We start from the raw sequence: 55,162 nt of genomic DNA, 5'->3' as shown, positions 1-55,162 counted from the left end.
CGAAAACCAGATGACGATCGCAATGACCATGCTGCACGCAGCCAGGCCGAAGAGAAGGCGCTGCTTGCCGTTTGCGGATATCCCACGGTCAGTGAAGTCGATCGACGAACCAAGGCGACGTACCTGCTCGAGATCGAGACGAGGGGAGAACTCGATCTAAGGGAGCATATGCAGGCCGTTCTGCTCTCGATGATGTGAGGGCACAAGTTCCCCAAAATGCTGACAGGGAGCCGAAGCTCCCTGTCAGGCGATCATTAGAATTTCGGCCGTCGACCATGCCCGTATGAGGATCGTGGCTTGGTTTCGGCTCCTTCGGCCAGATGGTGTGATCGCAACTGGTCGGGTCGCCCCGGGATTACCCAGTCCCGCGCGAAAACCGGCGGCGCCGGAAAGTGTCTCCATTTCATCATTGAGCTTGGTCAGTGCGTCACGCAGGAATGGAACATCTGCAGGAAGCGCGTCCCGGACCGTTATCTCCAACATGCTCAGTCGCTTCCTTGTCGAACCGTCTCTTCGTTTAGCGAGCCGGCCGGAAGAGGCTTCAGCAGCTCGGAATCCGGTTTGGTTAGATTGATCCATGCCGACCAGTCCACTGGTCGCAGCACGACAACCTGACGATTGTGGAAGGGCGCGATGTCCGGGCCGGGCTCGGTCGTCAGCATCGTGAAGGCCGAAGGATGATTACCCTGGCCCTCGCGCCAGATGCCCGCAATAGCCATGAAGGGCGCTCCGTTGAGCGTGAAACGATGTTTCGTTTTTGGGTATTTCTTGCCGGTGAACTCGAAAAATCCCGATGCCGGAATGAGACAGCGGTTGCTGTTGGCGAAACTTCTTCCTTCCGACCGAAAATTGAACACCGGCCCGCCTTTGGGTCCCGAAGGCGGAAAGCTGAAGTTCATCGAGACTAGCTCGACACTGTTTCCAGCTGCACGCATGACCGGCGCCATGTCGTTGATCCGGATGTCGTCGCTTTCTGGAAGATCGAGTTCGCTCTGCTGCGTGGGAATGCCAAGCTCAAGCGCCTGCATCATCTTGCAGTATTCCACCCACTTCACATGCTGTTCGTACGCGTTGCACATGGCTAAAGTTACGCCAGATCGGAAGATGTTTCGAGAGGGGGCGTCTCCCTGTCGGAACCGGGCTGTCGGCGAAGCTGAAGCCCCGCGAGGCGGGTCTTCACCCTTCGGGCGTCCATCCCGTGACGCGCAGCGGCGGAGCGTCGTGCAAAAAAAGGAAGGGCTTCATGTTTGCGGCGCTGCGGCGATGGGTCGAACAGAGACGGGCGATCCGGCGGCGTTGGTAGGCGGACGCCCGCGCCCTCGTCATCGCTGACGAGGTTAATGCCTATTACGAAGCGCAGCGCCGTGCAGCCCGGGCGCGGGTGCGCGGCGACCGCGCCGAATTCTTCCATTGGGCCAAGGTGGCTGCCGAGGTCGCCCGGCTGACGCCGCGGGCGGACATGGATGTGGACGTCGTGCAGGCGATCGCGGCCGGGGAAGAGCGTCGCCAAGGCTGAGGCTCGATTGCCTTGCCGCTTGCGCGCTACGTCTGGCAAGGGAAGCTGCGCCGCGGCCCGCAGCTCTCTGGACTCGAACATTTGCTACTTGCCGGCCGCGCCCTTGCCAGCCTTGCTCTTCGCGGCCTCCGGTTGCTGCCCCGAAAGTCCGGGGCGGGAATCGGACAGGAAGGGAGCGCGGAAGGTACGCGCAGGCGAATATGGAAAAAGCAGAGCTGGAAGAGCTGAAGGACAAGGTGTCGTGCGCCGCAGTGCTCGAGCGTGCGGGTTTCGGCCTCGATGTCAAAGAGAGCACGCGCAAGGCGATGAAGTATCGGCGCGACGCGGCGATCATCATCGTCATCCATGCCGGCAAGGGCTGGTTCGATCCGCTCTCTGACGGCAAGGGCGACGTCTTTCGCCTCGTCGAGCATCTCGAGGGCGTGTCCTTTGTCGAGGCCATGAATGACGTCGCCGATCTCGTCGGCTTCGTCCCCACCGAGCCAGCCTGGGAGCGTCGATCGCGGGACCGACAGCCCGATCTCTCCATCACCGAACGCTGGGAAGCGCGGCGCAAGCCGTGGCGCGGTTCGGCGACCTGGCGCTATCTCACCGACGCCCGCCTCCTTCCTGAACGCATCATCCGCGCCGCGATCGGTACCAACGTCCTACGCGAAGGCCCGCGTGGCAGCATGTGGGCGGCGCACGTCGATGCCGACGGCGCCGTCGCCGGCTGGGAGGAGCGCGGACCGGACTGGCGCGGCTTTGCGACGGGCGGCGCTAAGGTGCTGTTCCGGCTCGGCCGTCCCGATGCGCTTCGCCTCTGCATCACCGAGGCGGCGATCGACGCAATGAGCCTCGCCGCGCTCGAGGGCGTTCGTGCCGACACGCTCTATCTCAGCACCGGTGGCGGCTGGTCGCCGGCGACCGACGCAGCGATCCGCGCCCTCGCCGTCAAATCCGGCGCCCAGCTCGTCGCGGCCACCGACAACAACAAGCAGGGCGACATCTATGCCGGAAGGCTTCTCGCCCTTGCTGGGGACGTCGGACGAGGCGCCGAGCGGCTGCGCCCCGTGGCGGCTGACTGGAACGCCGATCTGAAAGTGAGAAAGGAAGCGCGAGGACGAGGAATAGAGGAGGGAGGCCGACTGCCGCATGCCCGCCGGGCGCGTCAAGGGTGAAGCTTCGCCCGGCTGCGCCGGCCCTTGACCCACCCGGGCGGAGAGGCGGCCGCGGGGGAGGGGTCCGCAAGGGCTGAAGATGATGGTGATCCGCGAGGGATGAACCGCGCTCCGGCCCGCAATGGCCAAGGAGCCTCCCATGCCCCTCCAATCCTCCATCCGCAAGATCTACTTCGGTGTCGCCGACCGCCGGCAGATGTTCCGTCTGTTCGACCGCCATGCCCAGCGGCCCGATCGTTGGCAGAACGACGACAGCGCGCTGTTCGCCGGAGAGTGGTTCGAGATCGCACGCGCCGAGCACGACTACATGCTCGACATCCTGCCGCCGCTCTGGATGCGAGGCGAAATGTTCGCCATGCGCGAGTTCCTCACCGACAGCGTCACCAGTGTCTTCTACACGCTGCGCATCGACGGCAAGACCCGCTACTTCCACGCCTATTGCGACCTGGCGCAGCCGCGTTCCCCGGTCGAGATGCGCGACGCCATCGTCGAGCGCGAGTCCTGGCCGGTGAAGGCCATGACGCATCACGAACGCCTGGAGCATGTCTGGAGCGCCACGCACGACGAATATCGTGACTATGCCGGGGACCGGTTCTTAGCCCAGTATCGCGGCAAACGGACCATCCTCGTCTATGGGCTGGGGCGGACCGAGCTCAAGCTACTCGACGATCTCACCGAGGAAGAGATCGCGGCCAAGCTCCCGGTGCATCTCAGGCACCTCCCCATCAAGACGGCGGCGTGAGGTGCGGGCGATGTTCACCTTCCCCATTCTTGGCGTCCGCAAGGTAATCGACCGCGGCATTGCCGATGCCGCCGCCAATGGCGGGTTCCGCAATCCCTATTACGGGACCCGGCCCGGCGAGGGCGAGCGGCCCGGCCTCTGGCTGGTCGGCGACGAGGGGGTCTATATCATGTCCAACGGCAAGCTCGCCGAGGGCTCTCGCGCACTCGTCGTCTATTCGGAGCAATGCCACCCGACCGGCAATCCCGACTGGTGGGACTACAAGCGCCGGCATTTCGGCGCCGATGACGGTATCGAGTTCATCGAGGCCGAGCGGCTGATCCCGCTCTTCGACCGCAGCATGCGGGCCACCCACCTCAATGTGCAGCTCACCGAGACCGAAATCGCGCTCTCGCTGATCACCCGCTGACTTTTCAAACCCGCGACGCCGATCGCCCGGCCGGACCTGTTCGGCTGGCGGTTTGCGCACGCCTTCACTTATGGAGACTTTCCAATGTCCAATGAGGATCCCTTCACCCTCGACCTGTTCGGCAATACCGCGCTTTCGTCCGGCCTCGGTCTCGGCGTCACCGCCTTCGGCAGCGATTTCGGAGCCGAGGATCCTGTGGACGAACGGCCTTCAGCCCCGGCCGCTCACGCCAAGCCCCTCCTGCAGCCCGCCGGACACGGGCGCGTCAATACAGCCACGGCTCGCGGCCAGAGCTTCTTTCTCGAAAGCGATCGCGGCCTGGCAAAGGGCTGGAAGCAGCGCGCCCGCGACAATCTGGCCGCTATTCGGCTCGCTGCGGAAATCGAGGCAGAGGACCGGCCGGCGACGCCCGAGGAACAAGCCCGGCTCGTCCGCTTCACCGGCTTCGGGGCCTCGGACCTCGCCAATGCCGTGTTCCGGCGTCCGGGCGAAACCGCCTTCCGGGACGGCTGGGACGAGATCGGCGCCGACCTCGAGGACGCGGTGTCGCGTCAGGACTATGCCTCGCTGGCGCGCTGCACGCAGTACGCCCATTTCACGCCGGAGTTCATCGTCCGGGCGATGTGGTCTGGTCTTCAGCGGCTCGGGTGGCGAGGGGGGAGGGTGCTCGAACCGGGCATCGGCACTGGCCTGTTCCCCGCGCTGATGCCAGCGGAATTGCGCGACCAGGTGCATGTCACCGGCGTCGAGATCGATCCAGTCACCGCCCGGATCGCCCGGCTGTTGGAGGCGCGGGCACGTATCGTCAACGCCGACTTCGCGCGCGCCGATCTGCCGGCCAGTTTCGACCTTGCCATCGGCAATCCGCCCTTTTCCGATCGCACCGTCCGCTCGGATCGTGCCTATCGGTCGATGGGGCCGCGTCTGCACGACTACTTCATCGCTCGTTCGATCGACCTTCTGAAGCCGGGCGGCCTCGCGGCCTTCGTGACGAGCGCGGGCACGATGGACAAGGCGGATTGTTCGGCTCGCGAGCATATCGCGAAGTCCGCCGATCTCGTCGCCGCAATCCGCTTGCCCCAGGGCAGCTTCCAGGCCGATGCCGCCACCGATGTGGTGGTCGACATCCTCTTCTTCCGCAAGCGCAAGCCGGGAGAGGCCGAGGGCGACGTTACCTGGCTCGACACCGACGAGGTCCGCCCGGCGGATGGCGACGAGATTGCGATCCGCGTGAACCGCTGGTTCGCCCGGCATCCCGATTTCGTGCTCGGCACTCATGCCAGCACGTCGGGCCCGTTCGGAGAGACCTACACCTGCCTCCCCCATCCCGGCGTCGATCTCGCGCAAGCGCTGTCCGAGGCGATCTCCCGTCTTCCGGAAGCCATCTATGACGGCGAGCCCGAGGCAATCGACCGCGACGGCGACGACATCGACGGGGCAGGGGAGTCGCTTCCCAACGCTCCCGCGATCCGTGAGGGCAGCTACTTCATCGCGTCGAATACGGCGCTGATGCAGATGGTCGATGGGGTTCCCGAAACCATCACCGTGCGCAAGGGGCGCAGCGCCGACGGCGTGCCCGACAAGCACGCCCGCATCATCCGCAAGCTGATCCCGATCCGCGATGCCGTGCGCGAAGTTCTCAAGGCCCAGGAGCTCGACCGACCCTGGAAGCCGGCGCAGATCAAGCTGCGCATCGCCTGGTCGAACTTCGTGCGCGCCTTCGGGCCGATCAACACCACGGTCGTCTCGACCAGCGAGGATCCCGAGACCGGTGAGGTGCGCGAGACGCATCGCCGTCCGAACCTGCAACCGTTTCTCGACGATCCCGATTGCTGGCTGGTCGCCTCGATCGAGGACTACGACCTCGAGACCGACACGGCCCGGCCCGGTCCGATCTTCACCGAACGAGTAATCGCACCGCCCTCGGCACCGATCATCGCCTCTGCCGCCGATGCCCTGGCCGTCGTTCTCAACGAGCGCGGCCATGTCGATGTCGATCACATCGCCGAGTTACTGCATGCGGACGCCGATGCTGTCATCGCCGAACTGGGCGACGCCATCTATCGCGACCCGGAGTCCGGCTCCTGGCAGACCGCGGATGCCTATCTTTCGGGCCAGGTCCGCGACAAGCTCAAGGCGGCCGAGGCCGCCGCCGCTCTCGATCCCATCTTCGAGCGCAATGTCCGTGCCCTCGTCGACGTACAGCCGGCCGACCTTGGCCCGTCCGATATCACCGCGCGTCTCGGCGCACCCTGGATTCCGGCTGCCGATGTCGTCGCCTTCGTCAAGGAGACTCTGGGCGCCGAGATTCGCATCCACCACATGCCGGAGCTCGCCTCATGGACGGTAGAGGCGCGCCAGCTCGGCTGGATGGCGGCCGGCACCTCGGAATGGGGCACCGAACGCCGGCATGCCGGCGAGCTCATTGCCGATGCACTGAACAGCCGCGTGCCGCAGATCTTCGACATCATCAAGGAGGGCCAGGCCGAGAGGCGCGTGCTCAATGTCGTCGAGACCGAGGCCGCGAAGGAAAAGCTCACCAAGATCAAGACGGCGTTCCAGACCTGGATCTGGTCCGATCCCGATCGCACCGATCGGCTGGCGCGGATCTATAATGACCGCTTCAACAATATCGCCCCGCGAAGTTTCAACGGGGACCATCTCCAGCTCCCGGGCGCCTCTGGCGCCTTTTCTCTTTATCGGCACCAGAAGCGGGGCATCTGGCGCATTATTTCGGCCGGCGCGACCTACCTCGCCCATGCCGTCGGCGCCGGCAAGACCATGACCATGGCAGCCGCCATCATGGAGCAGCGCCGGCTCGGTCTCATCGCCAAGGCGATGCTGGTGGTCCCGGGTCACTGTCTGGCGCAGGCAGCCCGGGAGTTCCTGGCACTCTATCCAACCGCCCGTATTCTCGTCGCCGACGAGACCAATTTCATCAAGGAAAAGCGGCACCGCTTCCTGTCGCGGGCGGCGACCGCGACCTGGGACACGATCATCATCACCCATTCCGCCTTCCGCTTCATCGGCGTGCCCTCGGCCTTCGAGCAACAGATGATTCAGGATGAGCTCGAACTCTACGAGACGCTGCTGACCAAGGTCGAGAGCGGCGATCGCGTCTCGCGCAAGCGCCTCGAGCGGTTGAAGGAGGGCCTGAAGGAGCGTCTGGAGTCGCTGGCCACCCGCAAGGACGACCTGCTGACGATCTCCGAGATTGGTGTCGACCAGATCATCGTCGACGAGGCGCAGGAGTTCCGCAAGCTCAGCTTCGCAACCAATATGTCGACATTGAAGGGCATCGACCCGAACGGCTCGCAGCGGGCTTGGGATCTCTACGTGAAGTCCCGCTTCGTCGAGACGAAGAATCCCGGCCGGGCGCTCATCCTCGCCTCCGGCACGCCGATCACCAATACGCTGGGCGAGATGTTCTCGGTGCAGCGCTATCTCGGCTACGCGGCGCTACTCGAGCGCGGTCTGCACGAGTTCGACGCCTGGGCCTCGACCTTCGGCGACGTCACAACGGAACTCGAGCTGCAGCCCAACGGCAAGTACAAGCCGGTGACCCGCTTCGCCACCTTCGTCAACGTCCCCGAGCTCATCGCCATGTTCCGCTCCTTCGCGGATGTAGTGATGCCCGAGGACTTGCGCGAATACGTGAAGGTGCCGGCGCTCTCGACCGGCACGCGACAGATCAGGACCTCCAAGCCGTCAGCCGCCTTCAAGCGCTACCAGGTCCTGCTCGATGCCCGCATCAAGGCGATCGAACAACGCGAAGGGCCACCCGAGCCGGGCGACGACATCCTGTTGTCGGTCATTACCGACGGCCGCCACGCGGCGATCGACCTGCGCCTGGTCGATGCCGACAATGACAATGAGGAGGACAACAAGCTCAACGACCTTGTTTCCAATGCCTTCCGCATCTGGCAGGAAACCGCCGGCAACGACTATGTCCGCCCCGACGGCAAGCCCTTCGAGCTATCCGGTGCCGCGCAGATGATCTTCTCGGACCTCGGCACCATCTCGGTCGAAAAGACCCGGGGCTTTTCTGCCTATCGCTGGATCAGAGACGAACTGATCCGCATGGGCGTGCCGGCATCCGAGATCGCCTTCATGCAGGATTTCAAGAAGTCCGAGGCAAAACAGCGTCTGTTCGCCGACGTCCGTGCGGGCAAGGTTCGTTTTCTGATCGGCTCGTCCGACACCATGGGCACCGGCGTCAACGCGCAGCTCCGACTCAAGGCGTTGCACCATCTCGACGTTCCCTGGCTCCCCTCGCAGATCGAGCAGCGTGAAGGTCGCATTTTGCGGCAGGGCAACCAGCACGATGTCATCGACATCTTCGCCTACGCCACCGAGGGTTCGATGGATGCGCAGATGTGGCAGAGCAATGAGCGCAAGGCCCGATTCGTCGCCGCGGCGCTCTCAGGCGACACCTCCGTTCGCCGACTGGAAGACCTCGGTGAAGGACAGGCCAACCAGTTCGCTATGGCCAAGGCCATTGCCTCGGGCGATCCACGCCTGATGCAGAAAGCCGGTCTCGAAGCCGATATCGCCCGCCTCGAACGCCTGCGCTTCGCCCATCAGGACGACCAGTTCGCCATCCGTCGCCAGCTTCGCGATGCCGAGCGGGATATTGAATATGCGACGCGGCGGATCGGCGAGATCGGGGAGGATCTCGCCCGTCTGGTCCCGACGGCCGGCGACGCCTTTGGCATGACCGTCGTCAGCGAGGCTTTCACCGAGCGCAAGCTCGCCGGTCGGGCACTCATGAAGGAGATTCTGACCCTCGTGCAGCTTCAGCACGAAGACGAGACCGTCATCGCCTCAGTTGGCGGATTCGAGCTCGCATATTCCGGCCAGCGCTTCGGCAAGGACGGCTATCGCTACACCACCATGCTGATGCGCACCGGAGCCGAGACGGAAATCGAATTGCCGGTCACCACCACGCCGCTCGGTGCGATCGCCCGGCTCGAGCATGTCCTTGCCGGCCTCGAGGAGGAGCAGGAGCGATATCGGCGTCGCCTCTCTGACGCCGAGCGGCGCCTCGCCTCCTATCGTTCGCGCGAGGGCGGCGCGTTTGCCTTCTCTACTGAGCTGGCCGACAAGCGCCGGCAACTTGGCGAGATCGAAAAGTCGCTTGCCGAAGACGCCGCGGCCGGCGGTGAGCGCGCCGCGGCCTAGCCTAGCCGGCCTCGAGGTGCCGCCGGTCGACGTCACCTGTTGACCGGCCGACGTCGTTCGCTAAGCTGAGCCTGTCTGAGCAAAGGATGGCGCCAGACACGACGCAAGCCATCCCGATAACCGGCGAGCGGATCATCCGTAACGCCGAAGATAAGAAGAACAGCACCAGCTCATGCTGGCCGCGCTGCGCAAGATTTCCATCAAGAAACAACATCTGGCTGCTGCCGCCGAATGGGCAGGGCAGCCTCAACGCATATGGAGATTCCATGCGGTACGCACTTATCAATGGGGAGCGGCATGAAGCCGAGCCTCGTCTTGTCGGCACCTGTCCTGGCTGCGCTCAAGCGATGATCGCAAAATGCGGGGACCAGAGAATTCACCATTGGGCGCACAAGGGCATGCGCGTCTGCGACCCCTGGTGGGAGCCCGAAACCCCTTGGCACCGGGCGTGGAAGCGGGAGTTCGACGATGCCTGGCAGGAAGTTATCCTCCACGACGAATTGGCCGAAAGGCACATTGCCGACGTTCGCACCGACCATGGGCTCGTTCTCGAGTTCCAGCATTCGCACATCTCGCCACTGGAGCGGCAATCGCGCGAGGCCTTCTATCGCAACATGGCCTGGATCGTCGACGGAACCCGGCGCAAGCGGGATCTACCCCGATTCATTGACGGGCACCGATCGCTGCGGCCCTCGCCCTGGAGAGGCATTTACGCCACGCCGTTTCCTCAGGAGTGTTTCCCATCTGACTGGCTCGACAGGGCTGTGCCGGTGTTCTTCGACTTTGCTGGCATGGAGCCGCTCGATCAGCGCGCCGGGATCGAGCGGCGCCTGTTGTGGGGACTGCTGCCTGGACGCGCCGATGGGCACGCCGTCATCGTCGCTCTTGCGCGCCAACGTCTCGTTCTGGCGGCGCGCACCCGGCCCCAGATCGTTCCGGCCCGCGAGATCGTCGTCACCCTTGGCTACCGGTATCGAGCGGCGCGCGTCGAGGCGCGTCGATATGCGGGGCTCCCGGCCTGGCGCCGGCGGACACGGCGGCGTCATGCCGCTCGGTTCTAGCCCGGGGCCTTTGGGAAGGGGGAAAGCAGGAATGAAGAGGGGATGAGCCCGCTCGCAGATCGGGCGATCCGCCGACGCTGACGCTCAATCGCCCCCATCGCGATCCCGGCCCGTCATCCTGCGCAGGGCTGCAAGCCCCGCTTGGCCAGCCGGGCAGGAATGCTCGGGCGCAATTGCACCGGCCCGCCCGCTCCGCGGGCCGGGGGATGTCTTCGGAAAGAAGACGAGAAAGGACCGGCGATGGGCCGCGTCCACAACCTCCAAGGAGCATTCCCATGGAACTGAAGTTTGTCGATCCGCGCTCGCTGAAGGACAATCCCGACAAGGCGCGCCGCTCCAAGTCCAGCCCGCAGGCCGACGCCCTGCTGCTGGCGACGATCAAGGCTGTCGGCATCGTGCAGCCGCCCGTTGTCGCTGCCGAAACCGATGGCGGCAATGGCTTCGTCATCGATGAGGGCCATCGTCGCGTCAAGCAGGCGATCGCCGCCGGCCTCGAGGAGATCGCCGTTCTCGTCGTGCCTCGGGCCGAGGATGGCGGCGCCATGCGCTCGCTCGTCACGACGATCGCGCACGAGCAACTCAATCCCGTCGACCAGTGGCGCGCTATCGAACGTCTCGTCGCGCTCGGGTGGACCGAGGAGGCGATCGGCATCGCGCTCGCCCAGTCGGTGCGCCAGATCAAGAAGCTGCGCCTGCTCGCCAATGTGCTGCCGGCGATGCTGGATCACATGGCTAAGGGCGACATGCCCGACGAGCGGCAGCTCCGCACGATCGCGGCCGCCTCGCTCGAGGATCAGAAGGAGGTCTGGAAGGCCAACAAGCCGTCCAAAGGCGACCCGCAGGTCTCGTGGTGGAGTGTCGCCAACGCTCTCGCCAAGACCCGCATGTATGCGCGCGATGCTAGCTTCGGCGGCGACCTCGCCCAGGCCTACGGCATCGCCTGGGTCGAGGACCTGTTCGCCCCGGCCGATCAGGACAGCCGCTATACCACTGACGTCGAGGCCTTCCTCGGCGCACAACAGGAGTGGATGACGCAGAACCTTCCGAAAAAGGGCGTCATCGGCGAAGTCAGTAACTACGGCGAGGTCAAGCTGCCGCCCAAGGCAGAGCGCGTCTATGGCACGCCCAAGAAGTCGGACCACACTGCGATGTACCTTGACCGCGAGGGCAAGGTGAAGACTGTCCACTTCCGCATGCCCGAAGCCAAGAAGAAGGCCAAGGGTTCGGAAGCGGGCGATGCTGCCGACGAGACGATCGTTGTCTCCAAGCCCCGTCCCGACGTCACGCGCAAGGGCATCGAGACGATCGGCGACCTGCGCACCGATGCCCTGCATGAGGCGCTGTCGCGCGCGCCCATCGAGGACGACACGCTGCTCGCGCTACTCGTGCTCGCCTTCGCCGGCCAGAACGTGCGCGTCGACTCCGGCGCCGGCGGCGACTTCCGCTACGGCGGTCGCTTCGGCCGTCACGCGGCAACCCTCTTCGATGCGGAGGGCAAATTCGCCTTCGACGTCGACACGCTGCGCATCGCGGCGCGCGGCGTCCTGATCGACGCTCTGTCTTGCCGCGAAGGTATGAGCAAGTCGGGCGTCGTGGCGCTCGTCGCCGGCGGTGCGATTGGCGCGAACGGGTTCCTCGCCAACATGGGCACGGAGGACTTCCTCTCCTGTCTGTCGCGTCCGGCGCTCGAAGGCTCGTGCGCCGATACGCCGGTACTGCCGCGCGCCCGCGTGAAGGACACGCGCGCCGCGCTCGTCGAGCACTTCAAGGAGGGCCATTTCGTCCACCCGGCGGCGCTGTTCACCCCCGATGCGATCAGCCTTGCCGAATGGCTCGCCAAGAGCGCTGTCACCGATGTCGAGGACGATGATGTGCCTGACGCCGGGGACGTCGGCGGCGAGGACCAGGCGCCCGAGGACCACGAGATCGAGGAGGGCTACCGCGAAGCCGCTGAGTAGCGCCCCGCTTCTTCTTTCGATCGCTCCGCCGCCGCCGGGTTCGCCCGGCGGCGGTTTCGTTTCCAGCCCACCTATGGAGGACATCATGTCCGCGCATATGATATTTGAATCCGCGCCGATCGGCGCCATCGTCGCCTGGTCCGACGGCACGCCGCGTCCGCCGGAACGGCATTCCAAAAAGCTCGCCGCCTGGGAGAACAGCAACAGCCAGGGACGGCTCATCCGCAAACAGGGTGGTCGCGACGCCGGCACGCTTGGCTCCACCGGCAGCTTCACTCTGCACGAGGCCGATTTCGGCGCCGGCGGCGTCATCGCCATCCGCGTCCACCGGACCTTCTCGCTCGGCTCCGGCCTGCGCTTCATCATCATCGAGCGCCCTCCGGTTGGCTCCGTGCGCGTGTTCGACCGTGCTGGTGACCATGCCGAGCTGGTCCACCTCGCTCCCCATCGCGCCGCCGCCCAACACTGGCTGTCGCAGCACGGCTACCCCAAGGCCGTGCTCGAGGATGTCACGGCCAACGAGGCGGCGGCCGATGTCGTCGAAGGGAGGACCGCCGCATGACCCGGATCCTCGAAACCTCACCCCCTTCGCCCGAAGTCCCGGATTTGTCCGGGGCCATTTTCGGGCGCAGCGCCGACAGCCTGCTCGTCGCTCTCGTCGGTGAGCATGCTTTCGCGATGGTTCCCGCTCGCGACGGCCGGCACTATCTCGCTAGCGGTTGGCGGATTCGCCGGCCCATGTCGGAATGGATCCGGTTGGACTTCTACGGCCATTCCGGCGAGATTGCCGACGAACCAGCCTTCCGGGCGAAAGTGCTGGAACAGGCCCAACATCAGCGCGAGAAGCTGGCGCTCGACCGGCGCGAGGACCGGTCCCCGGCGCATACTCCGTGGGGACCGTCACAGGGAGCAACCCTCTACGCGGACGGTGTGACCTTCTATTCGACTGCCGGTCACGGCGGTTTCCATCTCTCACCGGACCGAAACCGAGAAGTCCACCCTCTGCTCCGCGCCACTGACGGCTGGTACGAAGAGGACGAATGCTGGGCGATCGTCGCCATCTCCTTTCCACATCTGTTCACCGCCTTCGAGCGCCGCTGCGCCGAGCAGACCATCAAGGACTCCTGGCCGGACGCGTGGGAAGCGATCTTCGGCACCATCCTTTCCGCGGGCGAGTCCCGCAGGAAGGACCAGCGAGCCTTCGAGGCCGAGCACGCTGCCGACTGGATCGTCGTTTCAGCGATCACGTCGGACCAGCAGAAAGGGTTCGTCGAGTGCGTCGCCACGCCCGGTGGCAAACGCGGCCCTGGCACCGAGGAACGTCGCTTCCTCGTCCCCGCCGGCGAATACGAGATCGGCCGGTTCGGCTTCGTCATCGATCCGGATCGTCATCCCGTCTATGCCGGTCCGTCGAGCTTTATCGGCTGGCGGGGGAGGGGGTCGCCATGACTCTCGCGCCCGAGCTGCGCCGTCAGCTCTCCCGCATGGAGGAGGCGCGCCGGCAAACGCAGCGTCATTTGGACATGGTGGACCGGCAGATCGCGCGCCGCATGACCGCGCTGATCCCCGGCCTGCTCCCACGCCGGACGCACTATCGACGCGGCAAGGCAACCGATCCCAGCGCGTTCCTCGAACGCTATCGATCCCAGCTCGCAGTCCTGACCGCAGAGCGCCAGCCAGAGATCGACGCATTGTCGCGCAAGCTCGCACGGCAGGAGCAGGCGATCGCCAGATTCCTCGACCGGCAGGGCGAAGCCGCTGACATGAGCGAGCAGGTCTAGCGATGCCGCTGTCCAAGCGACAGGTGGGCGGTGTCGATGATGCCGCATGCGGCACGCACACGAGCGACCATCGTGGTGATGGTGGTCGCGGCAGCGATACGGCTGGATCGACATCGTGAATTGGCAGATGGTCATGACCGCCTGCCCTTCGGCTCCCATGGCGAAATCGAGGTCCCGTGCCGGTCCTCCCTCGGGCTTCATGCGGTCCTGAACCGGCGGCCGTTCGCTTCAAGGCCGCGTTCCGCGCCGCGGGGCGGCCGGATCGAACCGGTCTCGACATGGCAGGCCCGCGTCCTGCGCGAGGGCGGAAGGGCGCCCTGCTCGGCCGCAAACCTTCCATGCTCGCCTCGGTCCGCCCGGACCCTGAAGCGCCCGTCATACCGCCGGTTCTGTCGGTCCGCGCTCGAGGGAGGGCCGGCATGGGGCCGGTCCAAGCTTCGGGAAACCGAAGAAGGAAAATGCCATGACCAAGAAAGCTACCAACGCCCGCTCCAGCGCCCGCGTCGTCCCGCTCCGCAAGGGCACCACAATCCAGATGGTCCGGCTCGCCTGCCCCGATGCCGCACAGTGCTCCCTCATCTCCGAGAGCTTCGGCCTGCCGGTCCTCGACAGCGACGGCATCCGCGAGCTGCACGAGAAGCTCATCGTCGACACGGCCGCAGCGCTCGACGAGGGACTTGGCGAACGCGCCATGCAGATCCACCTGCAGCGCATCGTCGGAGCGTATGTCGGCTCCGCTCATGGCGCCGGCCAATTCTACAGCCGCTCCGTGACCGAGGCCCGCGATGCGACGGCCAAGGCCGCCTGCGATGATCGCGACGAGGATGTCGGTGGCCCGGTCGGCTTCGACAGCGCCGCCCAGCGCAAGCGGGAGTTCGCCGCCGACATGGCGCTCCAGGCCCACGCGCTGGGCATGGCCGCCGAGGGCGCCGTCAATGCCTACGAACAGGTCGTCGGCGAGGTCTGGAAGCCCTTCGAACGGCCGGTGGAGAACCCCGGGCAGAGCGTCGATCGCAAGGCAGCCGACCTGCAGATGGCGGCTCTCGGATGAGCATCAACTCGGGCGGGGCGATAGCTCCGCCCGCGATGATTGCTGTGCCAACTCTCCGGACCTTCGCTCTGGCTATTCGCGTGGGTGCATCACCGCTGTTTAGGCTATCAACCGAGTGGACAGGGCGTCGCAGCGCGTAAGGCATCGTCGGCCCGTAGCCGAACCGCATCACGATATCGCGTCGCTTGTCCTGTGCGCCGACCAGCGCGGCCAGCTAGGGCCGCAGCCGTGCCACCTCGACTGGCTGGTTGACGTAAGCATGTTTGAGCCCGAGGCTGGTGGCGGTGAGCGCGAAGCGCTGGCAGGCGCGCCCGACCCTGATCCAGGCGCCTTGTCCGCGTGGCCGACCCGAATTCGTTGTCCCGAAAGAGCGCTGTTTCGATCGAGAGGACACCGTGAGCGGGTGGCCCGCTTCTGTGCGAATAGGCCCGGGTCATCGGACGCCACTCTTTGTGGGCAGTCCAATCCCGCTCTCTCGTGATGGCTTTCCTGGTGCGGCGGCGGATCTTCCACGATCAACCCGCAGGGGGTCCGCTAGCAAGCTGTGGCCGCTTGGCTGCGCCTTCGCGGTGATCGCGCCCGCCGCCGCACACTGACGGAGCCATCGAGCGGGAATTGGCCCGCTCCAAGATGGAGCCCTCAGATGTCGCACGATCTCACGCTCGCCCAGAAGGCCGCCTGGCACCTCGCCCGCACCCTCATGGCCCCCGTGGTTCTCTTCCAGGTCGACGACGAATTCGGCGTCCTGCCGGCCGACGAGCTCGACGACGCCGACGTCGAGATACTGTTCGAGTACGATCCCTATAGCGGCGGCCGGTCGGTTCACTAACCGACCTTCTCCTGCCCTCAGGCGGCGCCCCCCGCGCCGTCTTTTTCCTTTCTGGCACCCGCTCGCCGCCCCGTCCTGCCCGTGGTCCTGGCGGAGCCAGGCGGTCGGCGCAACGGCGTTGCCGTCCTCCGCTCCCGCTGCGGCCCTTCGGGTGCGCAGCCAGCCTTCCTGCTCCGCCGCGGCGGACCCCGTGACGGGGCCGCGATCGGCGCGGCCTCCAGAACCGGAGGTTCATAAAATGAGCAGAAAAGAAGGAAAAGGACCGCGCATCGACATCTACGCGCGGATCACCGACCGCATCGTCGCGGAGCTCGCGAAGGGTGTCCGGCCCTGGATGCAGCCATGGCACGCTGCCAATGCCATCGGCCGCGTTACGCGGCCGTTACGGCATAACGGTCTGCCCTATAGCGGTATGAACGTGCTGCTGCTGTGGTCCGAGGCCACCGCGCGCGGCTTTGCCAGTCCGATGTGGATGACGTTCAAGCAGGCGCTCGAGCTCGGCGGTGCCGTCCGCAAGGGCGAGACCGGCTCGATGGTCGTTTTCGCCGGCCGCTTCACCAAGACCGAAACGGATTCCGCTGGTGAGGAATTCGATCGGGAGATCCCGTTCCTCAAAGCCTACTCGGTCTTCAACGTCGCGCAGATCGACGGCCTGCCGGACCATTATGACAGGAACAAGGCGGAACCTGTTCGCGATCCGATTGTGCGCATCAAACATGCCGATCGCTTCTTCGCCAATACCGGCGCGATGATCCGGCATGGCGGCGATCGCGCCTACTTCTCGCCGGCAACCGACCACATTCAGATGCCGCCGTTCCAGACGTTCCGCGACGCCGCGGCATATGTGGCGACCCTGAGTCATGAAGCCACGCATTGGACTTCGGCGCCGCATCGGGTGAACCGCGACCTCAGCCGCTACGCCAAGGATCGCAGCGAGCGGGCACGCGAAGAACTGATCGCCGAGCTCGGGAGCTGCTTTCTCTCCGCCGATCTCGGTATCGTGCCGGAGCTCGAGCCGCGTCCGGATCATGCGAGCTATCTCAATTCCTGGTTGAAGGTGCTCGCCGACGACAAGCGGGCGATCTTCTCGGCCGCTGCTCACGCGCAGCGCGCCGTCGCCTTCCTGCACGGCCTTCAGCCGGCGGCCTCGGAAGAACGCGAGGCCGCCTGATGTTCCACGCATCCATCATCGGCGGGGAAGGTGACGCACCTTCCCCGATCCGCCTGCGCGCCCTCTCGCTCGGAGCGGGTGTGCAGCCGCCACGAAGCCATCGAGCTGTCGCAGCTCTGCGCGGCGCGGCCTGATCTGTCTCGCGTAATGTTGCGCATGTGGCGCGCCTTCGTCTTCCCGACGCTGTGCCAGGAATGCGGTTTCGTCTGGGCGGTCAGCTATCAGGATGCTCCGATCCATGCCGGCAACCTCTATCGCTTCGACGGCTGGGTGCTGCCCGCCACATCACAGCGGCGCCGATCCGCGCTCAGGCAGGAAAGGCCGCCGTAAGGTGGTCTGGGGCTGGCGCGACGACGCCAGCGAGCGACGGCGGCGTCGTGCGATCGGGCTGGTGGCCAGTTCCGACCTCGGCGCCGTCCACCGCCATGATGTCCGTGACTTCGCGCACGGTGCACTCATCAGCCTATGAAGGCAGGGCCACATTCCCTCGCGGGGACGTTGCCGAGCCCAAAGTCGCGGAGCATGTGACGCTGCTCGGCGGCGCCGGCACCCAAGGCCTCATCTTGATGTCAGCCCGCCGGGGGGCAGGGGTCACCGGGTTTCAGCGATCGGCCGCGTCTCGCGGGTCAGGATTCCCGGAACGGCGCGAATGCCGGCAGTGGAAACGGCTGTGTCAGTCCCGCCCCATCTGAGCTGCCGGTGGATCTATCCCGCCGAAACGAATTGAGCCCCTAAGTCCATTCGGTTTCCGCACGCAACCCCGCGCGGCGGCGGACCGAGTTGGCGCTTCGCGCCTGCCCGCACCACTCCTTGCCTTGGGGGCGAGCCGTCGCGTTCCGCTCGGGTTGCAGGCGTCTCCCGCTGTCCTTGGCCGGGTCTCGTTCGGAGGGACGGTCCCCCGGACCAGCAAAATGGAGACAGGAAATGACCAACATCGTTTTTCTCGCCGGCAACATCGGCAACGACCCCGAAATGGTGAACACCCGCGGCGGCACCAAGATCACCGACTTCCGGCTGGCGACCTCCCGCCCGAAGCGGGCCGACGGCAAGGTGGTCAAGGGCGAAAACGGCTACGCCGAGCAGGACACCGAATGGCACCGCATTAAGTGCTTCAACGGCCTCGCCGAGACGGTGCAGAAGCACTGCGTCAAGGGCATGAAGGTCGCGGTGCGCGGGCGCATCCACTACACAAGGTGGACGGACAACGACGAAATCGAGCGCTTCAGCTCCGAGATCATCGCCGACGCCGTCGACTTCCTCGCCTGGCCCAAGGGCGACGGCGCCGGCAACCAGACCGAGGACACGGACGACATCCCGTTCTGAGCCCGGATCGGATGGCCCCGCCGCGAGGCGGGGCCACTCCTCATGCAGAAAGGAGCACCGAGGATGTGCAAAGTTCTCAATGCCCGCATCGTCGGGAAAGCGCCCGCTCCCGGGCGCGTCTATATCGGGCGGCCGAGCAAATGGGGAAATCCCTTCGTCATCGGCCGCATTGGTTCACGCGAGGAGGTCATCGAGAAATATCGCGCGTGGCTCGCGTCGCAACCCGAGTTGCTCGACGCGCTCGACGAACTCCGCGGCCGCGATCTGGTCTGCTGGTGCGCGCCGCTTCCGTGCCACGGCGACGTGCTGATAGAGCTCGCGAACCAGGCCTGACCTCTTCGGCCCCGTCACGCCGACGGGGCCGTTTCTGCATGCCGAGCGCCAAACTTGGGTCGATAGCCGCGGCGCCGCTTGGCGCGCAACAGTTCCAGGAAAAGGCCCACGGCCTCGCCCTCGTCATCGAAGGAGTGCTGGACCATGCGGCCGGTCGTTCCGATCCGACCCCATCGGCGCACGAGGCAGGTCTGCCCGAACAACGTCCCTTCGATCGACAGCGCATAGAACCGGGCCATGTTCCGACTCGCGTCCATGCGTTCGATATAGAGGCGATAGCGTTGCGCAACCATGCCAACAGGATCGCGCAGGCGGAGTCCGCCGTCCAATGACAGCTTTGAATCGCTGAACCCGGATCGATTCATTCTCGTGATGGGTCGTTGGACCGGCACACGCCCGAGGAGCCGAGTTTGACAACATCGGCTTCCTGCCAATTGATGGTTCGCGAACCGGAGCCTTCAATTTCTCGACGAACTCGGCCCACCGGAAACGAGCCGCCAGAGCAGTCAGCCGTTCAACGCATCCTTCACCGCCTTCGCCGGCGCGAAGGCGAGCTTTCTCGATGCGGCGATTTTGATCGTGGCGCCGGTCGACGGGTTGCGCCCCTCACGCGCCGGCGTGTCCTTGACCTTGAACTTGCCGAAACCCGGTATGCTGGTTTCCGCCCCCGATCGGGCGGCGTCCGAGATCTCCTTAAACACGCTTGCCACGATTGCCTTGGCCTGCGCCTTGCTCAGGCTCTGCTCCGCGGCAATCTTGTCGGCGATTTCGGTTGTCGTCGTCATGATCTGCATATCCTCTCTTGCATCATCCTCGCCTACCTATGGCAATCACAACATGCCACTGGAACTCACGGAGCGCGGGGGTTTCGTCGGCAATCCACTGGAAATAGCCGCGGATACCAATTCCAGGATCTTCCATGCTCTGACAAGAGGCGGATGCACACCAGCAGCTTCCGAAATCTCCAGGCGGCATCTCTTCTCACCGCGCGCTTGCGCCACGTCAGCGCCTGAGCTTCTGCCGTCCAGTTCGTCATATTCCCCGTAGCCCCATAGGGGTCGTTAGCCCGCGTCACGATGATCGAAGCACACGCCGTTGGTCGACCAGTTAAGGTCTCGACGATGTAGCCGACGAACTCCTGGAGTTGACGAAATCGTCGCACACGGCGCGTCAAGCGCGAAGCCGGTTTATCAACCGCGTTGTAGGTTCCGTCCGCATCGGCGGGCAGAATGCCCCGTCGATGTTCCCAAGCCCCCGTGACCGTGGCTTGAGCGCTGTCAAGGTCGCGAGGATCTGCGCCGCAGATCAGCGCGCCGCGAAGCGGTTGCCTTGACAGCGCGAAACGCGGTCACAGTTTCGGCAGGCGCTCGGCGTGCTTCTCGAGAAAATCGTTGACCGCTTCAACATAGTAATCGTTGACCCGCCTGCCTTCCGAAGCAGCGAGCAAGCGCAGGCGCCGCTTGTCTTTGGCGGCGACGTAGATGGTCGTCGGCTCCTTCTTGTCATCACGGAGCGATTTTCCGGCGACAGGATCGCGCTTTTCGCCCTCTTCCTTCACCTTGCGGATCTCCGTGCCGCTCAGCTCCAGTTTCGGGCGATTGATCTTGGGAAGCACAGCCCGGGCTGGCTGCATCACGCTCAGCAGGGCATCCTTTTTGCCGTTGTCGTCCATCTCGTCACTCCGCTGCGGCCGACCGGTTTGCCTCAGTCACATACTGGACAATCTCGGCAAATATCGCCTCGGATTCGACTATCGCCTTTGGGTCCACCCGGCCGCCCGCGTAGAGCGTCGCGCCGGTCTGCATGTCCTTGTAAGCAATGCGGTAGGGCATTTCCTCACCGGCAATTCGTGTACCGTCTTGCTGGATGATCTCCCGCAAGTCAGCAAGCGCCCTTGCCCGCATGTCGATGACGGTGTTGTTCGTGAAGACATACATCACCGGCAGGGCAAAGCCGCGGTTCTCGGCGACCAGGGGAATGTGGCCGTTCACAAGCTGATGAGCGGCGGTAATGTCGTCCATGGCAAGATGCACCGGCACGACGGCGACGTCGGCAGCAAAAAGTGCTGCGGTCAGTTCGTCATTGGTCTTGCCTTCGGTGTCGATGATGACCAGCTTGCCTTGCCTGTCCTGTTCCTGGGCGAGCGCGAGGATGTCGGTGGGCGTCGTGACTGCCACGATCTCCAGATTTGGGGGCTTGTTGCCGAAGCGATCGAGCAGCATGGACCAGCGATCGATGTTCTTGCGCTCGTCGGCGTCAATGACAAAGACGTTGTGGCCTTGGTGCGTAGCGACACTCGCCAGGGCACGCACGAGCGTGGATTTTCCAACGCCGCCTTTTGCCACGGCAACGGTGATGATCATCAGGCTCCGTCCTTCGCTGAAAGCGCTATAGCGTTCTGATTTATAACGTTGCGGCGCTGCAGTTTTCAAGCGATTTGATACTTTAAGTTATGAAGCTGCACAGCCATGCCATCATGGCGTTATGCCGCTGTTAATTGCAGCGTTGTGCCCTCGTAACGCTGTGCCATTGTGATGGCGTGTCGCTGTTCCGCTACAATAGCATAGAGTAATACCGCTATAGAGCTAAAGCATCATTCACTTGTAAAGAATGCAGGCGGAGCGGTGCGAAGGTTAAAGAATGAAGTCGCCTGAAGACAGTGCACGCCTTCTCTTGTGTTTCCCCCATGTTTAAGTTATTTCTTCTTTGGCAGGATAGCGGGTTTTGTGGAACAAATCCGTTTTGCGCGCCCGCTTTGCGGGCTTAGGTCGGAAAACATGGGGTAAAACAAGACCGTGCCACGCCAGGGCGTCAGTTACGGAGAAGTCGTCAGGTTCCGCGTCAGTGCCGACGAAAAGGCGGCGCTCGCCGCCGTCAGCGAGCGCGAAGGGGTGCCGGAATCCGAAGTCATCCGCCGTCTCTTGCGCGCAGAGACGGGGTTGTTTCTGCCGGTGGCCGATATCGATCGATCGGCGATCGAGGGACTTCAGGAGCAACTGCGCAAGATCGGTGGCAATCTCAACCAGGCCGTTCGCGCCATGAATGGCGGCCGCGTCGGCTACGAACCAGCGGTGGCCAAAAGCCTCGCAGCACTTCTCGGAATGATGCAGCCGATGAACAAGCGGCTCGCTGAAATGGCGCGACCAGCCCGGGCGCGACGGAGCCCGGATCAATGAGCGGGTATTTCAACGAGCTGGTACTCAGCATTGAAGCGATGCTTAGCGGTGACGCGCCGGCCGTCCAGGCAGGGATAGCGGACGAGCTGTCGGAGCCAGAGGAGATCCGGCGACGGGCCTATGCCGCTACCGTGGCGGCCTGGAGCTCACCGGCGGCGGAACCTGGCGCCGGCAATGCTCCGGCGACGCGATCGGCTGGGCGTTCCGCGGGGACGGGGAAGGGCGGCCCAAAAGCTTCGTCGACGCCGCGGCCGTCCGTCGCTACGCAAGCGAAAACGGCCGCTAGAGCCGTGAGATTCGCTGCCACCGGAATTTCGACCCCCGCCGCGCCGCTCATGGGGGCGGCCGCAATGGCCGGCCCGCAGGACTCGGCAACCATCGCTGCCGCTTTACGGCCGTTTACCGGGCAAAATGACCCGATCGCCGTGTTCACCAAAGTCGCAGCACTTGCGGTCGCCAATGACGAGGATGAAAGACGGCGACGGGGAGGGGGTGGCGGTGGCGGCAGCTCGGTTCCGACCGCTGCCGCAAAGACAACGCGAGGACCAAGCCAAGCGCAGCGAATAGCGGCACGCGCCGCAATCGCGGCCGGCGCGCAGCCGGCGGTGTTCAAGGTTATTTCGACGGCTGGGACGAAGGGTGCGGCCGGCGCCTTGCTCGAATATCTCGGCACCAGGCCCGGTGAGGACGGCAAGAAACACGATATCGAGGTTTTCACGAGCTCGGGGCTCGGTGTCGAGACCCGCGAGCAGCGGCGGGCGCTTCTGGACGAGTGGCAGGAGGGCTTTCGTGAGCCGTTCCAAAACACGAATTTCATCGAGATCGACGTCGCGCTCTCTGGCGATCCCGGCCGGGATGAACTGCACGACGCCTTGAATGCCGCGTTAGGCAGCAAGCCCTTCGTCTATGCGCGCGCCGGCACCACCGTGAAGGTCTACGCCTACACCGACATGAAAGCGGCAGCACTTGCAAAGGCGTTGCAGAAGCTCGACCACGAAAATGGCAGGGGCGGTGTCCTGCAACGGGCCGATGACGGGATCACGGCCCGACTGAAGGACGCCGGCGTGGCCGGCAAGGCCGAGATCAGAGCGGCCGTTTCGACCGAAAGAGGCGGCCAATATTTTTTGCAGAAATTCATTCGCGCCAATGCCGGCGTGATCAAGTCCGATGGCGAAGAGCTGCGAGCCGGCCAGCGTGCGGACAAGGCCGCGCAAGCCCTCTACGCGTCGTGGAAGGCGGGTTTCAAGACGGTGGAGCCACGCAACGTTTATCACGTCGTCTTTTCGGCCAGGGCCGGCACAGACGCGCATGCGTTGCTGCGCACGGCCGAGAACGTGCTTGCCGAAAAGATTCCGGACCACAAATGGGCGATCGCGCATCATCCGGAGACCGGGCACGTCCATGTGCACGCGATGATCGTTGCACGCTCGGAAAGCGGCCGGCAGCTGCATTTCAGCAAAGCGGACCTTTACGACTGGCGCGCAGCCTACGCCGAAAAAGCCCGCGAGGAGGGGATTGCTATGGTGGCGACCAGCCGGATGGACTTTGCCGCGTCACGGCCGTTCAACATGCGCCAGGCTGGTGCGTACGAACGATCGAAAGGGGACACGCGTTACTCTGTGTCGCCGACGCTCGCGCAGCGCGTCGAAGCGAAGCGGCAGGCCGTTTTCGAGGCAAGGACAATCGCCGCCCATGGGGCCGAGATCTCGCGTGGCTGGCAGTTGACCGCCATGATGACGCGCGAGGCAATGCCAGGGTTGTCGGCGGACGCAGGCGTCGCGGCGTTTTCAGCTGCGATCGCCGGGTTCGCGGCCGTCCAGAGGACCGAGCTTCGCACGACGCCGGCGTCAAGCGGAGAGGGGGCATCGCTATCGCCGTTGGCCGAAAAAGTTGATACTGTAATTGCTTTGACCAATCGTATCCAGGAGATCATGAGGATGGAATTGTCGCCGCTGGAACTTCGCCGCAAGATCGCGGATGTGAACAAGGCCTTTGATCGGATCGACGGCTCCTTGTCTAAGAAGGAGGACAAGCACGAGCTCGCCGGTATCCGCGAGGAAATGAACGGCCTCTTGAACGAACGGCTGAATGATGTGCGGGTGCAGGTGGCTACTGGCGGTACCGGGGCCACTGACACAGTGCGCGACGAAGGCCGCTCTCTTAGCGAAAAAGAGCAGCAAGCCAAGACGCAGGACCGCGCGAACGAGCAGAACCCGCGTCAGTCCGACAAACAGGCCACGTCGGCATCCGCGACGGGAAAGAAGGCCGAGCAGCATAAGGCCCGTGTCGAACGGCAGAACCGCGACACGCAGCGCTCTTTGGACGATGATCGGGCGCGTTGAGTAGCGGGCTTCCAAACGACGGGAGTGGCCCCCTTGCGGACCATCCCTGATGGGACGTCAAGGCAACGTCGTGACCCGTTCCCGTCGTTCTCGCCCACACATGCTGAACGACTGCTGTGCGCCGCATGGCAGTCATTCCTCCGGTCCCGTCCATTTATCAAAAGCAGATGAGGTGGATGGCTCCCGCTCCCGGCATCTGAGTGCCACAGTGGGTTTGCTGTCAGGCAACCCGAGCAAAGGAGCCATCCGCCATGCAGATTACCACCGTGGGCCTTGATCTGGCCAAGCGCATTTTTCAGGTTCATGCCGTCGACGCGTCTGGGGGCGTTGTTGTTCGCAAGGCACTGCGCCGATCCCAAGTTCTGCCGTTCTTCACCAAGTTGCCGCCCTGCCTGATCGGCATGGAGGCGTGCGGCACATCGCATCATTGGGCTCGAGAGTTGACGGAACTCGGCCATGAAGTCCGCCTGATGCCACCGTCCTACGTGAAGCCCTATGTGAAGCGCGGAAAGAATGATGCGGTGGACGCGGAAGCGATTTGCGAAGCGGTGACACGCCCGACCATGCGTTTCGTCGTGATGAAGTCAGCTGAGCAGCAAGCGGCCCTATCGCTTCACCGCACCCGCAATCTTCTGGTCAAGCAGCGTACGCAACTGGTGAATATGATCCGCGGCCTGTTGGCCGAGTTCGGCATCGATATTCCCGAAGGTTTGGAGCGGGCGCTTAAGCTGGCGCGCCAGATAGCCGCGAAGAAATCCACATTGGACGTGCCGGCAATGGCACTGCAGATTCTGTGTCTCCTGTGCGAGCAGGTGCTCAACACCCATGCCCGGCTCCAGACCATTGACCGGTCGATCCTTGCCCAACAAAGAACGAATGAAGTGGCACGGCGTCTATCGACCATACCTGGCATTGGCCCGATCGGTGCCACAGCGTTGGCGGCCTCGGTTGCTGATCCGGGTCAGTTCCGCTCGGGTCGAGAGTTTGCCGCCTGGCTCGGGCTGACACCTTCGCAAAACTCGAGCGGCGGAAAGGACCGTCTCGGGCACATCACCAAGATGGGCGACCGGTACCTGAGAAAGCTCCTTGTGATCGGCGCGACCTCCCTGATCCGACGGGCAAGGCATAAGCCCGAGGCTGCGGATCCGCGCCTCCTCGCGTTGCTCGCCAGGAAGCCAGCGCGCGTGGCGAGCGTAGCGATGGCAAACAAGATGGCCCGCGTGGTGTGGGCTATCATGGCGCGCGGCGAAACCTATCAGGCGCGTCATGTTCCGAACCTTGCAGCGTAAGTTGCGCTGAAGACGAGACACTGAAGCAGAAATCAGATCGAGCCGATCGATCGGCTCCATGAGGTTGTGAGAGCGACGCGATGTGATGGCGAGACCGGTCAGGCCGGGAACAGGGACAACCCATGCGATGTCGGAGGCATCATAGCCTGCAAAGCAGATTGGGACCCAGTTCGCCGACCCCATCAGGGCCAGCAGTCTCGAATGGCTGCATCAACAGGCCGGACAGAAGACTGCACCCGACCAACGCGCCATAATGTCGAATTACCTCTTGCATCGCGGGAGCCATCCACAGAAGACATCGCTGTAGCAGATGCTGCCGGCGGCTTCGCGCCGCTTTCGAGACGCGGCTTCGTCGGGCTGTTCCAAGGCGAGGAGATGCGCCGCTCCAGGAACGTTGGCCAGCGTCGCCCGGTCGCCGAGTCTCTTTCTGAAGCTGCACCCCGTTTTCAGGGGGTCCGATCTGATCCTCCGCTCCCTGGAGCGGTGACAGTGCTTCCCCTCTCGCCGTGAGGCCAGGGAGAGGGGAAGCCGACATTGCGGTCAGCTACGGAGTCTTGGTCATCGGCGGATGCTTCCAAGAGCCGTCGAGGGCGGCCTCCTTGGGCCAGTAAAGACGCATGAAGGCTATGAACGGCCCTTTGGGAGCCGGCAACCAGTTGGGCTCCTTGTCCTTGCCCGGCGTTTCGTTCTGGAGGTAGAGCGTCAAGCCGCCGTCGGCATCCTTCACAAGTTGCGGCAGCATCGGTGAATTGATGAGATAGCGGTTGATCGGATTGGCTACTAGTAGGCTCTTTGGCAGCTCATACATGGTCAAAGACCAGAAGGCGTTGACTGGCGGCAACCCATCGGCTGCGAAATGCAGCGTGTACTTGTCAGCGCCCACAAGCTTCTCCCCGGTGGAATCCAGCGCATAGACGGGGTACATCGCCTCTTGCTTTGAATTACCTCCAATTCCCAGGATGGCCGCGGCCATTCGGTAAAGATAATTGTTCTTGAGGTATTCCCGCGTTCCGAAGAGATCGCCGGACGTCACCTTGCCGGTGTCGATCTCCGTTTTCTGGAGGTTCTCGAACTCCGCCCAGCCATCGGCCATGCCCTGTTCGATGGCAGTCTTCATTTCAGGCGAGAGCGCCGCAACGTCGATGGACTTGCCCGCGCCGACATCGATCGTTGCGAAACGCGCCATCAACTCGGTCTCGGACGGATCGGTCGGACAGAACTGCAGGATGAAGCTCAGAATGTTGAAGAACTCGACCGACTTCCGCTCGTCTTCCGGCGTAAGCGGCTTGATGAAATCCAATGCCGGGGCGGCGGCGGGCGCCGGCTGGCCGAGGAATGCCGAGAGCGGCTGGGCCTTGTAGCCGGCCTGGACCTTCTTGACGTTATCGATGTCCTCTGGATTGAAAAGCTGCGTGCGGTAGGCCGCCCAGATGAAGTCCGTTTCGGAGCGGATCACCTCCTTGACCCCCGCCGGCTTCTCGCCCTTCCAGTTCGGGCCGGCGACGAGGAAGCTGCCTGCTCCGTTGCCAGTGGTCCTGCTGCCGGCATAGGCGAAGTTGAAGGTGTAGGCGTCGATGAACTGGATGCTGTAATATCGTTCCTTCTCAATCTCGGGCACGGTGAGAACTATCGGTTCGGCGCGCAGGTCCATGCCGAGCCACGAATAGGGCGTATCGGAGTTGGGTGTCTGGATGGCTGTGTCGGCTGGCGTATAGACTCGCGGCGTGTTGACCAGCGTGTTCCAGGGCGCCTTGTATTCCGGGTTCTTGGTATCCACGAAATAGGCGTATTGTATGCGGTAGCTGTCGACAGCCGGGAAGCCGTAAATGAAGGCCTCCTTGGCGATGGCGCGGGCTTCCTCCGCGGTGACGTCGGCGGACTGGGCTGGCGCCGTGCCCCCAACGAACAATGCGGCGATACAGGCCCATGCGAATGTGCGTCTTGAGAATCTCATGGCCGTCCTCCTTGGGGGTACAGCCTTACGTTGCGGCAATTTCGGGCAGCGGGCAACGTAAATAACGGTAGCCTACGGGGGCTCCTCTAGCGGGCGTTCACCGAATCCAGTTGTGGCGTCCCACGCCATTGTTCGGCCCGCGTTTGCCAACGTCTGCTAAGCGCCGCTTGTCGGCCGTTAACGTCAGCTTTGGCATCACCTGGAAGCAGACATTGTCGATGACCACGCTGTAGGTTGCGGTTGCACAGAATCGGTCATTCAGTTTTGGTCGTGGGACATCAGCTGGGGCCGCTGTCGCTACTTGACCGCCTCGACATCCGGCAACTTCCATGACCCGTCGAACAACCCCTCCTTCGGGCTGTAGAAGCGGAGCATCGGGTAGAAGCCCTTGCCGGAGACGGTTTCGATCCAGTTGTCCTTCAACTCCGCTCCTTGTGGAGGAGTGGGAGCAAAGTAGAGATCGACCGAGCCGTCGGCATTGATCTTGAGCGGGTCATAGGATGACTTTGCTGAGTCGTTGTTCGGGTTCTGGACCATTGAGCGCGTGGCGGTGTCGTAGAGCGTGAGCGACCAGAATGCCGCAGCAGGTACGTCTGCCGGAACGTGCAGACGGTAGGATTTGCCGCCGTCGAAGTGGTTGCCGTCCTTGTCCGCGAACGCCTGGATGTATTGTGAGCCGGGGCCCGCCTTCTTCACGCCGATGCCGGGCGATGTGTAGATGGCGCCGTAGGTGTAGTGCAGCCGCTCGTCGAGTTGGCTGTAATACTCAGTTTCATGGGTGGGGTCGAGCATCTGGATCCAGTTCCAGTGCGTACCTGGAATCGCATTGGCGCCGGTGAAGCGGTGGTGCCCTTCGAAGAGCATGACGCGGGCCATGGCATCCCCAATTTGCGCAGCCTCTTCAAGGATTGCCTTCTGACGGGCATCTGGCTTGAACTCCTTGCCCTTTTCTATGCCGAGCGGCTTGAGCATTGCCATGAAGAAGCGGTCGGACTCCTGCACCGGATTATTGTCGATGAACGCGGCGAGACGCGCCCAGAACTCGATACCTTGCGGGGGCAGCGTATTGATCGTCGAAGCCGAGAGCGAGACGAACTTGGTCGGCTTCGGGTTGCTGCGCTGGCTGTACGGATACACCTTCATGCTCCTGACGAGTTCAACCACCTTCGGGGCGTTCTCCATGCCGCCCTGGAGGATACCGCGGACCATGGCGTTGTAGTTGTTTTGCGCGGCACGAAGGAGGTGAAAGCCCTCGCCATCTTTCGGCAGTTCACCTGTGTAGTCGGCGGGGACGAGAAGGAACTTTCCCCCCTTGTCGCCATCGGGACCGGGCAGGCCGAGGTCGGTGATTGATTTCTGCCAGAAGTTATCGATAAGGCCGACGATGGCGCCGGGCGGGATATCGACGACGACAGGCCCGTCCTTACCTAGGTCGATGTTCGTCAGCGCATAGATTGTGGTATCGTTGGCCGTGAGCCAAAGGCCCTTGGTGTCGGCGAAGTTGTCGTAGATTCCGATGTCGTTCGAGTCCATGCCGTCAGCGTTCGCAGCGATCCGAATCGATTCGAACGACACCGCCGGATAGGCCCACAGGTAGCACTGCACCGCGCGCTGATAGTCGATCTCGTCGAAGACTTTCTTCGCGGTTTCCTGCGTTGGATACCCGTGCTCGAAGGTCAACGGACCGAGACGGGATTCGATCGTGTCCGGCACCCCGGCTTCCTGAGCATATGCAGTGCCGATCGTCAGCGCGGCTGCCATCATGGTGGTGGCGATGGCGCTATGTCTGCGTGTGATTGTCATATCCGTGTTCCTCCTTTGTGAGACTCATTCGACGAGCTCGAAGCGTGTTCCAGCCCATGGCGGCCGCCGCCAAAAATCTCCGCTCATTTCCTCGCTCCGAATGGGCTGGTCCACCGCTACGTGTGATGTCCCCCGGGCATCGGAAGGGCCTCGACGTTCATCGCCCAGGGAAAACGGTACTCTTCGAAGCCGGAGATCATTGGCGGCGGGAACGTCGGGTCGGCGAAGGCGCCGACTTTGATCCCGATGTTGTCCGGTGTTTCGGCAAGCACGTAGTAGACGGTCGAACCGCACTCCGGGCAGAAATGGAACGTGGCGCCCGTGCGGGAGCAGTTGCGATACGTGACCGGCGGCGCGCCCGCGACGGGAAACGTCCACGTCGTCGACTTGCCTCTGATCGTCACCTGCTCCTTCGGGAATGTCGCCTGTATGGCAAATGCGCTGCCCGTCTGCTTCTGGCAGTTTATGCAGTGGCACAGCGATATCCGCTCCGGGTCGGGGCCTACGCAGGTAAGGGTGAGCTGTCCGCAAATGCACGAAGCCGTGCGGGTTTTGACGGCTGAAGCCTCAGGGGTCTGCGTTGCTGCCTGCGCCGTCGTGCTGCCGGTCACTGCGCTGTCGACGAACGCGAGCGTAGCGACAGCCATGACCTCGCGTCTCGATAATCTAGTTTTCATGATAGGTCTCCATCGTGTCTTCGACGTTCGATTGCATTGGTCACTGCACGAGTTCGACCTCGCTCGGCCGCCACGTCTTGTCGAACCAGGATTCGAGCGGGCTGTAGAGGCGAAGCATGGGGTTCCAGCCCTTGCCGGGAATGGTCTGGATCCAGTTCGCTTCCTTGCCTGCGGGGGCGGTCGGGCCGAACCAGACATCAACCGAGCTGTCGGGGTTGACGATGAGATCCTTCTTCTGACTGCCCACACTGGGGAACTGCTGGTCGGTCTGCAGGTCTGACCGGGTCTGCGTGTCGTACACGATGATCGACCAGAAGCGCTTCGCCGGGATGTTCGGAGGCAGGTGGATCTTGTAATTCTTGGCGCCGTCGAGCCGCTTGCCCTCAGAATCCACGAAGGTGTACGCGTATTGCGAGCCAGCGCCGATCATCTTCATCGACATCGCCGGGGTGCTGCCGGTGAAGTAGTAGTAGGACCCGGTGCGCGAATCCAAGCTGCGCACAGCGGGCTGCTGAAGGAACTCGTAACCGCCGACCAAGAGCGGGTTGCTCCACCCGCTATTCGGGTAGTAGTAGGTGGCCTGGTCCCGGGATTTCATCAGGATGGCTCGGGTGGTGGCATTGCCGACCGCAGCCGCCTCGGTAAGGATCTTCTTCATCCGCGCATCGGGCGCGAAAGGCTTGCCCTTCTCGATACCGATCGAAGCGAGCAGCCCCATCGTCTCGGGGTCCATCGCCTCGCTGGGCTCATCTTGCACGAGCTGGTTGACCTCTTCGAAGAACCCGAAGTCGTTTGCATGAACCGTGTTGTGCGGCACCCCGGAGAGGTTCATGAACTTCTGCTCCGGGGGGTTGGCCGCCTGGGACAGCGGGTAGATGCGCGTGTTCTTCTTGATGATTTCCACCCTTCCTTCCGGGGAGCCATCGACCAGGAACCCGCGCGACAGATACCAGTTGCCGAAGGTGCGGGATTTGAAGACATGGTACCCCTTCGGCACCTCGCCTGTGTAGTCAGGCGGCAGGAAGAGGAACTTGCCGCCCTTCCCTTGATCGGGGCCTACCAATCCGAGATCGGCCACGTAGTGAAACCAGAAGTCGTCAAAGATCCCGAGCGCTTCGGGCGGGCTCTCGATGACCACCGGGCCGTCCGTCAGGTCGATCCAGTTCACCGCGTAGACCGTGTCGGCGTTTGGCGTGAGCCAGATCGCCTTGGAATCCAGGAGCGTATCGGAGACGGGTATGATGTTGCCGTTCACCGCGCCGAGCTCCCGCAGAGAATGCCGCATTGCCACCAGCGAGGCGCCCGGCATGGCGGTCAGAAACGCCTGCACACCGCGCTGGAAATCGAGATTGTCATAGACCTTCTGGACGGTGGCATCGTCTGGAAAGCCGTCGTCAAATTTCAACGTGCCGAGGCGCGTATCAACCGTATCCGGCGTCATGATGGCTTCGGGAATGTCCGTCGTCATCTTCATCTTCGGCCCGGTCTGCGCCAGCACGGTGGTCGCCGCCAGCGCGAAAACGAGCGTCGCGACAAGGGACTGCGATTTCATGGCTACTCTCCATCGTGGGTTGGGTTGTCTGCTGAAACGAGGGGCAGTCAGTCGCGAGATATCGCGCCCGGGCAATAGCCGCTTTTGATAGGAGCCTCGGTGACTGCATTGCGCCAACGCAGTGTGCGCTCCTCGCACGTGGCTGGTCTGGTAAAGCGATACGCTTCATCACAGCGGGCCGCTATCGGAATCCTGCAAGAGCGAGCGCCGGTACCAGGCGCAATCAATTGCTAACGTTGGCCATGGCGCATAAGCTGACACTGGCCCGATGAGCGCTGTCGGGGACGACAGGATACCGTAGTGGGCATTGAACCCCGCCATGTTGAGATGCTTGCATCGATCGAGTCCCGCTACTCGGACTTCGATCTGATGGCCGCAAGCGCAGTCGACTGGGACCAGAAATACGACCACGTCGGCCGTGGCAAATTCACAGGCCGCCTGACTCAAGCCGTTCTGAACACTTTGCAGCTTGGCCGTGAAAGCTGGAGCCCTGGAATCATGTTCCGCGGCAGTGCCCCGCCTCGCAATTGGGTCATCGCGTTTCCCATCGTCGCCGAAGGTTCGGTTCACGTGCGAGGCCGCGAACTGGCGTCAGGCCAACCGCTCCTGGTCGGACCATGCCACGACATTGCTTTCACAGCGAACGGGCGGACCGACCTCGCCTTGGCAGCAATCCCGGTCGGCCAGATCGAGCGGTGGATGCAGATCCGCAGAGGCGAACCGGGTCTCGGTCGGAAGTATCTGGACCGGCCGTGGAAAACTGCCGAGCGCGAGATCGTGCGCCGCGGCATCGCGTTGGCCAGGCTTCTGAAGACGCTGGTGGACCGTGGGGATGACGCAGTCCCCGAGCCGGTTCTGGCGGCAATCGAAGATCAGGTCGTCGATGTCGTCCTGGGAATCGTGCCATCCACCGAGGTTGCGGAGCCGCTGCACCGGAGGGCCCGTGTGGCTCTCAGACTGCGCGACATGTTGCTTGGCAGCTTGGACACTCCGATCAGCATCAGCACCATGTGCGAGGTGCTTGGAGTGAAGGAAAGAACGCTGTTCCTAGCTTGCGTGGAGGCATTTGGACGTTCGCCCAGGGCCCTGCTCCTTGAACTGCGTCTCAACGCTGTGCGGCGCGTCCTTGCGCATCCCGCCAACGACCAGACGGTCACTGCCGCTGCGGGCAGCCTCGGCTTCTGGCATTTCGGCGAGTTCGCCGCCGATTATAAGCGGCAGTTTGCAGAACTGCCTTCGGCCACACTCTCCAAGGCTTCCGGCATAAATCAGGCCGCAGCCGCAAAGCTGCACTGATGCGCGTGTCCGCTCGGGGTCAGTTCACGACCTGAATCCCAGCAGGTTGAATGTCCGCATCTTCGTTGCGAAACCCAGAAGCTGCCAGTCCGTTAGCGGCCCCATCTCAGTCATTTGCTAACTCGCGCCGGATCGACCGCTCACGGCGCTCCTTGCTCGTTCAGATGGACGGGACGAACCGTACTTTCCAACCGCTTCCGCGACCTTCCCGCGCGATGAATCGCTTGGGTCGCCAGATCTCATTTCGCGCTACACTTCACTTGTGAATTTGACAAACGGACCGATCATGTACCAAGGCGAATGGCAGGTGAGCGATCGCTGGCATAGCGGGGCGGTCGCGACGATAAGGAGCAGTCGCTATGCCGATAAAACCGCCGCTTGATCCCAATGTCGCGGACGAGGCACCCAAATCCCCAATTCTAACGGGCTATGACGAAGAACACTTTGTGACCTATCTGCGTTTGCTCGATGCAGCGGCGGAGGATGCCGATTGGCGCGAAGTGGCGCGTGTCGTACTGCATATGGATCCTGACCGCGAACCGGACCGGGCACACAGAGCTTCGGAAACCCACCTGGCGCGGGCCTGCTGGATGACGACGACCGGACGTCAGTATCTTTTTCAAGGCGGCGCGCCGCACTGACTTTTCAGGGTCTTGACTAATCAACGCCCTGCAAGGCCGTCTCGAGATCGCGCAAGCCGGCGTCTGCTTCCGATTTATTGTCCGCCTTCGCGGCGACCTTGGCGGCCCGGCTGATTGCCTCCGCAAGCTTTGCCTGTGCTTCTGTCGATACTGCCTGGTTGCGCCCGGCGGCGCGCGTAATCGCAGCCAAGTCAGGCTTGTTCCGAGGGAGGGTTGGCCGACTGGTTGATGGTTTAGGGTTAGCTGCAATATAGGTCGTCACGGTGACCGGACGCGCCGGCGGGGGAGGGCGCCTGCCAGCCTTGGCCGCGAAAACGGCACCGCGGGGCCGCGTTAATGCCGGCGCCGCTTCGTTCGCGCGCGCAAACCGCGGCGGAACCAACATGTCACTAGAACCGGGACTCGGCGGTGGTGCTGCTTTCCGGCCGGCCTCCGGTTCCTTATCCACCTTGGCGGCCGCCGCCTTGAAGGCCGGAATCGGCATCCAGGCACGTTTCGACAGCTCAGCGTCGGCAAAATAGAAATTGCGGGTGCCGAAAATCGCATGCGAGCCGCGAGGAAGGATGATGCAACTGTTCCGGCTCATGGTGCGAATCTCGTCGGGGCGCATCAGCGACCGACGGACCTGCTTCACATGCACTGTGCGCGTGTGATGCATGTCGAACATCGTCGCTTGGGTCTTGCTGACATCCTTCTGTACCTCCATGCGCTCGCCAAGGGTGTCGGAAATGTATTTCAGGTCTTCGGCGTCCTGCGCGCCGAAAAACACCTGGACCCGCGCGGAGTTGACCAGCGTCTTGCGGCCTTCCTCGCGGTAGATGGTGTCCACCGACTTGAGCGACTGGACAAAGAACCAGGTCGGCACGCCATAGCCGCCGAGGATGGTGGCCGCTTCCATGACGTTTTCAAGTTTTCCGAGGTTCTGAAACTCATCGAGCAAGATCAGGACGCGATGCTCACCCCGCCTGGGCACCTCTTTCGCCATATAGTTCATCAGTTGAGTGATCAGGACATTGAACAATGGCCCGATCGAGCGGATTTGCTCGATGCGAAAGTCCAGATAGAGCGAGACCTTGTCCCGCTTGAGATTGCGGATGTCGAACGTGCTCTTGTCGGTGGCGCGCAAAAGCCGCTCGTTCATAAACGGATTTAGGCCTGTTCTCACGCTGCCGAACAGGCCAGAAAATTGCTTGTCCGACATGTCGGCGTAGCTGGCGAGCATCTGTAGCGTGTAGTCGGAAAGTTCCCTCGCTTCCTCGTCGCGGAGTGCCTGAATCCATTCCAGGAACGGTCGGTCGGCGCCATTCATGATGCGGAGCGCCTGGCGCAGCGTTCGCTGGCTGTCCTCGAGGCGGGGCGTCTCCATGACGTAGGAGATCACGCCGGCAAAGAGCATGCGACCGTCGTCGACCCAATAGGTTTCGCCTGCCGTAGGGCGCGGGAAGAGCGCGGCGGCAATGTTGCGGATGTCGATGTCGCGCTGGTCGGTGTCGAGGCTAATGAAATCGAGCGGATTGTAACATTCCGTCTCGCCTTTTTCGTCGGCCGGCGAGAACCGGATGACCTTGGAAAAGGTCGAGCGATAGCCTGCTGTCGCCTGATAGGTCTCGCCCCGCATGTCCAGCACGACGAGCGAATCCGGCCAGAGCAGGGCATTCGGGATGACCAGCGCGGCACCCTTGCCTGATCGCGGCGGCCCGACGACGAAGCCGCCGACGTCGTCGCCATCGACCCAAAGCTTTTTTCCGCCTATGAACTTCGGCTTGGTCAAGTGCCTCTTGTTAGAACCGCGTTGGGTGAACGCGCCGATGACGTTCACAAGGCTGCCGCCCACGCGGCCGATGAAGACGCCGCCGCGTTTCGTCAAACCGGCCCGATTGACTTCCGCCAAGCTAAGAAATTTGGCATCGTTCGATGCCTTGCGCGACATCAGCACGGTCATGACCGCCAGCACCATCACGCCAATCAGCGCCAGGCCGGCCGCATAAAGCGCCTGCTGATAGCGGCCGAGAATGGCGACATCGGCGTGGGCGCGGCGCAGCGTGGCAAAGGGATCCTGGTCGAGATGCTCAATCAGGGCAAAGGAGCCCGTTTCGTACCAATGGACGCCGGCATAGGCGATGGCGAAAAAGACAACGCCCACGGCCACGACCATGAGCGTCACGACCAATCCCTTGATGATCTGTGCCATCGGCCCTCATTCGTCCGCCTTCTTAGAATCAGCCGAGGCGTTCGGCCTTTGTGAACTTAATCTCGCTCACAACGCGCCGGCCGGCATCGCGACGCGAGAGGTGGACCACGATCGGGATCACTTCTTTTAAGTAATCCATGATCTCGTCGCGCGAGAGCTTCACACCGCCCTGCATCACCATCAGCGCCAGGCGCTCGTAGGCGGCGCGCGCCGAATTGGCATGCACAGTGGTCAACGATCCGGGGTGTCCCGTGTTGATCGCCTGCAGAAAGGAAAAAGCTTCCGCGCCGCGCAGTTCGCCGAGCAGCAGCCGGTCCGGTCGCATCCGCAGCGATGCCTCGAGGAGACTTTGCGCGTCGACTTTCGCCAGGCCTTGGTCGCCTTTGGAGGAGAGCAGGGCGACCGTATTCGGCGTGACGGGCTTGAGCTCGCGCGTATCCTCGATCGTGATGATCCGTTCGCTCGAAGGAATAAGCTTTAGCAAGGCGTTCAAGAAGGTCGTCTTGCCGGTCGACGTCCCGCCCGAAACAACGATCGACACGCGGTTCTTGACCGCATGCTCGAGAAACTGCATCGGATCGGAGCCGCCGATTAGCTCAACCAGTTCCGTTTCTTCTTCCGACAAGCCGAGCTCATTGCCCATGCGCGTTTCTTCGAAGGCGCCGCGCTTGGCGTAGTCGTCGACGGTCATGTCCATGATGACCTGCTTGCGGATCGAAATTGCGCCGCCGTCCGGAGCTGCCGGCGGCAGCACGAACTGAATGCGCTCGCCGCTGGGGAGCGCCGCCGAGAGGATAGGCTTTTCCTCATTCACCTGTTGATTGGTCGAGCTGGCGACAAGTGTTGCGAGATTGCGAATCCATTTGTCGGTCAGCCTGGCGTTGGCGATCCGCTCCATTTCCGTTGCGCCAAGCCGCTCGACAAAGATTTCGCCCGGCCTGTTGACGGAAAGCTCGGAAACATCGTCCTGCCGTAGCAGTTCGTGAAGCGGTTCCAGTTCCATTTCCAGAATTGGGAACTTGGCATATGGGCCCGACGCGGCGACCGGGTGTTTGATCATGTTCATTTGGTCACCGGGGGTGCTGCCGGAAACCAGTTGTCCTTCGGCGTCATGTAGAGGGGAACAGGGTCGATCGCGACACGCGGCTTGCCGCCGCGTTTCAGTCTCGCCAGCTCTTCTTGGACCGGATCGGCGTAGAGCTCCGAAAAATCGAGATCGCGCCGCACAAAAACGATCACCGACGTCCCTTGGTCGACATAGATCGTCGGCGGGATGTTGCGCGAATCCTCGAAAGCCTCCTTGGCAAGTTCGGTCATCGTGCTTGCGGAGCGTTCGATAGCGATCTGACGAGCTTCCTCTTCCGTCCTCTCCGGATCGATCGTGATCGTTGTCACTTCGCCAGTGATAGGATCGACACGGGTAATGGTCTCCTGGCGCCGGCCGCCGCTCGGGTCAGCGAGCGCCGAAAGGTATTCCGCCGCACCGCCAACGATCGACAGCACGATCGCCGAGCCGAAGCGCTCCAGCCAGTGACGATCGACACGACCTGCCATGCCACCACGGCCAAGGCTGTCAGCGCCAGGCGAACCGATGTTGACCGACACGCCGTCGGACCGGATCATCCGGTTCCAGACGATAAAAACGCGCGTTTGGCCGCGCGCAATGCCGGACTTGTATTCGCCGGTCAGCCGAGATCCCTTCGGGATCAACACGCGGCGGCCGTCAAGGGAATACACATCCTCGCGAACAACCGCACGGACCATGCCGGGCAGGTCCGTGTTGATGGCCGTTTCAAGAAACCCGCGGATCATGGTGCCCTCTGCAATCAGGGCATCCGTGCGGTAGTTCTTCGTCGCCGTCGCCTGAGCGTTCCGACTACTTTCGGCCTGGGCGAGGAATGCCTTGTTGGGGTCCAGGTCTGCCCCAGGGACAGGACTGAGCTGTCCGTCGCCGGCGATGGCCGCGGCCGCGTCGCCTGTCGGGGCGTCCTGTTCCCCGTCGGTGACGATCTGGTTCGAGCGCAGCCGCTCCCACAGCTCCTTTTCTTCCTGCTCCTTGCGCTTGCGTTCTTCCTCCGCCAATCGCGCTTCCTCCTCCCGCCGACGGGCCTCTTCCTCGGCACGTCGGCGTGCCTCGGCCTCGCGCATTTGCTGTTCGAGCAAGCGGCGCTGCTCCTCGAGATCGACGCCAGGCGCGACCGTCTGGTCGACATCGGTCGACTGTTGCGGCGGCGGAGTCGGAGGAGGCGGAATGACAATCTGGTCTTGCGGGGGCAATGCCGTCGCCGGCGTCGCCGGCTCGCGCGGCTGAAAAGTCGAGGTCTCGAAAGCCTCGTCCTCGTTCGATGTCGCGTTCCGGTCGGACGGCCCGCTCGGCCAATTGATATACAACAGGCCACCGGCCAGAAGCAGCCCGATTCCGGCTATGCCGAGTTTCGTGCCCAAACCTGCATTTCGCCGGGCAACCGGGCTACCGCCGTCGAGCTCATGATAGTCTATGTTCGACATCAGCGGTTCCTCTGTTCGAACTGCCCACGCTCGCTCTTCTTGTCGAGTTTTGCCGGGCCATAAATGTCTCCAATCGGGTCCGGCATGCGCTGCGATGGGGATTGACGGTTGTAGAGGCACAACGTCTTGTCGCCGGCCCGCAGGGTAAATTGCTGCGCAACCTTGTCGATGATCATGTATTCGCCTTCGGTGCGCAGGTTCACCAGAGATTCACGGCCTTTGGCTTCGACAACAAAGATCGCCGGCACGTCGCCTGTGAATTGCAGGAACATTTTCGTTCCGTCATCGAACACGACGCGCGGCTTGAGCGCGTCATCACCGCGATAGGCATAGTCGTAATTCAGCATCGACGGGTCGATGTTCTTTAGCGATGGATTGCGGACGCTTTCTTCGGCCTGGGCGAGGAGCCGCGCGTTCACGTCCTCGTCAGGGTATTTGAAGCGAACATGGAACGATGCCCGCAGGGACGGTTCGCGCGAGCCGACCAGGAGCAGAGAATAGACCCGCTTGTTGGTGACGATATTGACGTTAGTCTCGGCCCTTTCGACCAGCGGCTTGACGAACAGGATGCCCGATCCCTTCTTCGGGACGATCGACCAACCGATCGTGTCGCCGGCCGAAATCGTTTCGATTACTTCCGTCGGGCTCAGCTGGATCATCGTCGAGACGCCGATCGCCGCCTGGACCGTCACGACATTGTCGTTGTTGAAGGTGACGTAGCGAATTCGGTTGTCGCGCGACAGCGCCGGGCCTGACAACGCAACGCAAAGTGCGGCCGACAACGCGACCGTTCTCGGCCGCCACCTCATTGGACCGTCCTGTCGGCCGGTGCGGCCTCGGGCAGCGATTCCTGGTCACGCCGGTATTCCGTGATCTGGAAGCCCAATGGATTGTCGAACCGATACTCGTTCTTGAGCGGCGTGCTGGTGTAGCGGAATTTGACGACCGCCACCCAGTGCTCACGCCGCGTCGTGTTCTGCCGTTTCTCTTCGGTCGAAAGGCGGACCGTTGCCGTCGTGCGATTCAGGAACGACACCGACTTCACCGTGACGCTGATGGTCGTGTCGGTCCCGAAGCGCTTGTCTTTGGAGTTCGGATTTGAGGGCGTGAATTCCCGCACGAGATCTTCGGCGGCTGCTCCGGTCGAATAGAGCTGCGCCAGATCGAAATTCGATTTGATCATGCGCGGGTCATAGGTCTCGCGCGCCCTGATATAGCGCACGATGTTCGCCGCCGTGACCGCTTCATCCTGGGCCAGGTCACCCGGTTTCAGGGCTCGCGCAATTTCGAGGTAGCCGGTCGTCTTGTCGACAGCGACCATATAGGGCTCGTATTGCTTGAGCGGAAAAAGCAGGACGAGCGCCACCAGTGAGAGAAGCGCCATGACGCCGAAGACCCCGGCCAGCAGCCAAGCGAATGTTCGTGACCGTCGTAAACGGCGATGGGTGTCGTCTTCCCACGATTTGCCTTGCTGGTAATAACGCTGGTCGACCAAGCCAGTTTCAGTCGGTTCGTTTGACACTTTAATTTAGCCTTGCTTTCAAACTCGCTTCTCGCCGCCGTCAGATCGCAAGCGATTGATGACGAATTCGGCGCGTTCTACCGTCTGCCCGTGGGCCCTATAGCGAGGACGCGTTTTTGGCCGTCTCGCGTTGAATGCTTGCCTTCCCCAAATCAGCCGCAAATCGGGGGCGTCCTTCAGCTGATCTCCTAAGGAGCGAACTGCCAGCCCGCGTCGCGGTCCGCGTAACTGCGTTGTCCACCGTTCCCCTTGCCGAGCGCCGAATGCCGTGAATGGCTCCGGCGGTACCTATCGGTCCACTCCCGGTCAAAATGCCCGCGATGATGGGTATTTGTAACAGAACATAGAACCCGACCAGCGTGACCAGCAGGAGTGGCATCACGTGAGAAAGCTTGCCGGTTATGTCGGTCCCGGCGCCGCCCTCCATCGCGGAAACGGAGAGCTGAACCATGTAGTAGTAGAAACCCAGGAAGCCGTAGATCAGCAACTGCTGCACCACCAAATTCGCAGTGACGGAGAAAAAGCCTTCGGTGAATTTGAAGGAATAATTGAAAAGGGCCATGATGATCCACACCGGCCCAAGAGCCAGGATGATGAAAAGAAGGACTTTTGCAGCGATAATCGCCGCTACGGCGACGCCGATGAATAGCAGCGTAAAAATGATGATGATGATCGCCAGAAGGGCGCCGAAGAAATCGGTCAACACTGACGTGTAGAGTTCGGGCACCACCCGCAACGTCGCTTCGTAGAGGGCGTCGAACATTGCCGGCACAGCATCGACCGATGAGACCTGAGTGCCGGTCGTCGACGAAATCGTTTGGACGATGCGGTTGGCCAGAACTTCCGGGATCGACTGGACGAGCGTATAGATCGTCTCGGAGAACGGAGCCCAGTTCGTGACCATCCAGTAGATGAACATCGCGCGGCCGAGGCGCCACGCGGCCTCCAGCGGCGAGGCCGTCGAGCGGCCGAAAATCTGCATGTAACCCCAAATGACCACGTAGAGGAGCAGCATCGCGAAGAACAGGTTTTCGCTATAAAGGCCGATGCGCTTGTACAGGACCTCTACAAAGCGAGCCCCGGCCTGATCGACACCGCTCAGAAGGTCGCTGATGATGGTCGAAACGGGGCTCATGTCTTATTCCGACATCACCTTGTCGAATGCCGAGTTTGCCGGCTTCAACTCGCCGCACTCGTCGTTGGCCGCATACGAGGAAATCGGGCCGCAAGGCGCCTTGAGCTCACGGCCAGGTCTTGCGCAGGCAGTTGCCAGCGCGGCGATCATCAGCGCCAAAAACACCCTAGAATTCATGAGCTTTCCCGCCGTGAGAGTCTCGATCGGCGGCACCGTTCCCCGGACCGGTGCCGGCGAACTCGCCCCCATAAGGCATTCGCCTACTGCGAACCACCGGCATCCTTGAACGGGTTCACATCTTTGAATTGCAGCAATTTTTGTACCTGAGATTGTTGCGTCAGCCGGAATTTCAGGTCTTCGTTGAGGGCCGATACCGCGCCGTTCTGGACGCCGATCAGCTCATTGATCGAGCGCGCGGTTTCCAGCTGCATGCGCGTGTTTTCGTCCACCGAACCCTTGACGTTCTCCGCCTGACCGATTTGGCCGGTCGCGGACTGCAACGATTGTTCCCGGGTCGTCACGCCTTGGGACGCTTGCTGCGTCAGTGCGGCCAGCAGTGCCGAGGTGTTGACGCTGCCGCTGTAAAGGCTGTTCACGGTGCCTGGGTCCTCACCCTCGATGACGGCTTTCAGCTGCTTGACCAACTGCAGGCCGTTGATCACGGCGCCGGCGATCTGTTGTGCCTGACCTCCAAGCCCGCCAAAGGAAAGCGTCCCGCCATTGAGAACCGATCCGAATGATGGTGCGGAGGCGATCGACATTCCCCCGCCGAGACCCTGTTGACCGATGCCGAGCGATCCGTTTCGAGTCCCGGAAAGTGCCTGCAGGATCTCCTTCGACTTCTCGAGGATGTCGTCATTGCTCTTCATGATCGAATTGGTGTTCTCGGCGTTCTCTCGCGCGACATCCAGATTGGCGCCGTCGATGACCGCGATTTGCGCATTCCCGAGCGCAGTCGACGCGACCAGGAATAACAATGCTGCAACAGTCCGTTTCATAATGGGGGCTCCTTTCAGTCTATTGCGCGTTGCGTTGCAAGATTTCCAAAGCACCCGCCGCCGCGTTGGCATTTGGAACCAGTGTGTTTTCTTCAGCGCCGCCCGGTCCCACGACGCGTTTGGCGCAGCCGGGCCACAAATGGTCCGGCACTTCCAGCTTGCCCAGGATGACGGGATCGCAGGTGAAGGGGTTTTCCGTGCCCGCACTGGTGCCGAATTTAGACACCTGAGAAAGCTTGGTGTTGCGCTGCAGAAGACGGGCGTTCAACAGGTCGTTCACCGCTGCGGAGCCCTGGACTAGCTGGTTGAGCAGGTCGGCATTCAAACCGCGCGCCGCGGAGTTTTCGTCCCAAGCGTCCATGTATTCTTCCTTGGTCCCGACACCCGCCGCCAACGTCTCGATTAGGCTGGAATACTGCGATCGCTGCGCGCCGCTTGTTTCGAGCCCCGCGGCCGTCTTGTTGACGGCATTGACACCGCCCGTCTGCGCAGAACCGGCAGCACCGGTGCCGCTGACCTGGATGCTGAAAGGCGGCGGCGCGGCCGCCGGCGCCTTACCCGACCCCACATACTCATTGAAATAACCGTGCCAACGCCCGACGCCGGCGGCCCAATTGGCCTGTTCGGCCGCCGTCGAACCGTTGTAGGAGGAGGCAAGGCATGCGTAGTTCGTGCCGCCGCACTTCTTGACCGCCTGGCTCAGCAGCTTAACCCCGCCCTCAATGTTCTGTTCGTTGATGTCGCGATCGAAGCCGAGGCCACGTCCGGTCCCCTTGGTGAGCTGCATCGCGCCTTTCACGCCGGTATGGCTGCCGGCGCAGGTGTCGAAGCGCGCTTCCTGGTAGGACACGGACAGCGCCAATCCTTCCGAAATGCCATACTTCTTTGCGTAGTGCCGGATGAGCGACACATTGCCGGCATCATGCGCGAGCGCCTGTTGCGGCGAGCGCCGAAACATTTCGTTCCGGTATTTGTTCGAATAGGTGCAGACGACGGCCTTGCGCTGTCCAGTTTCAGACTTCTTGTCCTCATTGGAACTGTCGTTCTGGAACTCATCTTTTTTCCGCTCGACGAGGTTGGGATCGTCTTCAACAGCGATCTGTGCCAGACCAATGCTCGGGGCGATGAGCATCGGCGCCGTCACGGCCGTTGCGAACAATACGGCCGTCGGGCCGGCTCTACGCTGCCTGCTCATCCGCTTCCGTCTCCCATCCACAAAAATAGGGGAGCCACGCGGTCGGCTCTTCGCCATAGCGCTTGCGCAGCTCCTCACACTCGCGAACTGTCTTTTCGTTGCCCGACAGGACCTTCACCAGGTCCGGCATCGTCGAAAGGTCGAGTTTGGCGACGATCGAATCCGACGCATGCTTCACAAGAAACGCGCGGCTTTCCTTCGCCGTCTCCCTGACAAACCGAAACTCCTTGGCGGTTAAGGTGAACCGTCTGCGGTAGGATTCCTGATCGGCCTTGGGGTTCGGGAAGAAAATGTTGGTGGAGGTTTGCTCAATCAGCGTGTTCGAGATTGCCGACTTTGCAACATCGTCCGCGGATTGGGTGCCGAAGCCGACCACGCCGTTGCGCTTTCGGATCGTCTTCAACAGGTCCTTGATGAACTCGACGAAAACGTCGTCATCCAGGAGCTTCCAGCCTTCATCAAGGAATACCAGGAACGGATCGCCGTTTATCTCCTGGTCGATGCGGAAAAACATATAGAGCAGCGCCGCCGTGCGGATTTTCGGCTCGTTCAGGATTTTGGTCATGTCGAAGCCGACCACCGCCGACGAGAAGTCGAGTTGGTCGGTCGCATTGTTGAAGAGCCAGCCTCTGCTCTTCGTGTCGAGCCACGGCTCGAGCCGTTGTGTCAGGTCGTTCATCCCCGGTTGCAAACGACCGCGCAGAAGCTCCGGCAGCATCGAAAAGACGCGCCGCTCTTTCGGAATCCTGAAAATCTGGTCGACCGCATCGCCGATCACGCGGATCTCGGCGGGCTCCAATGTGCCGTTGTCAGGCTTCAGCAGATATTGGAGCAACGTATCGACAAATGACCGGTTTTCCGGCGTGTCATCCAGCTGCAGGGGCGCGAACCCGGTTTGAACACCGGGCTGCAGAACTTCATAGCGGCCGCCGAGCGCCCGTACGAAGATTTCCGCGCCGCGATCCTTGTCAAAATATACGCAGCGCGGCCGAGGCTCGACCCTCATGCTTTGAGCAAGCAGGAAGGACATCGCCACGGTCTTGCCCCAGCCGGTCGGGCCAAAAACCGTGAAATTTCCCACGTCGTCGACATGGAAATTGAAATAGTAGGCCGTTTGGCTTGTCGTCTCGAGCAGGGCGATCGGACGTTTCCAATGCAGCCGGTCCTTCTGGCCGGACGGGAAATTATGCCCCGAAAACAGTCCCGCGAAATTCATCGACGAGATCAATGCCTTGCGCGCGATGTAGCTGAAATTCCCGGGCAGTTGCGCCCAAAAAGCAGGCTCCATATTCATGCGCTCTCGTACCGGAATGATCGCCAGACGCGACATTTCCGACTGCACGTCGGAAATTGCCTTGTTGAGCTCCGGAACTGACCGAGCGACCACGCAAACGGTCAGATGATGGTCGCCGAACACGACTTCGCCTTGCGCCAGCTTGTCCATGCCGTCGTGAACGGATTGCTCGACCGAGGTGCCCCCTTCATCAGAGCCGACAACCTGTCGACCGATCTTGCGGATTTGGCCTATTGCGGCAACGCGGTCCTCCAGGGCGAAGGACTGTGTAATGATGATCTCATGAGGCAAACGAAGAAGCCCGTCGAGGCCGCCCGGCGTTGTGTAGGGGGGATACTCCTTCATGGAGATCATCGCGGCCAATTTCGAATTGGAGGGCTCTGCCCCCTTGATTTCGATCGCCTCGCGCCCGAACAGCAGTTGCCGGGTCGGAATTGCCTCAGCCAAGCTCATTCGGGGCAGCGGGACTTCCACCTCATCGGCGCCCGCCAAGATCTTCGCTAGAAATTCCCCAGGCTCTGAAAATACGCTGGCGTTGCGCTCGACCACCCCAAGTTTGCGTGCCCCATAGGCGCCGAAATCCTGCACGATGCTGTCGGTCACATCGTGCAGTTCCTTGAGTGCTTCGGCGCGGGTTTCCTCGCCGGCCGATTGCAAACGAAACTGATCAAAGATCTTGTCCACCCAGCCGATCTTGCCGGCCATCGGCCGGCGTATGACCGTCATGTAAACTTCGTTGACGAACAGGTTTTTGGAGGACAGCGCCTCCATGTAACGCGCGTCCAGCTCAGCGACAAACGGGTTGTCGAAGCTACCTTCGATGTCCGGCGTAATGTGACGACGAATGATCGTCGCATAGACGGCAAAGCGCGACGACGAGAGATTGCGGAATGTGGTGTTGCGGTTCAGGACACGGGCGTTGAGCTCTGACTGGTCCATCGTCTGGAACGGCAGACCGCCCATGCGGATGATGCAGGCCAGAAAGCCCGCCTTGGTCACCAATACATTATCATCCACATGACGCAAAAAAGGGACGTGTTCACTCACGCCCTGCTCTTTTTTGCGCTGCTTGCCATATTTCAAATCAGCGTTGATGCTCACGGAGAATAGCTCCTGGCTCCCCAAAACGAGGTGTTTCCCATCGCCCGCTTGGTCAGAAAAAGGCGCTCGAAAATATGAAACATGTGAATGTCGCGCTGACACAGATAGGCCGACACCCCGTGGCCGATCACGGCCACGAGGGGCGGAAGCAGAATGTTGCTGGTGGCGATGAAAAACACGACGCCGATCAAACCGTTCAGCCAAAAAATCTCGTAGCGCACCCCCAACACCATCAAGGGGCGCGTTAAGGCGAGGCTCACAGGCTCGGCCGTCGGCAGGTCGTCTTCGTTGTCGTTCATGGTCTTAGCTCGAGGCGGTCTCACGGATTGCGTCGACCAGTGTCGAGGCGCCAAACACGAAAGCGATGCCGACGACGATCGAGAACGCCAGCGGCCAGGCCAGGCGGCCGGTCATTGCCATAAACCCGAGGAAACAGACCGCGATGATCGCAATAGAGCGCGCGATGTTGCCCTGCAGGACGCCGACCAGCCAATCGAAAACACCTTCGATCGGCGCCGCGTCCTGAGCGAAGGCGGCGACCGGCTGCAAAATCGTGCCGATTGCAACGGCAGCCGCGAACTGCAGCGTGAATTTACTCCACTTCAATGACATGTCCGTCCTTCCACGCATTTTCGATTTTCCCTTCTCCATTGACCTCAAACACGTTCGCCGGCTGCGACGAGCCGACCACGGCTGACAGCTTCCAGCGGTTGAGAACCTTGATGATGTAGCCGGCTGTCTCCGGAAACTCCGGAATGCCCCGGCTCTGACGAACGTTTGCAGGCCCGGCGTTGTATGCGGCGAGCATCAACAGTGGGTCGCCGAACTCACCGTAGAGCTGCTTCAGATATTTGATGCCGCCGCGAACGTTCGCCTCGACATCACACCTGTCACGAACGCCAAGATCGCCCGCCGTTCCCGGCATCAGCTGCATGATCCCCACGGCGCCCGCCGACGATTGCTTGCGCGCCGCGCCATGCCGGCTTTCGACCCAAGCCACCGCATCGGCCAGGTCAGCATCGACGCCTTCCTCCGCCGCCACCGCGCGCACGAGGTCGCTAACGGCCTTGCTGTCGACTGCCGGACACTCGGTTGCCGCTGGCGACTGCGTCTCAGGCGACTGATGACTCAACGTCACGGTGTGCGCGGCAGGCTTCTCGTTCCGAAACGCCGCTGCCATGCGGGCTGCTACATTTACCGGTTGCAGAGCCTGCCGAGGGACGGCATCCTGCGCATGGCCCTGTGTTGCTAGCGCAACCCCCGCCACAAGAATTCCGACGAACGAAACTCTGGCCATTGCGTCGCTCCGGTTATTACTTTAACTTACGTCATAACCGCGCCAATCCTGCTCGTCAACAAGCGACTACAACCATGGCTTTCTTTCTCGTCGGTAATTCGCCCCTTTTGCTGCTGACCATAGCGCGGGCGACCTCAGCGCGTCCAAGCCGCCCGTGTTGCGCCTTCGGCGCTGCCCGCGCCAGCCGCTTGACGCGTTCGGTCAGCCGCGCCCAGATGCAGCCATAAAACGGAGAATACCGTCATGAAAATGTTCGTTTCCGCCTTGGTTGCCGCCGCTGCATCGATGAGCGCGGCATCCGCCCAGGACGAGCCGTCACCATTCGCCGAACCGAGTGTTGAATATCTCAGCCAGTTCGCCGAACCCCACAAGAAGGTCTTCGTCCTTGAACGCTACGATGCATCCGGCAAGCTGTTCGCTCGCGACGTCGACGAGATCTCTTCTCCCGTCGAAATCATTGACGCGACCCATCGCAAGATCAACGGCGTCGAATATGTCTTGCGCGGCCTCACGTCCTGCCCGTCCAAGAAGGTCATCTACAATCGGGTGCAGACGTGGGATTGCAAAGACGCCGCGAAAGATGACGCCGGCACGATCTACAACAAGCGCGCCAGCGTAATCCTTTGCAAGACGCTGGTCCTGCAATCGACGCCCGGAACGCCCGATCCTGTGTCCTGCTTCGCCCGCGTTGGCCAAGGGTCGAACAACGATCCGTTCCTCGTCGCCAACGACGACGACTCGATGGTCTTCCAGGGCTTTGCTCAGATCGCTGTTGACAAGAAGGGCAAGCCGCTTCGCCCCGACCTCCTCGAGTCGGCCGTCATAGGAAAGGAAATGGGCCTTGGCGATACGAGCCAGTGACATTCTTTTGACGGCTACGACAATCGCCGCAACCTTGCTTCCGGCCTATGGCCAGCAGGTGGCATCGAGCTTCGCCGTTCCTAAGAATATCACGTTGCAGACCGGCGACACCTGGGAGTCCGATGGTCAGGTCTACCGCCTGTATGGCGTCCAGTCATGTATACGCGGCAGCATAGCTACGGACGCTGCCGGTAACAAACACGACTGCGGAAGTCTTTCGCTGGCCCAGCTCGGAGGCTTGTTTCAGACGGCGGCAGTGACTTGCCAACCGATCGGGCGAGCGCGGGACGACGCGATTTTCGCAGTTTGCGCCGCCGAGATCGAGGGTTCGACAATCGATGTTGGCACAGCCATGATTTCTTCGGGCTTCGCCTTTGCGGCAACCTATCCCGATGGCAACGCTGTCAACATGGGCTATGTTGTTGCAGAACTGACGGCAAAAGGGGCCGGTGAGGGCTTGTGGGCTTATAAATTCCCACATCCCGTCCAGGCGCTTCTGCAGACCTCGCAGCCCACGGCTTCGAAAGGAGCTGGCCAATGACCATGCCAGATTCCCACTACAATCGCCCTATGACAATAGTGCATTCGGAAGGGCTGGAAGCGCAAAAGCAAGCTGAACGCGATCTCGCCGATCTCCACAGCGGTAACGGTTGGGCTGTAGCCGCCATCATTTTCCTTTTGGCTCTCACGTGGGTTTGCAATCAATTTCCCTCTCTAGGCGATTTGCTGCTTAGTTTTTGGCACTCATGAACGGCATCGCATCCTGCGCCATCGCTCTCGTGATCGGTATCGCCATAGGAGTTGGCGGGACCTATGCACTGACATCGTCGGCGCCTGGGAACTCCCAATGGGAAATTCCCACTGAGGAAGAAGCTCGCGCGTCGCTTCAAGCCGCCAAGCCCAATGATTGGCCGAATCTGCAATTGTCCTTGGGGCAATGCGACAAAGACACCTTGGGACCTGGTGTACGATGCGCCGTTGACGTTACCTATGATGGACTCGGCGGCCAAAGAAAGAGACAATCCATCGTCGGCTTTTCTAAAACCCCAAGCGGCTGGATGGCCTCGCTCTATCAATAACCGTCACGAGCTGGAAAACGACTGCAAAAGCGTCTCCCAGTCCTTCTCGTCCAAACCGCTCGCACCGTCGCGCAGCAGCGTCCGCACATAGGCCGCCTTGGAGCAACATCGACCATTGTCGAAGCTCTGATTAAGGCACGGACGTCCAAGTTCCGCGATGCGGAAGCCAGTCCCCTATCCTTTCCACATTGTCGAACGGAGAAGAGCCTGCATGTGCTCTGCCAAGTCGAGCTCACCGCGGCCCTCGATCCTCAAAAGATATCTGGCCTTGGCCCGGCGATCACCTTCCCTGACCGCAGGATAGGCACAGACAGCCAGCAGTGCCCTTTCCTCGGCCCGGCTGGCTCTGTCGTGTTCGCGATTACTGCCGTCCCTTTCTTGGATTGCCTTGCCGAACGCCGCGTACGTTGCCTTGTGCGCCTTTATCAGCGCCCGCAGGTCGCGGGACGGTTCTCGGTCCCGGCGTCGCGGCTCTCCGGCGTGAGCCGTTGCCGCAATCGTGGAGGCGATGACGGCGCTCCCGGAGCTGAGAAGCAAGGCGCGGCGGTTGATCCCGGACATGGTGAACTGTCCTTTTCACTTCATGGCAGGCTGGCAGATCGGTATCGTAAACACCGGCCGACCGCGCTCATCGTAGCACGACAGTTGGCGCATTCCTGTCAGGATGGGTCGCACTGTCGTCCGCCTTACAGCCAGGGCATGCCAGTGCGACCGCCTGGATCGGGCTTGTCGCGGACCAGTTCGATCGATCAATTCCCCTCGGAGGTCGAACGCGAAAAACGTTTACCTTTGCGGAAGTTCACTCGCGCTCGGCCGAACTCACGCCCATGACCCAACTCAGACGTTGGACGAACATCTGCTTCCCATGCCAGCCAGCATCGACACAACTTCGGGAGACGGGTGCTATTTCTGCCCGCTTGCAAACCGGTATTCCACCTCTATCTGGAGCGGTCCTCCCGTATCGCCGACGTCGCGCCGCACATCCTCGCGCACGGCGCGTTTGACCTCCTCGGGGAGCGACACGAACACCTGCCCGGCGGAACCCCAGCCTCGCTCGATGTGTTCGAAGTACTCGTTGAAGGATTGTACACCGAAGTGATGAGTGGCGGTGGTCACCTCGACGTCGTGAAAGCCGGCATCAACGTAGAGGGCCCGCAGTCGCGCCGCATCGCCTAACGAAAACACTTGGGATGCCGCTGGCGCCAGCGAAGCGGCATGGCGAGCAATGATTGGATGGATTCGAGTATTGTAGGAGCGCTCTGGCACAGTGTTGACGGATACAGCAGCGCGTCCACCGGGGCGGAGCACGCGGTGGAACTCGGCGAGACCGCGGGCAGGATCCGGGAAAAACATCAGCCCCAAGCTGCACAACACAGTATCGAAGGTTTTAGCAGGGAAGGTAAGCGCTTGACCGTCGTCGACGCATACCGACACGTTCGGAGCGCCGGTCAGACGTTCCTGTGCCCGCGCCGCCATGTGCGGTGAAATGTCTGCCGCCGTGACGTGGCCACTCGCTCCAACGATTGCGAGAGCTGCCTTAGCCGCCAATCCCGTGCCAGTCGCGACGTCTAGCACGCGCTGGCCGGAGGCGACATGACCGGCTCTCAGGAGGAAGGGGATGAAGTGCGACGAGACACGCGCAAACGCCCGTTCATAGCCGGCGGCGGCGCCGGCGTCGTACATGAGCTGTGCCACGTCCTGTCCCTCTATCTCAACAGCAAACACTACCTTCCTCGTCAGCCACAGCAAAGGCGGTTTCGTCTCCTTCTGGCGCTACCTGTGCATTCCGGCAGTCGGCTCAGACAGCAAGATTCCACCCCTTTCGCGACGGCGAGGATGGCGCCTTCTGAAAAATCTTCGTTTTCTGGCAGGCACCCTTTGGCGTTCGCACGCAAGCTTTAGGAGAAAGCGCCGGCGGCCACCGGGGTACTATTCACAAACGACTGCAACAGCAGATTCCAATCGGCGTCTTCCAATCCGCTGTCGCCCTCGTTGAGCAACCACCGAAGGTGCTCGGCCTTGGCGGCGCAATCCTCGATGCTTTCGACCGCAAATCGAAGCATCTCGTCTCGTGCATGCTCTTCCTGGGCAAGGACCTCGTTCAGTCGCATCTCGAGCCGCGCTGAAAACCGACTTTCCGTCTCGCACTCGACGAGACGCCGACACAGACGCTCCACCTGCTCTCTCAACTGACGATGCCGTCGAAGTATCGTTGTCAGCGGCCTTTCAGTGATAGGATCCTCAAGGCGTTCACCATTAAACGTTATTACAGCCAGAGCCATATCGCGCATCCTCCTTGTGCGCATGTCCAAGGCTTGGAAGCGCGCTGCGTAGTTGCATCGAGTTGATAAATACGTTGATTGAGGACGAAGGCACGATAGGATACGAAGCCTAGCGAAACGGAACGAAACCAGAGCCTATAAGTCATTGTTTAGGAACGGAAAGTTATTTCTCCCCCCGCCGAGAGACGGGAGTGATTTCAAAGAATTATTCAAACGATTGGCGGCGGCGGGTGCGGGTCGGCCGTTGGGCAAAGACGGGTTTCCTGCAGGCCCATGGACGCCCGAGCTTCTTGCAGAGGCGATTTCACAGATTGATTCCAACCGGGTTGGGGTCGATCTGCGAACGGTGCAGCTTTGGTTTCAAGAGAACGAGAAGGGAATTAGCACTGCCAACATTCGTTGGCTGGCGAGGATTTTTGGATGCGATGATCCGGTCGCAACTAGCGAATGGCAGATGGAGCTTAGTGCGGCGCAATCGCGGTTATCGGCCAAGAGACGAGAATGGAAGAGAGCCGGAAGCAGCGCTGCACAGGAGATTCCAGATAAGGCACTGACCGCGACCTTCGATGACGAGACAGACTCCCCGGCAGAGTTGACACGGGATACTGACGCCAAGGGGCCGAGGCGGCGTTTTAGTTTGGCGAGGAAATCGGAGGCGTTTTTTAGTCACGGATCTCCCCTGAATTTACCGGCGTCGGTGTTTGCCGGCATGACCGCCCTCGGCTTTTTGTCCTACATCATTGGTATCCACAACGTCACCTACGAGCGAGCGGACGGGCTCGTTAAGCAGGTTGGCTTCCTTTGGGCCGTAAATTGGACACTCGACTTTATGGTGTTCTTACCGCTGTTTTTCTTCTTCGTTATAGAGTTGCTGGTCTTCTGGAAAAGTGAGGGGCGCCGAAAGCTCGCAGCGCAGGGCGATCAGGTGGAAAGCGGCGACGCCTGGTTGCGCAACGTTGACGCTTCCTCGTACACATATTGGTCGGCTTTTTTGATTTGCTTGCTGTTCGCGGGTCTTTTTCAATGGATCGGCGTGTCCTTGATCCCGTTGATGAAGGGCGGTGGCAACTATGCCATGGATTGGGGAAAAATAGCTCTTGTGCGTCCCGAGGTCATATCTGTCCCCGAAACAGTCGTTTTTACCGGGCTCGCTTACCTATACATGTGCCTAGTGTTTTATCTTTTCTTCGCAGGTCTCATTTTGCTCTATACGGTTGTTCATGATCTTTGGAGAATTGGAGGCGGATTGAAGAAGCTGCCGCATGTTGATCATCAGCAAGATCTCAATGAAGCCTGCCTCACAGTGATGCGTGGGGTTTTTCGGTGTACTGTTTTGGGGGTTCTGGTCGCCATATGGATGAAGGTCCAAAGCTCTTATCTGGCGTCCAGTGGTGAGAATATTGTGGCGTGGTTGGTCGGCGATATGTCTTCGATGTTCCAAGGTCGCGATGATGTGAGCACCGGGTTCCGCTATCGTATGCCGACGCATTACAGCAGCCTTCTTATCGTTATTTCGACCTGTTTTGTATTTCTGTATGGCTCCATCCGATTAGGTGTCGGAGGTCGATTTCATGCGCCTTTGTGGAAGATGTCGGCGGTCGTGGCGTTACTTGTTGTCAGCTACTTGTTGATCGACGCGTTTGCCGGCTTTTCGACCCTTCTGGCCATTTCAGTGCTAGTCGCACTATATGGCCTGTTCGATCCAGGATTAGGCCGCTGGCGAGCGAGCGAGTTAGGAAACGATCAGAGTGTTTCATAGTTGGCTCGATCGTTGGGACGAACGCCGGGCCCTTCGCGGAGAGGAAGGGAAGAAACCAACGGATTTCGTCCTTGACGCGGAACGCGCCTTTCCGGGTGCGAAGAGGATCACAAGTATCGAGGAATTCTGTGCCCTTGCGGACCAAGCCGTGACTGATCCAGCCTTTTTCGATGAGCCGAGTGTGAGTGATCAGGGTTTTGAAAGGCTAGATGGGTGGCTCAAATTTCCATCGGACATTTCTACTGATATCGAACAAAACAATGTCGTCTCGGCGAAAATCACAGAAAGCGGGTCGTTCGATCAGGCGATGGTGATTTTTCACCATTGGAATGCAAGCGCCCGGAATCGTCAGATTGCCGACTTTTTCTCGCGGCGTGGTATCACGGTTGTCGAGATTGCTATGCCTTATCACTTCGAACGCAGCCGTCCCGGCTCCGTGCACGCCGACTATATGCTTAGCCCGAATCTCGGTCGAACGATCCAATCTGTAAGGCAGGCAGTGTTGGATGGGCGAAAACTCATACGTTGGTTGAAAAGCGAAGGCTATCGAGAGATTTCGGTTCTCGGAATGAGCTTAGGTTCCTGGGTTGCGGCCATAGTCGCGGCACACGACTTGGCTGTGTCAAAAGCCTCGTTGTTTCTGACGGCGGGGAGTCTAGCGGATATGGTTTGGACGGGCCGCGCGACACGATCGATACGCGATAGCCTTGAGCCTGAGATTGAGCTTACCGATCTCAGAAGAGCCTGGGGTCCACTTAACTTGGAGAATTACGCGCATAGTTTGGCACGGCCTGATCTCGATCTTCAGGTTGTGTTGGCTAAGAGAGACAAAGTGGTGTTGCCAGAGCTATCGGAGAGGTTCATGCAGAGGCTGAAGGACGCCGGGGCTAGGCCAAATATTTTGGCTTTAAACTGTGGTCACTATTCGCTCGCCATGCCGCCTTACATTTTGTTGGCCGGTTTGAGCTTGAAGCGGTTACTAAGGCGCGCCCGTTGAGCGGTTTCCCTCACATTAAATCCGGGGAAGCTGTGGGGAGCGACAACGTCGCAGAGGTGAACAATTTGGCTGCTATTTGCCGGTCCGGACGCGGCGATTGGCTGGTTTCGATTGGACGGGAACAGTTCCCCTAGCGGCGAAAAAATTTCATGCCGGCGCAACGGCGGCAAGGCTCAGCTGCGTACCCCACACCGTTCTTGATCACGGCGGCTTCGCGATCGTTTTCGAGCGCCTGCAGCCCGACGCCGTGACACGATACGCAAGGCACGCTGCCTTGCTGATCCTTGCCAAGTTCAGCGGCCCACCATCGGAGTTCTCGACGCTGCCTTCGGGTCAAACTGTGCGGTGTCATCCCTTTGGCATTCCCGCCGATTCTGGAAGGCAAAAAACGCCTTGCGTGATCGAAAGCACGACCCCTCCTTTCGGTTCGACAATGGCTCCCGTCCAGGCTTGCGAGTAAGTGCGGCTCGCATCAACCGCCGTCAACCACAGGACGCGGTTGTCCGCCAGTTCGACTTTCACCTCCGCCTGCAGGGGACTGTCATTGACCGTCTGCCGGTAGTGTCGCTTGATCTTCACCGTCCCGTCGGGAAACAGCGCACGGCTGTTTTCATATTCGATCTCGAACTTCACACCGCCGGCATCGCCGATTTTGCAAGTCCCGTCTCGCTCACAGATCGTGCGGGCCGTCGCTTCGCACGTCCAATTATATCCTGACTGCCACATCGGATTGCCTGCCTGCGCAAACGTGAATCCGGGCACCAGCAGAGTGATGATCGCTGCGGGGGCGATCGCACGCATTCGAAAGAGTGACACGCTGTCATTGTTCATGGTTCTTCCGGCTCGTTTACCTCTGTCGTCGGCGTGACCAGCAACGGCCCTTGTCGCCGATGAAATCCAGTGCTGGCGCTGTTCTGATAGAACGCCAGCGTCATCGCTGCCACATGCAACGCAGCGTCAATCCCCTCGCGCTCTGCGCGTTCGCGCAGTTCCTCAAAATACATGTCCGAGATCTGTTGGAGGTCGCTCATGCAGCGATGTTAAAGTATCAACTCCTTTGTCGCTAGAGGGGAAAGGAGGGCTCTGCCCCCTCTCCCCAACAAGGCGAAAACCGGCATCCCCCATTCTTCCTCCGCGACTGCGCCGGCTCCGTGCAGGACCGGCTGCGGATCCGCGTGCGAGAATCTTGCGCCGGCCTTCGGGTGAGTGGTCCCCCTACCAGTTTTCGCCTTGCCGTCACGATCCTGAGCGGCACGCGCGCCGACTGGATCAAGAACAACGTGAACGTTGGCGACAGCTTTTACGTGGAAGGCCGGGTTGGCAAACTCGTCCAACGAAAAGGACGGCAAGACGGTCTACACGACCGATGTTATCGCGGCGATATTCACCCGCGTCCATCCTCGCTCCGAAGCGAATGAAAACACTGACGACAGCGACGAATAGTTAACGACAGGGGCGGCGAAAGCCGCCCTCCCCTGTGCAGCGAAGGCGATCGGCCGGGAACGGATGCGCCGACGGCGCAAAGCCGAACCGCCTCGGCGGCACCGCGTATTCCGAGGTTGTCGGCAATCATGTTTTTACTTTAATTTATGCGTCGTGCCGCTTACCGTGGCAAATCATCGAATCGTAGGAGAACTGATAGGCAAAAAGAAAACCCGGCGCGAAGGCCGGATTTCCAAGAGGTTGTAGCTAGAACGG

57 protein-coding genes (1 of these 57 cut by a window edge) are annotated in these 55,162 nt (G+C 61.7%); 28 read left to right on the top strand and 29 right to left on the bottom strand.

Annotation, left to right across the window (positions count from 1 at the left end; all coding sequences use genetic code 11):
• A protein-coding gene (locus ACSQ3L_RS31055; protein WP_436163625.1) for a hypothetical protein crosses the window boundary here: on the top strand, positions 1-198 show its 3' portion. Its footprint begins 159 nt before the window's first position; only the last 198 of its 357 coding nucleotides appear in the window; the start codon falls outside the window, past its left edge; it ends in the stop codon at positions 196-198.
• A 45-nt stretch (positions 199-243) separates the two neighbouring features.
• Here ACSQ3L_RS31055 and ACSQ3L_RS31050 read toward each other — a convergent pair whose 3' ends face one another.
• The 3 genes from ACSQ3L_RS31050 to ACSQ3L_RS31040 are packed head-to-tail and all read right to left on the bottom strand — an operon-like array spanning position 244 to position 1,597.
• Positions 244-483, bottom strand: coding sequence for a hypothetical protein (locus ACSQ3L_RS31050; RefSeq protein WP_436163624.1), 240 nt, complete (start codon positions 481-483; stop codon positions 244-246).
• A gap of 2 nt (positions 484-485) precedes the next feature.
• Positions 486-1,079 carry an SOS response-associated peptidase gene (locus ACSQ3L_RS31045; protein ID WP_436163623.1) on the bottom strand — a complete coding sequence of 198 codons (594 nt, stop codon included), beginning with the start codon at positions 1,077-1,079 and terminating at the stop codon, positions 486-488.
• Between the two features lie 8 nt (positions 1,080-1,087).
• Positions 1,088-1,597: a hypothetical protein gene (locus ACSQ3L_RS31040; protein WP_436163622.1), complete on the bottom strand. Its 510-nt coding sequence runs from the start codon at positions 1,595-1,597 to the stop codon at positions 1,088-1,090.
• A 119-nt stretch (positions 1,598-1,716) separates the two neighbouring features.
• Between ACSQ3L_RS31040 and ACSQ3L_RS31035 the strand changes: the two genes are divergently transcribed.
• From ACSQ3L_RS31035 to ACSQ3L_RS30975, 13 genes are all read left to right on the top strand, one after another.
• Positions 1,717-2,676, top strand: a complete 960-nt coding sequence (locus ACSQ3L_RS31035) for a DUF3991 and toprim domain-containing protein (RefSeq protein WP_436163621.1) — start codon at positions 1,717-1,719, stop codon at positions 2,674-2,676.
• A 139-nt stretch (positions 2,677-2,815) separates the two neighbouring features.
• Positions 2,816-3,418 (top strand): DUF1419 domain-containing protein, encoded by a 603-nt coding sequence (locus ACSQ3L_RS31030; RefSeq protein ID WP_436163620.1) that lies wholly within the window; start codon positions 2,816-2,818, stop codon positions 3,416-3,418.
• 10 nt (positions 3,419-3,428) lie between these two features.
• Entirely contained in the window at positions 3,429-3,827 is a 399-nt protein-coding gene (locus tag ACSQ3L_RS31025; RefSeq protein WP_436163619.1) for a DUF3085 domain-containing protein, read from the top strand.
• 84 nt (positions 3,828-3,911) lie between these two features.
• Complete coding sequence (locus ACSQ3L_RS31020) at positions 3,912-9,008, top strand: N-6 DNA methylase (protein ID WP_436163618.1); 5,097 nt, start codon at positions 3,912-3,914, stop codon at positions 9,006-9,008.
• A gap of 86 nt (positions 9,009-9,094) precedes the next feature.
• A complete protein-coding gene (locus ACSQ3L_RS31015; protein WP_436163617.1) occupies positions 9,095-10,069 on the top strand; it encodes a competence protein CoiA in 975 nt (324 codons plus the stop codon).
• 275 nt (positions 10,070-10,344) lie between these two features.
• Positions 10,345-12,027 carry a ParB N-terminal domain-containing protein gene (locus ACSQ3L_RS31010; protein WP_436163616.1) on the top strand — a complete coding sequence of 561 codons (1,683 nt, stop codon included), beginning with the start codon at positions 10,345-10,347 and terminating at the stop codon, positions 12,025-12,027.
• Positions 12,028-12,112: 85 nt separating this feature from the next.
• Positions 12,113-12,589 (top strand): hypothetical protein, encoded by a 477-nt coding sequence (locus ACSQ3L_RS31005; RefSeq protein WP_436163615.1) that lies wholly within the window; start codon positions 12,113-12,115, stop codon positions 12,587-12,589.
• The gene (locus ACSQ3L_RS31000; RefSeq protein ID WP_436163614.1) at positions 12,586-13,476 is read left to right on the top strand and encodes a DUF7007 domain-containing protein; all 891 of its coding nucleotides are present in this window, start codon (positions 12,586-12,588) and stop codon (positions 13,474-13,476) included. Before ACSQ3L_RS31005 ends, ACSQ3L_RS31000 begins: the two co-directional genes overlap by 4 nt.
• Positions 13,473-13,808, top strand: coding sequence for a hypothetical protein (locus ACSQ3L_RS30995; protein WP_436163613.1), 336 nt, complete (start codon positions 13,473-13,475; stop codon positions 13,806-13,808). Before ACSQ3L_RS31000 ends, ACSQ3L_RS30995 begins: the two co-directional genes overlap by 4 nt.
• Positions 13,809-14,271: 463 nt before the next feature.
• Positions 14,272-14,859: a hypothetical protein gene (locus ACSQ3L_RS30990; RefSeq protein ID WP_436163612.1), complete on the top strand. Its 588-nt coding sequence runs from the start codon at positions 14,272-14,274 to the stop codon at positions 14,857-14,859.
• Between the two features lie 643 nt (positions 14,860-15,502).
• Positions 15,503-15,688, top strand: a complete 186-nt coding sequence (locus ACSQ3L_RS30985; protein ID WP_184772787.1) for a hypothetical protein — start codon at positions 15,503-15,505, stop codon at positions 15,686-15,688.
• A gap of 238 nt (positions 15,689-15,926) precedes the next feature.
• A complete protein-coding gene (locus tag ACSQ3L_RS30980) occupies positions 15,927-16,859 on the top strand; it encodes an ArdC family protein (RefSeq protein ID WP_436163667.1) in 933 nt (310 codons plus the stop codon).
• Positions 16,860-16,937: 78 nt separating this feature from the next.
• Complete coding sequence (locus ACSQ3L_RS30975; protein WP_436163611.1) at positions 16,938-17,189, top strand: hypothetical protein; 252 nt, start codon at positions 16,938-16,940, stop codon at positions 17,187-17,189.
• On the opposite strand, the gene ACSQ3L_RS30970 is transcribed toward ACSQ3L_RS30975, so the two are convergent.
• On the bottom strand, positions 17,167-17,307 hold the full coding sequence (locus tag ACSQ3L_RS30970; RefSeq protein WP_436163610.1) for a hypothetical protein: 141 nt from the start codon (positions 17,305-17,307) through the stop codon (positions 17,167-17,169). The two genes, ACSQ3L_RS30975 and ACSQ3L_RS30970, sit on opposite strands and share 23 nt — an antisense overlap.
• 476 nt (positions 17,308-17,783) lie before the next feature.
• On the opposite strand from ACSQ3L_RS30970, the gene ACSQ3L_RS30965 reads away from it, so the two are divergent.
• Positions 17,784-18,182, top strand: a complete 399-nt coding sequence (locus tag ACSQ3L_RS30965; protein WP_436163609.1) for a single-stranded DNA-binding protein — start codon at positions 17,784-17,786, stop codon at positions 18,180-18,182.
• Between the two features lie 63 nt (positions 18,183-18,245).
• Positions 18,246-18,515, top strand: coding sequence for a DUF4326 domain-containing protein (locus tag ACSQ3L_RS30960; protein ID WP_436163608.1), 270 nt, complete (start codon positions 18,246-18,248; stop codon positions 18,513-18,515).
• A 14-nt stretch (positions 18,516-18,529) separates the two neighbouring features.
• On the opposite strand, the gene ACSQ3L_RS30955 is transcribed toward ACSQ3L_RS30960, so the two are convergent.
• The 4 genes from ACSQ3L_RS30955 to ACSQ3L_RS30940 form a co-directional block, all read right to left on the bottom strand.
• On the bottom strand, positions 18,530-18,844 hold the full coding sequence (locus tag ACSQ3L_RS30955; protein ID WP_436163607.1) for a WGR domain-containing protein: 315 nt from the start codon (positions 18,842-18,844) through the stop codon (positions 18,530-18,532).
• Positions 18,845-19,021: 177 nt separating this feature from the next.
• The gene (locus tag ACSQ3L_RS30950; RefSeq protein ID WP_436163606.1) at positions 19,022-19,300 is read right to left on the bottom strand and encodes an HU family DNA-binding protein; all 279 of its coding nucleotides are present in this window, start codon (positions 19,298-19,300) and stop codon (positions 19,022-19,024) included.
• 563 nt (positions 19,301-19,863) lie between these two features.
• Positions 19,864-20,187 carry a hypothetical protein gene (locus tag ACSQ3L_RS30945; protein ID WP_436163605.1) on the bottom strand — a complete coding sequence of 108 codons (324 nt, stop codon included), beginning with the start codon at positions 20,185-20,187 and terminating at the stop codon, positions 19,864-19,866.
• Between the two features lie 4 nt (positions 20,188-20,191).
• Positions 20,192-20,878, bottom strand: coding sequence for an AAA family ATPase (locus ACSQ3L_RS30940; RefSeq protein ID WP_436163604.1), 687 nt, complete (start codon positions 20,876-20,878; stop codon positions 20,192-20,194).
• 432 nt (positions 20,879-21,310) lie between these two features.
• Here ACSQ3L_RS30940 and ACSQ3L_RS30935 point away from each other — a divergent pair, with 432 nt between their 5' ends.
• The 3 genes from ACSQ3L_RS30935 to ACSQ3L_RS30925 all read left to right on the top strand — a co-directional run bounded on the left by ACSQ3L_RS30935 (position 21,311) and on the right by ACSQ3L_RS30925 (position 25,322).
• On the top strand, positions 21,311-21,691 hold the full coding sequence (locus ACSQ3L_RS30935) for a hypothetical protein (protein ID WP_436163603.1): 381 nt from the start codon (positions 21,311-21,313) through the stop codon (positions 21,689-21,691).
• Positions 21,688-24,033: a relaxase/mobilization nuclease domain-containing protein gene (locus ACSQ3L_RS30930; protein WP_436163602.1), complete on the top strand. Its 2,346-nt coding sequence runs from the start codon at positions 21,688-21,690 to the stop codon at positions 24,031-24,033. The genes ACSQ3L_RS30935 and ACSQ3L_RS30930 overlap by 4 nt, the downstream gene beginning before the upstream one ends.
• A 251-nt stretch (positions 24,034-24,284) precedes the next feature.
• Positions 24,285-25,322, top strand: coding sequence for an IS110 family transposase (locus ACSQ3L_RS30925; RefSeq protein WP_436163601.1), 1,038 nt, complete (start codon positions 24,285-24,287; stop codon positions 25,320-25,322).
• Between the two features lie 544 nt (positions 25,323-25,866).
• Here ACSQ3L_RS30925 and ACSQ3L_RS30920 read toward each other — a convergent pair.
• The 4 genes from ACSQ3L_RS30920 to ACSQ3L_RS30905 all read right to left on the bottom strand — a co-directional run bounded on the left by ACSQ3L_RS30920 (position 25,867) and on the right by ACSQ3L_RS30905 (position 31,308).
• Positions 25,867-27,276 (bottom strand): DUF1254 domain-containing protein, encoded by a 1,410-nt coding sequence (locus ACSQ3L_RS30920; protein ID WP_436163600.1) that lies wholly within the window; start codon positions 27,274-27,276, stop codon positions 25,867-25,869.
• A gap of 297 nt (positions 27,277-27,573) precedes the next feature.
• A complete protein-coding gene (locus tag ACSQ3L_RS30915) occupies positions 27,574-29,079 on the bottom strand; it encodes a DUF1254 domain-containing protein (protein ID WP_436163599.1) in 1,506 nt (501 codons plus the stop codon).
• A 116-nt stretch (positions 29,080-29,195) separates the two neighbouring features.
• Positions 29,196-29,756, bottom strand: a complete 561-nt coding sequence (locus tag ACSQ3L_RS30910; protein ID WP_436163598.1) for a GFA family protein — start codon at positions 29,754-29,756, stop codon at positions 29,196-29,198.
• A 40-nt stretch (positions 29,757-29,796) separates the two neighbouring features.
• A complete protein-coding gene (locus tag ACSQ3L_RS30905) occupies positions 29,797-31,308 on the bottom strand; it encodes a DUF1254 domain-containing protein (protein ID WP_436163597.1) in 1,512 nt (503 codons plus the stop codon).
• Between the two features lie 300 nt (positions 31,309-31,608).
• Between ACSQ3L_RS30905 and ACSQ3L_RS30900 the strand changes: the two genes are divergently transcribed.
• On the top strand, positions 31,609-32,604 hold the full coding sequence (locus tag ACSQ3L_RS30900) for a helix-turn-helix domain-containing protein (RefSeq protein WP_436163596.1): 996 nt from the start codon (positions 31,609-31,611) through the stop codon (positions 32,602-32,604).
• A gap of 359 nt (positions 32,605-32,963) precedes the next feature.
• Positions 32,964-33,245 carry a DUF2285 domain-containing protein gene (locus ACSQ3L_RS30895; RefSeq protein ID WP_436163595.1) on the top strand — a complete coding sequence of 94 codons (282 nt, stop codon included), beginning with the start codon at positions 32,964-32,966 and terminating at the stop codon, positions 33,243-33,245.
• A 16-nt stretch (positions 33,246-33,261) separates the two neighbouring features.
• Here the strand turns inward: ACSQ3L_RS30895 and ACSQ3L_RS30890 are convergent, their stop codons facing one another.
• The 6 genes from ACSQ3L_RS30890 to ACSQ3L_RS30865 all read right to left on the bottom strand — a co-directional run bounded on the left by ACSQ3L_RS30890 (position 33,262) and on the right by ACSQ3L_RS30865 (position 40,601).
• Complete coding sequence (locus tag ACSQ3L_RS30890; protein ID WP_436163594.1) at positions 33,262-35,436, bottom strand: type IV secretory system conjugative DNA transfer family protein; 2,175 nt, start codon at positions 35,434-35,436, stop codon at positions 33,262-33,264.
• A 28-nt stretch (positions 35,437-35,464) separates the two neighbouring features.
• On the bottom strand, positions 35,465-36,502 hold the full coding sequence (gene virB11, locus ACSQ3L_RS30885; protein WP_436163593.1) for a P-type DNA transfer ATPase VirB11: 1,038 nt from the start codon (positions 36,500-36,502) through the stop codon (positions 35,465-35,467).
• A complete protein-coding gene (gene virB10, locus ACSQ3L_RS30880) occupies positions 36,499-37,584 on the bottom strand; it encodes a type IV secretion system protein VirB10 (protein WP_436163592.1) in 1,086 nt (361 codons plus the stop codon). Before virB10 ends, virB11 begins: the two co-directional genes overlap by 4 nt.
• Positions 37,585-37,943: 359 nt before the next feature.
• Positions 37,944-38,753, bottom strand: a complete 810-nt coding sequence (locus ACSQ3L_RS30875; protein WP_436163591.1) for a TrbG/VirB9 family P-type conjugative transfer protein — start codon at positions 38,751-38,753, stop codon at positions 37,944-37,946.
• The gene (locus ACSQ3L_RS30870) at positions 38,750-39,466 is read right to left on the bottom strand and encodes a virB8 family protein (RefSeq protein ID WP_436163590.1); all 717 of its coding nucleotides are present in this window, start codon (positions 39,464-39,466) and stop codon (positions 38,750-38,752) included. The genes ACSQ3L_RS30875 and ACSQ3L_RS30870 overlap by 4 nt, the downstream gene beginning before the upstream one ends.
• Positions 39,467-39,563: 97 nt before the next feature.
• Positions 39,564-40,601, bottom strand: coding sequence for a type IV secretion system protein (locus ACSQ3L_RS30865; RefSeq protein ID WP_352898444.1), 1,038 nt, complete (start codon positions 40,599-40,601; stop codon positions 39,564-39,566).
• Between ACSQ3L_RS30865 and ACSQ3L_RS30860 the strand changes: the two genes are divergently transcribed.
• Positions 40,579-40,887 carry a hypothetical protein gene (locus tag ACSQ3L_RS30860; protein WP_436163589.1) on the top strand — a complete coding sequence of 103 codons (309 nt, stop codon included), beginning with the start codon at positions 40,579-40,581 and terminating at the stop codon, positions 40,885-40,887. The genes ACSQ3L_RS30865 and ACSQ3L_RS30860 overlap by 23 nt on opposite strands.
• Here the strand turns inward: ACSQ3L_RS30860 and ACSQ3L_RS30855 are convergent.
• The 6 genes from ACSQ3L_RS30855 to ACSQ3L_RS30830 are packed head-to-tail and all read right to left on the bottom strand — an operon-like array spanning position 40,862 to position 46,486.
• Complete coding sequence (locus ACSQ3L_RS30855) at positions 40,862-41,599, bottom strand: type IV secretion system protein (protein WP_436163588.1); 738 nt, start codon at positions 41,597-41,599, stop codon at positions 40,862-40,864. The genes ACSQ3L_RS30860 and ACSQ3L_RS30855 overlap by 26 nt on opposite strands.
• 19 nt (positions 41,600-41,618) lie before the next feature.
• Positions 41,619-42,794 (bottom strand): transglycosylase SLT domain-containing protein, encoded by a 1,176-nt coding sequence (locus ACSQ3L_RS30850; protein ID WP_436163587.1) that lies wholly within the window; start codon positions 42,792-42,794, stop codon positions 41,619-41,621.
• Entirely contained in the window at positions 42,778-45,189 is a 2,412-nt protein-coding gene (locus ACSQ3L_RS30845; protein ID WP_436163586.1) for a VirB4 family type IV secretion/conjugal transfer ATPase, read from the bottom strand. The genes ACSQ3L_RS30850 and ACSQ3L_RS30845 overlap by 17 nt, the downstream gene beginning before the upstream one ends.
• On the bottom strand, positions 45,186-45,488 hold the full coding sequence (locus tag ACSQ3L_RS30840; protein WP_029350972.1) for a type IV secretion system protein VirB3: 303 nt from the start codon (positions 45,486-45,488) through the stop codon (positions 45,186-45,188). Before ACSQ3L_RS30840 ends, ACSQ3L_RS30845 begins: the two co-directional genes overlap by 4 nt.
• Positions 45,489-45,492: 4 nt before the next feature.
• Complete coding sequence (locus ACSQ3L_RS30835) at positions 45,493-45,801, bottom strand: TrbC/VirB2 family protein (RefSeq protein WP_352631185.1); 309 nt, start codon at positions 45,799-45,801, stop codon at positions 45,493-45,495.
• A complete protein-coding gene (locus ACSQ3L_RS30830; protein ID WP_436163585.1) occupies positions 45,782-46,486 on the bottom strand; it encodes a lytic transglycosylase domain-containing protein in 705 nt (234 codons plus the stop codon). Before ACSQ3L_RS30830 ends, ACSQ3L_RS30835 begins: the two co-directional genes overlap by 20 nt.
• Before the next feature lie 243 nt (positions 46,487-46,729).
• On the opposite strand from ACSQ3L_RS30830, the gene ACSQ3L_RS30825 reads away from it, so the two are divergent.
• Genes ACSQ3L_RS30825 through ACSQ3L_RS30810 form a run of 4 tightly spaced genes read left to right on the top strand, consistent with a single transcriptional unit; the run spans position 46,730 to position 48,426 of the window.
• A complete protein-coding gene (locus tag ACSQ3L_RS30825) occupies positions 46,730-47,347 on the top strand; it encodes a hypothetical protein (RefSeq protein ID WP_436163584.1) in 618 nt (205 codons plus the stop codon).
• On the top strand, positions 47,328-47,888 hold the full coding sequence (locus ACSQ3L_RS30820; protein ID WP_436163583.1) for a thermonuclease family protein: 561 nt from the start codon (positions 47,328-47,330) through the stop codon (positions 47,886-47,888). The genes ACSQ3L_RS30825 and ACSQ3L_RS30820 overlap by 20 nt, the downstream gene beginning before the upstream one ends.
• The gene (locus ACSQ3L_RS30815; protein ID WP_436163582.1) at positions 47,885-48,097 is read left to right on the top strand and encodes a hypothetical protein; all 213 of its coding nucleotides are present in this window, start codon (positions 47,885-47,887) and stop codon (positions 48,095-48,097) included. The genes ACSQ3L_RS30820 and ACSQ3L_RS30815 overlap by 4 nt, the downstream gene beginning before the upstream one ends.
• Entirely contained in the window at positions 48,094-48,426 is a 333-nt protein-coding gene (locus tag ACSQ3L_RS30810) for a hypothetical protein (RefSeq protein ID WP_436163581.1), read from the top strand. The genes ACSQ3L_RS30815 and ACSQ3L_RS30810 overlap by 4 nt, the downstream gene beginning before the upstream one ends.
• 174 nt (positions 48,427-48,600) lie before the next feature.
• On the opposite strand, the gene ACSQ3L_RS30805 is transcribed toward ACSQ3L_RS30810, so the two are convergent.
• The 3 genes from ACSQ3L_RS30805 to ACSQ3L_RS30795 all read right to left on the bottom strand — a co-directional run bounded on the left by ACSQ3L_RS30805 (position 48,601) and on the right by ACSQ3L_RS30795 (position 50,708).
• Entirely contained in the window at positions 48,601-48,987 is a 387-nt protein-coding gene (locus ACSQ3L_RS30805; protein WP_436163580.1) for a hypothetical protein, read from the bottom strand.
• Between the two features lie 342 nt (positions 48,988-49,329).
• Positions 49,330-50,175: a class I SAM-dependent methyltransferase gene (locus tag ACSQ3L_RS30800; RefSeq protein WP_436163579.1), complete on the bottom strand. Its 846-nt coding sequence runs from the start codon at positions 50,173-50,175 to the stop codon at positions 49,330-49,332.
• A gap of 149 nt (positions 50,176-50,324) precedes the next feature.
• Positions 50,325-50,708 carry a hypothetical protein gene (locus ACSQ3L_RS30795; RefSeq protein ID WP_436163578.1) on the bottom strand — a complete coding sequence of 128 codons (384 nt, stop codon included), beginning with the start codon at positions 50,706-50,708 and terminating at the stop codon, positions 50,325-50,327.
• A 145-nt stretch (positions 50,709-50,853) separates the two neighbouring features.
• On the opposite strand from ACSQ3L_RS30795, the gene ACSQ3L_RS30790 reads away from it, so the two are divergent.
• Both ACSQ3L_RS30790 and ACSQ3L_RS30785 read left to right on the top strand, forming a co-directional pair.
• Positions 50,854-52,467, top strand: a complete 1,614-nt coding sequence (locus ACSQ3L_RS30790; protein ID WP_436163577.1) for an RcgA family putative transporter — start codon at positions 50,854-50,856, stop codon at positions 52,465-52,467.
• A complete protein-coding gene (locus ACSQ3L_RS30785) occupies positions 52,457-53,464 on the top strand; it encodes an RcgR family putative quorum lactone hydrolase (protein WP_436163576.1) in 1,008 nt (335 codons plus the stop codon). Before ACSQ3L_RS30790 ends, ACSQ3L_RS30785 begins: the two co-directional genes overlap by 11 nt.
• 348 nt (positions 53,465-53,812) lie before the next feature.
• On the opposite strand, the gene ACSQ3L_RS30780 is transcribed toward ACSQ3L_RS30785, so the two are convergent.
• Both ACSQ3L_RS30780 and ACSQ3L_RS30775 read right to left on the bottom strand, forming a co-directional pair.
• Positions 53,813-54,295, bottom strand: coding sequence for a hypothetical protein (locus ACSQ3L_RS30780; protein ID WP_023801640.1), 483 nt, complete (start codon positions 54,293-54,295; stop codon positions 53,813-53,815).
• Positions 54,292-54,495: a hypothetical protein gene (locus ACSQ3L_RS30775; RefSeq protein ID WP_436163575.1), complete on the bottom strand. Its 204-nt coding sequence runs from the start codon at positions 54,493-54,495 to the stop codon at positions 54,292-54,294. The genes ACSQ3L_RS30780 and ACSQ3L_RS30775 overlap by 4 nt, the downstream gene beginning before the upstream one ends.
• Positions 54,496-55,162 lie beyond the last annotated feature (667 nt).

The organism is Mesorhizobium sp. LjRoot246, assembly GCF_964254115.1.
Lineage (GTDB): Bacteria > Pseudomonadota > Alphaproteobacteria > Rhizobiales > Rhizobiaceae > Mesorhizobium.
Note: the sequence above shows the minus strand (reverse complement) of the source record. Positions and strands in the feature narration are given on the sequence as shown.

Coding starts and splice junctions, on each gene's coding strand:
- ACSQ3L_RS31050 (WP_436163624.1), bottom strand. CDS start 483: ATGTTGGAGATAACGGTCCGGGACGCGCTTCCTGCAGATGTTCCATTC.
- ACSQ3L_RS31045 (WP_436163623.1), bottom strand. CDS start 1,079: ATGTGCAACGCGTACGAACAGCATGTGAAGTGGGTGGAATACTGCAAG.
- ACSQ3L_RS31040 (WP_436163622.1), bottom strand. CDS start 1,597: ATGTTCGAGTCCAGAGAGCTGCGGGCCGCGGCGCAGCTTCCCTTGCCA.
- ACSQ3L_RS31035 (WP_436163621.1), top strand. CDS start 1,717: ATGGAAAAAGCAGAGCTGGAAGAGCTGAAGGACAAGGTGTCGTGCGCC.
- ACSQ3L_RS31030 (WP_436163620.1), top strand. CDS start 2,816: ATGCCCCTCCAATCCTCCATCCGCAAGATCTACTTCGGTGTCGCCGAC.
- ACSQ3L_RS31025 (WP_436163619.1), top strand. CDS start 3,429: ATGTTCACCTTCCCCATTCTTGGCGTCCGCAAGGTAATCGACCGCGGC.
- ACSQ3L_RS31020 (WP_436163618.1), top strand. CDS start 3,912: ATGTCCAATGAGGATCCCTTCACCCTCGACCTGTTCGGCAATACCGCG.
- ACSQ3L_RS31015 (WP_436163617.1), top strand. CDS start 9,095: ATGGCGCCAGACACGACGCAAGCCATCCCGATAACCGGCGAGCGGATC.
- ACSQ3L_RS31010 (WP_436163616.1), top strand. CDS start 10,345: ATGGAACTGAAGTTTGTCGATCCGCGCTCGCTGAAGGACAATCCCGAC.
- ACSQ3L_RS31005 (WP_436163615.1), top strand. CDS start 12,113: ATGTCCGCGCATATGATATTTGAATCCGCGCCGATCGGCGCCATCGTC.
- ACSQ3L_RS31000 (WP_436163614.1), top strand. CDS start 12,586: ATGACCCGGATCCTCGAAACCTCACCCCCTTCGCCCGAAGTCCCGGAT.
- ACSQ3L_RS30995 (WP_436163613.1), top strand. CDS start 13,473: ATGACTCTCGCGCCCGAGCTGCGCCGTCAGCTCTCCCGCATGGAGGAG.
- ACSQ3L_RS30990 (WP_436163612.1), top strand. CDS start 14,272: ATGACCAAGAAAGCTACCAACGCCCGCTCCAGCGCCCGCGTCGTCCCG.
- ACSQ3L_RS30985 (WP_184772787.1), top strand. CDS start 15,503: ATGTCGCACGATCTCACGCTCGCCCAGAAGGCCGCCTGGCACCTCGCC.
- ACSQ3L_RS30980 (WP_436163667.1), top strand. CDS start 15,927: ATGAGCAGAAAAGAAGGAAAAGGACCGCGCATCGACATCTACGCGCGG.
- ACSQ3L_RS30965 (WP_436163609.1), top strand. CDS start 17,784: ATGACCAACATCGTTTTTCTCGCCGGCAACATCGGCAACGACCCCGAA.
- ACSQ3L_RS30960 (WP_436163608.1), top strand. CDS start 18,246: ATGTGCAAAGTTCTCAATGCCCGCATCGTCGGGAAAGCGCCCGCTCCC.
- ACSQ3L_RS30950 (WP_436163606.1), bottom strand. CDS start 19,300: ATGACGACGACAACCGAAATCGCCGACAAGATTGCCGCGGAGCAGAGC.
- ACSQ3L_RS30945 (WP_436163605.1), bottom strand. CDS start 20,187: ATGGACGACAACGGCAAAAAGGATGCCCTGCTGAGCGTGATGCAGCCA.
- ACSQ3L_RS30940 (WP_436163604.1), bottom strand. CDS start 20,878: ATGATCATCACCGTTGCCGTGGCAAAAGGCGGCGTTGGAAAATCCACG.
- ACSQ3L_RS30930 (WP_436163602.1), top strand. CDS start 21,688: ATGAGCGGGTATTTCAACGAGCTGGTACTCAGCATTGAAGCGATGCTT.
- ACSQ3L_RS30925 (WP_436163601.1), top strand. CDS start 24,285: ATGCAGATTACCACCGTGGGCCTTGATCTGGCCAAGCGCATTTTTCAG.
- ACSQ3L_RS30920 (WP_436163600.1), bottom strand. CDS start 27,276: ATGAGATTCTCAAGACGCACATTCGCATGGGCCTGTATCGCCGCATTG.
- ACSQ3L_RS30915 (WP_436163599.1), bottom strand. CDS start 29,079: ATGACAATCACACGCAGACATAGCGCCATCGCCACCACCATGATGGCA.
- ACSQ3L_RS30910 (WP_436163598.1), bottom strand. CDS start 29,756: ATGAAAACTAGATTATCGAGACGCGAGGTCATGGCTGTCGCTACGCTC.
- ACSQ3L_RS30905 (WP_436163597.1), bottom strand. CDS start 31,308: ATGAAATCGCAGTCCCTTGTCGCGACGCTCGTTTTCGCGCTGGCGGCG.
- ACSQ3L_RS30895 (WP_436163595.1), top strand. CDS start 32,964: ATGCCGATAAAACCGCCGCTTGATCCCAATGTCGCGGACGAGGCACCC.
- ACSQ3L_RS30890 (WP_436163594.1), bottom strand. CDS start 35,436: ATGGCACAGATCATCAAGGGATTGGTCGTGACGCTCATGGTCGTGGCC.
- virB11 (WP_436163593.1), bottom strand. CDS start 36,502: ATGAACATGATCAAACACCCGGTCGCCGCGTCGGGCCCATATGCCAAG.
- virB10 (WP_436163592.1), bottom strand. CDS start 37,584: ATGCGCGAGGCCGAGGCACGCCGACGTGCCGAGGAAGAGGCCCGTCGG.
- ACSQ3L_RS30875 (WP_436163591.1), bottom strand. CDS start 38,753: ATGAGGTGGCGGCCGAGAACGGTCGCGTTGTCGGCCGCACTTTGCGTT.
- ACSQ3L_RS30860 (WP_436163589.1), top strand. CDS start 40,579: ATGATGGTCGAAACGGGGCTCATGTCTTATTCCGACATCACCTTGTCG.
- ACSQ3L_RS30865 (WP_352898444.1), bottom strand. CDS start 40,601: ATGAGCCCCGTTTCGACCATCATCAGCGACCTTCTGAGCGGTGTCGAT.
- ACSQ3L_RS30855 (WP_436163588.1), bottom strand. CDS start 41,599: ATGAAACGGACTGTTGCAGCATTGTTATTCCTGGTCGCGTCGACTGCG.
- ACSQ3L_RS30850 (WP_436163587.1), bottom strand. CDS start 42,794: ATGAGCAGGCAGCGTAGAGCCGGCCCGACGGCCGTATTGTTCGCAACG.
- ACSQ3L_RS30840 (WP_029350972.1), bottom strand. CDS start 45,488: ATGAACGACAACGAAGACGACCTGCCGACGGCCGAGCCTGTGAGCCTC.
- ACSQ3L_RS30835 (WP_352631185.1), bottom strand. CDS start 45,801: ATGTCATTGAAGTGGAGTAAATTCACGCTGCAGTTCGCGGCTGCCGTT.
- ACSQ3L_RS30830 (WP_436163585.1), bottom strand. CDS start 46,486: ATGGCCAGAGTTTCGTTCGTCGGAATTCTTGTGGCGGGGGTTGCGCTA.
- ACSQ3L_RS30825 (WP_436163584.1), top strand. CDS start 46,730: ATGAAAATGTTCGTTTCCGCCTTGGTTGCCGCCGCTGCATCGATGAGC.
- ACSQ3L_RS30815 (WP_436163582.1), top strand. CDS start 47,885: ATGACCATGCCAGATTCCCACTACAATCGCCCTATGACAATAGTGCAT.
- ACSQ3L_RS30810 (WP_436163581.1), top strand. CDS start 48,094: ATGAACGGCATCGCATCCTGCGCCATCGCTCTCGTGATCGGTATCGCC.
- ACSQ3L_RS30805 (WP_436163580.1), bottom strand. CDS start 48,987: ATGTCCGGGATCAACCGCCGCGCCTTGCTTCTCAGCTCCGGGAGCGCC.
- ACSQ3L_RS30795 (WP_436163578.1), bottom strand. CDS start 50,708: ATGGCTCTGGCTGTAATAACGTTTAATGGTGAACGCCTTGAGGATCCT.
- ACSQ3L_RS30780 (WP_023801640.1), bottom strand. CDS start 54,295: ATGAACAATGACAGCGTGTCACTCTTTCGAATGCGTGCGATCGCCCCC.
- ACSQ3L_RS30775 (WP_436163575.1), bottom strand. CDS start 54,495: ATGAGCGACCTCCAACAGATCTCGGACATGTATTTTGAGGAACTGCGC.